The organism is Pseudarthrobacter woesei, from assembly GCF_055412745.1.
Genome location: NZ_JBVAYU010000004.1, coordinates 1 through 55127, shown reverse-complemented (window position 1 = coordinate 55127; position 55127 = coordinate 1). Strand labels below are relative to the sequence as shown.

57 protein-coding genes, 1 tRNA gene, 1 rRNA gene and 2 riboswitches (1 of these 61 running past the window's edge) are annotated in these 55127 nt (G+C 66.7%); of the genes, 11 read left to right on the top strand and 48 right to left on the bottom strand.

Annotated features, from left to right (window positions below; genetic code table 11):
* Positions 1–318: the 5' portion of a lipid II:glycine glycyltransferase FemX gene (locus ACZYZE_RS07700; protein ID WP_459318576.1), read on the bottom strand. 756 nt of this gene lie to the left of the window's left edge; 318 of the gene's 1074 nt are visible here — the first part of the coding sequence; it begins with the start codon at positions 316–318; its stop codon lies off the left edge, out of view.
* A 115-nt stretch (positions 319–433) separates the two neighbouring features.
* Here ACZYZE_RS07700 and ACZYZE_RS07695 point away from each other — a divergent pair, with 115 nt between their 5' ends.
* On the top strand, positions 434–988 hold the full coding sequence (locus ACZYZE_RS07695) for a TspO/MBR family protein (protein WP_463907210.1): 555 nt from the start codon (positions 434–436) through the stop codon (positions 986–988).
* Between the two features lie 4 nt (positions 989–992).
* On the opposite strand, the gene ACZYZE_RS07690 is transcribed toward ACZYZE_RS07695, so the two are convergent.
* The 6 genes from ACZYZE_RS07690 to ACZYZE_RS07665 all read right to left on the bottom strand — a co-directional run bounded on the left by ACZYZE_RS07690 (position 993) and on the right by ACZYZE_RS07665 (position 9855).
* Positions 993–2411 carry an L-serine ammonia-lyase gene (locus ACZYZE_RS07690; RefSeq protein WP_463907208.1) on the bottom strand — a complete coding sequence of 473 codons (1419 nt, stop codon included), beginning with the start codon at positions 2409–2411 and terminating at the stop codon, positions 993–995.
* Positions 2412–2617: 206 nt separating this feature from the next.
* Positions 2618–3946 (bottom strand): serine hydroxymethyltransferase, encoded by a 1329-nt coding sequence (glyA, locus tag ACZYZE_RS07685; protein WP_463907207.1) that lies wholly within the window; start codon positions 3944–3946, stop codon positions 2618–2620.
* On the bottom strand, positions 3943–4326 hold the full coding sequence (gene gcvH / locus ACZYZE_RS07680) for a glycine cleavage system protein GcvH (protein ID WP_459318580.1): 384 nt from the start codon (positions 4324–4326) through the stop codon (positions 3943–3945). Before gcvH ends, glyA begins: the two co-directional genes overlap by 4 nt.
* A 474-nt stretch (positions 4327–4800) precedes the next feature.
* A complete protein-coding gene (gene gcvT, locus ACZYZE_RS07675; protein ID WP_459318581.1) occupies positions 4801–5949 on the bottom strand; it encodes a glycine cleavage system aminomethyltransferase GcvT in 1149 nt (382 codons plus the stop codon).
* Positions 5950–5961: 12 nt separating this feature from the next.
* Entirely contained in the window at positions 5962–8865 is a 2904-nt protein-coding gene (gcvP, locus tag ACZYZE_RS07670) for an aminomethyl-transferring glycine dehydrogenase (protein ID WP_463907204.1), read from the bottom strand.
* 39 nt (positions 8866–8904) lie between these two features.
* Positions 8905–9021: riboswitch (glycine riboswitch) on the bottom strand.
* Position 9022: 1 nt separating this feature from the next.
* Positions 9023–9121, bottom strand: a riboswitch (glycine riboswitch).
* A gap of 194 nt (positions 9122–9315) precedes the next feature.
* Positions 9316–9855, bottom strand: coding sequence for a TetR/AcrR family transcriptional regulator (locus ACZYZE_RS07665; protein WP_459318582.1), 540 nt, complete (start codon positions 9853–9855; stop codon positions 9316–9318).
* 82 nt (positions 9856–9937) lie between these two features.
* Here ACZYZE_RS07665 and ACZYZE_RS07660 point away from each other — a divergent pair, with 82 nt between their 5' ends.
* Entirely contained in the window at positions 9938–11554 is a 1617-nt protein-coding gene (locus ACZYZE_RS07660) for an MFS transporter (protein WP_463907202.1), read from the top strand.
* Between the two features lie 93 nt (positions 11555–11647).
* On the opposite strand, the gene ACZYZE_RS07655 is transcribed toward ACZYZE_RS07660, so the two are convergent.
* Together ACZYZE_RS07655 and ACZYZE_RS07650 are read right to left on the bottom strand one after the other, a co-directional pair.
* Positions 11648–12127: a Dps family protein gene (locus ACZYZE_RS07655; RefSeq protein ID WP_459318584.1), complete on the bottom strand. Its 480-nt coding sequence runs from the start codon at positions 12125–12127 to the stop codon at positions 11648–11650.
* A gap of 150 nt (positions 12128–12277) precedes the next feature.
* Complete coding sequence (locus ACZYZE_RS07650; RefSeq protein WP_463907200.1) at positions 12278–13096, bottom strand: sigma-70 family RNA polymerase sigma factor; 819 nt, start codon at positions 13094–13096, stop codon at positions 12278–12280.
* Positions 13097–13317: 221 nt separating this feature from the next.
* On the opposite strand from ACZYZE_RS07650, the gene ACZYZE_RS07645 reads away from it, so the two are divergent.
* Entirely contained in the window at positions 13318–13842 is a 525-nt protein-coding gene (locus tag ACZYZE_RS07645) for a flagellar protein FlgN (RefSeq protein ID WP_463907199.1), read from the top strand.
* 28 nt (positions 13843–13870) lie between these two features.
* Here ACZYZE_RS07645 and ACZYZE_RS07640 read toward each other — a convergent pair whose 3' ends face one another.
* The 30 genes from ACZYZE_RS07640 to ACZYZE_RS07495 form a co-directional block, all read right to left on the bottom strand.
* Entirely contained in the window at positions 13871–14119 is a 249-nt protein-coding gene (locus tag ACZYZE_RS07640; protein WP_459318587.1) for a carbon storage regulator, read from the bottom strand.
* A gap of 74 nt (positions 14120–14193) precedes the next feature.
* Positions 14194–15234, bottom strand: coding sequence for a hypothetical protein (locus tag ACZYZE_RS07635; protein WP_463907197.1), 1041 nt, complete (start codon positions 15232–15234; stop codon positions 14194–14196).
* Complete coding sequence (locus ACZYZE_RS07630) at positions 15212–17260, bottom strand: flagellar biosynthesis protein FlhA (protein ID WP_463907195.1); 2049 nt, start codon at positions 17258–17260, stop codon at positions 15212–15214. The genes ACZYZE_RS07635 and ACZYZE_RS07630 overlap by 23 nt, the downstream gene beginning before the upstream one ends.
* Positions 17261–17309: 49 nt before the next feature.
* Entirely contained in the window at positions 17310–18410 is a 1101-nt protein-coding gene (locus ACZYZE_RS07625) for an EscU/YscU/HrcU family type III secretion system export apparatus switch protein (protein ID WP_459318590.1), read from the bottom strand.
* Complete coding sequence (locus ACZYZE_RS07620) at positions 18410–19168, bottom strand: flagellar biosynthetic protein FliR (RefSeq protein WP_459318591.1); 759 nt, start codon at positions 19166–19168, stop codon at positions 18410–18412. The genes ACZYZE_RS07625 and ACZYZE_RS07620 overlap by 1 nt, the downstream gene beginning before the upstream one ends.
* Position 19169: 1 nt before the next feature.
* The gene (gene fliQ, locus ACZYZE_RS07615; RefSeq protein WP_326961651.1) at positions 19170–19445 is read right to left on the bottom strand and encodes a flagellar biosynthesis protein FliQ; all 276 of its coding nucleotides are present in this window, start codon (positions 19443–19445) and stop codon (positions 19170–19172) included.
* Positions 19442–20323 (bottom strand): flagellar type III secretion system pore protein FliP, encoded by an 882-nt coding sequence (fliP, locus tag ACZYZE_RS07610; protein WP_459318592.1) that lies wholly within the window; start codon positions 20321–20323, stop codon positions 19442–19444. Before fliP ends, fliQ begins: the two co-directional genes overlap by 4 nt.
* On the bottom strand, positions 20320–20916 hold the full coding sequence (gene fliO / locus ACZYZE_RS07605) for a flagellar biosynthetic protein FliO (RefSeq protein WP_459318593.1): 597 nt from the start codon (positions 20914–20916) through the stop codon (positions 20320–20322). The genes fliP and fliO overlap by 4 nt, the downstream gene beginning before the upstream one ends.
* The gene (gene fliN, locus ACZYZE_RS07600; protein WP_459318594.1) at positions 20917–21645 is read right to left on the bottom strand and encodes a flagellar motor switch protein FliN; all 729 of its coding nucleotides are present in this window, start codon (positions 21643–21645) and stop codon (positions 20917–20919) included.
* Positions 21642–22538, bottom strand: coding sequence for a flagellar motor switch protein FliM (locus ACZYZE_RS07595; RefSeq protein ID WP_459318595.1), 897 nt, complete (start codon positions 22536–22538; stop codon positions 21642–21644). Before ACZYZE_RS07595 ends, fliN begins: the two co-directional genes overlap by 4 nt.
* Positions 22539–22612: 74 nt before the next feature.
* The gene (locus tag ACZYZE_RS07590) at positions 22613–23440 is read right to left on the bottom strand and encodes an OmpA/MotB family protein (protein WP_463907191.1); all 828 of its coding nucleotides are present in this window, start codon (positions 23438–23440) and stop codon (positions 22613–22615) included.
* Positions 23437–24252: a motility protein A gene (locus tag ACZYZE_RS07585; protein ID WP_459318597.1), complete on the bottom strand. Its 816-nt coding sequence runs from the start codon at positions 24250–24252 to the stop codon at positions 23437–23439. Before ACZYZE_RS07585 ends, ACZYZE_RS07590 begins: the two co-directional genes overlap by 4 nt.
* Positions 24253–24255: 3 nt before the next feature.
* Positions 24256–24543 (bottom strand): flagellar FlbD family protein, encoded by a 288-nt coding sequence (locus ACZYZE_RS07580; RefSeq protein ID WP_459318598.1) that lies wholly within the window; start codon positions 24541–24543, stop codon positions 24256–24258.
* 100 nt (positions 24544–24643) lie between these two features.
* A complete protein-coding gene (locus ACZYZE_RS07575; protein WP_463907189.1) occupies positions 24644–25759 on the bottom strand; it encodes a right-handed parallel beta-helix repeat-containing protein in 1116 nt (371 codons plus the stop codon).
* 142 nt (positions 25760–25901) lie between these two features.
* Positions 25902–27074, bottom strand: coding sequence for a flagellar hook protein FlgE (locus tag ACZYZE_RS07570; protein ID WP_459318600.1), 1173 nt, complete (start codon positions 27072–27074; stop codon positions 25902–25904).
* Between the two features lie 31 nt (positions 27075–27105).
* Positions 27106–27540: a flagellar hook assembly protein FlgD gene (locus ACZYZE_RS07565; RefSeq protein WP_326968677.1), complete on the bottom strand. Its 435-nt coding sequence runs from the start codon at positions 27538–27540 to the stop codon at positions 27106–27108.
* Positions 27541–27558: 18 nt separating this feature from the next.
* Positions 27559–29127 carry a flagellar hook-length control protein FliK gene (locus tag ACZYZE_RS07560; RefSeq protein ID WP_463907186.1) on the bottom strand — a complete coding sequence of 523 codons (1569 nt, stop codon included), beginning with the start codon at positions 29125–29127 and terminating at the stop codon, positions 27559–27561.
* Positions 29124–29801 (bottom strand): C40 family peptidase, encoded by a 678-nt coding sequence (locus ACZYZE_RS07555; RefSeq protein ID WP_463907185.1) that lies wholly within the window; start codon positions 29799–29801, stop codon positions 29124–29126. Before ACZYZE_RS07555 ends, ACZYZE_RS07560 begins: the two co-directional genes overlap by 4 nt.
* Entirely contained in the window at positions 29798–30232 is a 435-nt protein-coding gene (locus ACZYZE_RS07550) for a flagellar FliJ family protein (RefSeq protein ID WP_459318604.1), read from the bottom strand. Before ACZYZE_RS07550 ends, ACZYZE_RS07555 begins: the two co-directional genes overlap by 4 nt.
* Positions 30229–31557 carry a FliI/YscN family ATPase gene (locus ACZYZE_RS07545; RefSeq protein WP_463907184.1) on the bottom strand — a complete coding sequence of 443 codons (1329 nt, stop codon included), beginning with the start codon at positions 31555–31557 and terminating at the stop codon, positions 30229–30231. Before ACZYZE_RS07545 ends, ACZYZE_RS07550 begins: the two co-directional genes overlap by 4 nt.
* Positions 31554–32207, bottom strand: a complete 654-nt coding sequence (locus ACZYZE_RS07540) for a FliH/SctL family protein (RefSeq protein ID WP_459318606.1) — start codon at positions 32205–32207, stop codon at positions 31554–31556. Before ACZYZE_RS07540 ends, ACZYZE_RS07545 begins: the two co-directional genes overlap by 4 nt.
* On the bottom strand, positions 32197–33210 hold the full coding sequence (gene fliG / locus ACZYZE_RS07535) for a flagellar motor switch protein FliG (protein ID WP_459318607.1): 1014 nt from the start codon (positions 33208–33210) through the stop codon (positions 32197–32199). Before fliG ends, ACZYZE_RS07540 begins: the two co-directional genes overlap by 11 nt.
* A complete protein-coding gene (gene fliF / locus ACZYZE_RS07530; RefSeq protein WP_463907182.1) occupies positions 33207–34814 on the bottom strand; it encodes a flagellar basal-body MS-ring/collar protein FliF in 1608 nt (535 codons plus the stop codon). The genes fliG and fliF overlap by 4 nt, the downstream gene beginning before the upstream one ends.
* Positions 34814–35119 carry a flagellar hook-basal body complex protein FliE gene (fliE, locus tag ACZYZE_RS07525; protein ID WP_459318609.1) on the bottom strand — a complete coding sequence of 102 codons (306 nt, stop codon included), beginning with the start codon at positions 35117–35119 and terminating at the stop codon, positions 34814–34816. The genes fliF and fliE overlap by 1 nt, the downstream gene beginning before the upstream one ends.
* On the bottom strand, positions 35119–35511 hold the full coding sequence (locus tag ACZYZE_RS07520) for a flagellar basal body rod protein FlgC (protein ID WP_463907181.1): 393 nt from the start codon (positions 35509–35511) through the stop codon (positions 35119–35121). Before ACZYZE_RS07520 ends, fliE begins: the two co-directional genes overlap by 1 nt.
* Positions 35511–35852 carry a flagellar basal body rod protein FlgB gene (locus tag ACZYZE_RS07515; RefSeq protein ID WP_459318611.1) on the bottom strand — a complete coding sequence of 114 codons (342 nt, stop codon included), beginning with the start codon at positions 35850–35852 and terminating at the stop codon, positions 35511–35513. Before ACZYZE_RS07515 ends, ACZYZE_RS07520 begins: the two co-directional genes overlap by 1 nt.
* A gap of 145 nt (positions 35853–35997) precedes the next feature.
* Positions 35998–36384, bottom strand: a complete 387-nt coding sequence (locus tag ACZYZE_RS07510) for a hypothetical protein (RefSeq protein WP_463907179.1) — start codon at positions 36382–36384, stop codon at positions 35998–36000.
* Positions 36371–36883, bottom strand: coding sequence for a flagellar export chaperone FliS (gene fliS, locus ACZYZE_RS07505; RefSeq protein WP_459318613.1), 513 nt, complete (start codon positions 36881–36883; stop codon positions 36371–36373). The genes ACZYZE_RS07510 and fliS overlap by 14 nt, the downstream gene beginning before the upstream one ends.
* A complete protein-coding gene (fliD, locus tag ACZYZE_RS07500; RefSeq protein WP_459318614.1) occupies positions 36880–38205 on the bottom strand; it encodes a flagellar filament capping protein FliD in 1326 nt (441 codons plus the stop codon). Before fliD ends, fliS begins: the two co-directional genes overlap by 4 nt.
* A gap of 150 nt (positions 38206–38355) precedes the next feature.
* Entirely contained in the window at positions 38356–39540 is a 1185-nt protein-coding gene (locus ACZYZE_RS07495) for a flagellin N-terminal helical domain-containing protein (protein ID WP_459318615.1), read from the bottom strand.
* Between the two features lie 266 nt (positions 39541–39806).
* On the opposite strand from ACZYZE_RS07495, the gene ACZYZE_RS07490 reads away from it, so the two are divergent.
* From ACZYZE_RS07490 to ACZYZE_RS07475, 4 genes are read left to right on the top strand one after another with little or no spacing between them, the layout of a single operon-like run.
* On the top strand, positions 39807–40295 hold the full coding sequence (locus ACZYZE_RS07490) for a flagellar protein FlgN (protein ID WP_459318616.1): 489 nt from the start codon (positions 39807–39809) through the stop codon (positions 40293–40295).
* 10 nt (positions 40296–40305) lie between these two features.
* Positions 40306–41721, top strand: a complete 1416-nt coding sequence (gene flgK, locus ACZYZE_RS07485) for a flagellar hook-associated protein FlgK (RefSeq protein WP_463907176.1) — start codon at positions 40306–40308, stop codon at positions 41719–41721.
* A 2-nt stretch (positions 41722–41723) separates the two neighbouring features.
* Positions 41724–42620 carry a flagellar hook-associated protein FlgL gene (gene flgL / locus ACZYZE_RS07480; RefSeq protein ID WP_459318618.1) on the top strand — a complete coding sequence of 299 codons (897 nt, stop codon included), beginning with the start codon at positions 41724–41726 and terminating at the stop codon, positions 42618–42620.
* Positions 42617–43009 (top strand): flagellar assembly protein FliW, encoded by a 393-nt coding sequence (locus ACZYZE_RS07475; RefSeq protein ID WP_459318619.1) that lies wholly within the window; start codon positions 42617–42619, stop codon positions 43007–43009. The genes flgL and ACZYZE_RS07475 overlap by 4 nt, the downstream gene beginning before the upstream one ends.
* 19 nt (positions 43010–43028) lie before the next feature.
* Here ACZYZE_RS07475 and ACZYZE_RS07470 read toward each other — a convergent pair whose 3' ends face one another.
* From ACZYZE_RS07470 to ACZYZE_RS07445, 6 genes are all read right to left on the bottom strand, one after another.
* Positions 43029–43574 carry an AMIN-like domain-containing (lipo)protein gene (locus ACZYZE_RS07470; RefSeq protein ID WP_459318634.1) on the bottom strand — a complete coding sequence of 182 codons (546 nt, stop codon included), beginning with the start codon at positions 43572–43574 and terminating at the stop codon, positions 43029–43031.
* A 270-nt stretch (positions 43575–43844) separates the two neighbouring features.
* Positions 43845–44147, bottom strand: coding sequence for a DUF4193 domain-containing protein (locus ACZYZE_RS07465; protein ID WP_459318620.1), 303 nt, complete (start codon positions 44145–44147; stop codon positions 43845–43847).
* A 202-nt stretch (positions 44148–44349) separates the two neighbouring features.
* Positions 44350–44838, bottom strand: a complete 489-nt coding sequence (locus ACZYZE_RS07460; RefSeq protein ID WP_459318621.1) for a GyrI-like domain-containing protein — start codon at positions 44836–44838, stop codon at positions 44350–44352.
* A gap of 85 nt (positions 44839–44923) precedes the next feature.
* Positions 44924–45595, bottom strand: a complete 672-nt coding sequence (locus ACZYZE_RS07455) for a DNA alkylation repair protein (protein ID WP_463907173.1) — start codon at positions 45593–45595, stop codon at positions 44924–44926.
* Between the two features lie 242 nt (positions 45596–45837).
* Positions 45838–45914: transfer RNA gene (locus ACZYZE_RS07450), tRNA-Thr, on the bottom strand.
* A 198-nt stretch (positions 45915–46112) separates the two neighbouring features.
* Positions 46113–47003 (bottom strand): DsbA family protein, encoded by an 891-nt coding sequence (locus ACZYZE_RS07445; protein ID WP_459318623.1) that lies wholly within the window; start codon positions 47001–47003, stop codon positions 46113–46115.
* Positions 47004–47182: 179 nt separating this feature from the next.
* Here ACZYZE_RS07445 and ACZYZE_RS07440 point away from each other — a divergent pair, with 179 nt between their 5' ends.
* The 4 genes from ACZYZE_RS07440 (at position 47183) to ACZYZE_RS07425 (ending at position 52437) form a co-directional block, all read left to right on the top strand.
* Positions 47183–48685 carry an alpha,alpha-trehalose-phosphate synthase (UDP-forming) gene (locus ACZYZE_RS07440; protein ID WP_459318624.1) on the top strand — a complete coding sequence of 501 codons (1503 nt, stop codon included), beginning with the start codon at positions 47183–47185 and terminating at the stop codon, positions 48683–48685.
* Entirely contained in the window at positions 48675–49487 is an 813-nt protein-coding gene (otsB, locus tag ACZYZE_RS07435; protein WP_463907171.1) for a trehalose-phosphatase, read from the top strand. Before ACZYZE_RS07440 ends, otsB begins: the two co-directional genes overlap by 11 nt.
* A 256-nt stretch (positions 49488–49743) precedes the next feature.
* A complete protein-coding gene (locus ACZYZE_RS07430; protein WP_459318626.1) occupies positions 49744–50826 on the top strand; it encodes an ABC transporter ATP-binding protein in 1083 nt (360 codons plus the stop codon).
* Positions 50827–51021: 195 nt separating this feature from the next.
* A complete protein-coding gene (locus tag ACZYZE_RS07425) occupies positions 51022–52437 on the top strand; it encodes a DUF4032 domain-containing protein (RefSeq protein ID WP_459318635.1) in 1416 nt (471 codons plus the stop codon).
* Between the two features lie 63 nt (positions 52438–52500).
* Here the strand turns inward: ACZYZE_RS07425 and ACZYZE_RS07420 are convergent, their stop codons facing one another.
* The 3 genes from ACZYZE_RS07420 to rrf form a co-directional block, all read right to left on the bottom strand.
* Positions 52501–53868, bottom strand: coding sequence for an FAD-binding oxidoreductase (locus tag ACZYZE_RS07420; protein WP_459318627.1), 1368 nt, complete (start codon positions 53866–53868; stop codon positions 52501–52503).
* Between the two features lie 254 nt (positions 53869–54122).
* On the bottom strand, positions 54123–54614 hold the full coding sequence (locus ACZYZE_RS07415) for an SRPBCC domain-containing protein (RefSeq protein WP_463907168.1): 492 nt from the start codon (positions 54612–54614) through the stop codon (positions 54123–54125).
* Between the two features lie 155 nt (positions 54615–54769).
* Positions 54770–54886, bottom strand: a 5S ribosomal RNA gene (gene rrf, locus ACZYZE_RS07410).
* Positions 54887–55127 lie beyond the last annotated feature (241 nt).

Sequence of the window (55127 nt, the reverse complement as noted above, 5' to 3'; positions counted from 1 at the left end):
GCCAAGACCAGCGCGCTTCACGAACTCGGCGTTGGCCGCGGCGATGCCCGGGATGTCCTCGACGGAGGCCACATCCGGGCCTTTGATCAGGTACCAGAGCTTGCCCAGGAGCGGGAAGGACTTCTCCAGTACCAGGTTGTAGCTCGTGTACTCGGCCGTCTCATACACGAGGTGAAGGGGCTTCCAGCCGAAGTGCCGTTTGACCTCGGCGAAGGCCTCGGATTGCAGGAGATTGCCGCCATTGGGGTTCGCGGTGACGTGGGCATCCCAGTTGGCGATCTCTTCGGCAGAGGCAAAGCGGGCAGTGAATTCACGCAAGGGTGCGGTATCCAATCATTGCGGTACGAGCGTCGGCGGCATGCGAACATGCAGGCTCAAGTCTATCCGCCACGCCCCATGCTCCGGCCCGGAACGGAGCCGCTACGCTGGAAGCATGCCCCCTGATCAGCAATCACTGGCCGCCCGATCCGGACGCCCGGGACACACGAACGGAAAGCGCGGAACCGGTTCCCAGCTGCTGGGGCTGCTGGTGTTCGTCGCGGCCTCAGCCGTCGTGGCCGGCCTGGGCGGACTTGCCACCGCCAACAACGTCAACGGCTGGTACGCCGCCGCGGACAAGGCGCCGTGGACGCCGCCGAACTGGGTTTTCGGACCGGTCTGGACGCTCCTCTACCTAGCAATGGCGGTGGCCGCCTGGCTGGTCTGGCGCCGCCGGACCGAAGCGTCGCGGGCGGCCCTCGCCGCCTATGCGGTGCAGCTGGTCCTGAACCTGCTGTGGACCCCGGCCTTCTTCGGGCTGTACCCGGTATTGGGTTCAGCGGCGCTGTGGCTGGGGCTCGTGATCATCCTCGCCCTGGCCGTCGCGGTGACCATCACTGTGCTGCACTTCGGGCCGGTCAGCCGGACGGCGGGGATGCTGATGCTGCCCTACCTGTCGTGGATCGTCTTCGCCGCCTCGCTGAACCTGTGGGCGGCGCTGAACAACTAGGGTCTCAGCACTCCACAACGTTCACGGCGAGGCCGCCCATGGCGGTTTCCTTGTACTTGGAGCTCATGTCCCGGCCGGTCTCGCGCATGGTCACGATGACCTCGTCGAGGGACACCCGGTGCGAGCCGTCGCCCCACAGCGCCATCTTGGCGGCGTTAATGGCTTTGGCGGCGGCAATCGCGTTGCGTTCGATGCAGGGGATCTGCACGAGTCCGCCGATCGGGTCGCAGGTCAGTCCGAGGTTGTGTTCCATGGCGATTTCCGCGGCGTTTTCCACCTGGGCGGGGGTGCCGCCCATGACTTCGGCGAGGGCGGCGGCGGCCATCGACGACGCCGAGCCCACCTCGCCCTGGCAGCCGACCTCCGCGCCGGAGATCGATGCCTGCTCCTTGTAGAGCACCCCGATGGCCGCGGCGGTCAGCAGGAACTTGACGATCGTCTCGTCGCGGTCGGCCTGGCTGGCCTTGTCCATCCCGGGGGCGAAGTGCAGGGCGTAGTAGAGCACGGCCGGGATGATGCCCGCGGCGCCGTTGGTCGGCGCGGTGACGACGCGGCCGCCGGAGGCGTTTTCCTCGTTCACGGCCAGGGCAATCAGGTTGACCCATTCCTGCCAGTACTTCGGGTCCCGGAAGTCGGGGTCCTGGCCGCGGGTTTCCTTCATGAGGCGCTCGTGCCAGTCGGGTGCACGACGGCGGACCTTCAGCCCGCCGGGCAGCAGGCCCTCGCGCTTGAGGCTGACCTGGACGCAGCTTTCCATCACGGAGTAGATGTGCAGGAGGCCCTCGCGGATCTCCACCTCGGTGCGGGAGGCACGCTCGTTGACGAACATGATCTCGCCGATCGAGAGGCCCTTGGACTGGCAGCGGCCCAGTAGTTCCGCGGCGGTGCGGAACGGCAGGGGCAGCTCCTTCTTGGACTCGTTGAGCTCCTTGAGGGCGGCGTCCTCCTCGCCGTCGCGGACGATGAAGCCGCCGCCGACGGAGAAGAAGGTGGCGCTGTGCAGGACGTCGCCGTCGGCGGCGGAGACGGTGAACGTCATGCCGTTGGTGTGCCGCGGCAGGATGGTCAGGGGGCGCAGGACCATGTCCTGGACTCCGTAGGACAAGGGAACACCGCCGGCTCCGGCCAGCTGCAGGGTCCCGGTTTCGGCGATGGTGGCGAGCCGCTCCTCCACTTCCTCGGGGAGGATCAGCTCGGGGTGGAAGCCTTCCAGGCCGAGCAGGATGGCGGTCATGGTGCCGTGGCCGTGGCCGGTGGCGGCGAGGGAGCCGTAGAGGTCCACTCGCAGCGCGGCCACCCGGTCCAGGACCCCGGAGGCCTTGAGTTCTTCGGCAAACACCGCTGCTGCCCGCATGGGGCCCACGGTGTGTGAACTGGATGGTCCTATTCCTATGGAAAAGAGGTCAAAGACTCCAACAGCCATTGTCGGTTCCTAACTAGGTCTAACTGTGGCCCGGCAGATGGTCCTGCCGGAAGGCCGCACGCCACCGGCTGGCGGCAGCGCTGGCGGATGCACGACGCCGGGCGGCAGCTTGTGGCGGCGGCCCGGCGTCGTGATCTGTACTGGTACTTCTGCACTGCGGGTGTTGCTGCTAGTTCATTGCTGCTGCTACTTCAGTCATACGGGCACTAAGCGAGGTTCGCAACCGAGGGGTACAGCGGGTGGGCGGCCGCGAGGGCCTCCACCCGGGTGCGCAGGCCGCTGAGGTCAGCGCCGGCGTCGGCGATCAGTGCTTCAGCGATAATATCCGCAACTTCGGCAAACGCCGCTTCGCCAAAACCGCGTGTGGCCAGCGCCGGGGTGCCGATGCGGAGCCCCGAGGTGACCATAGGCGGGCGCGGGTCAAACGGCACGGCATTGCGGTTGACGGTGATGTCGATTTCCGCGAGCCGGTCCTCGGCCTGCTGGCCGTTGAGCTCGCAGTTGCGCAGGTCAACAAGGACCAGGTGCACGTCCGTTCCGCCGGAAATCACGGAGATCCCCTTGGCGGTGACGTCGTCCTGGACCAGGCGCTCGGCGAGGATCCGGGCGCCGGCGAGGACCCGCATCTGGCGTTCCTTGAACTCGGGGGACGCGGCAATCTTGAACGCCACGGCCTTGCCGGCGATCACATGCTCCAGCGGGCCGCCCTGCTGCCCGGGGAACACCGCCGAGTTGATCTTCTTGGCGATGGCGGCGTCGTTGGAGAGGATGATGCCGCCGCGCGGACCGGCAAGGGTCTTGTGCGTGGTGGAGGTGGTGACGTGCGCGTGCGGCACCGGTGACGGGTGCAGCCCGGCGGCGACGAGGCCGGCGAAGTGTGCCATGTCCACCATCAGGTACGCGCCCACGGAGTCGGCGATCCGGCGGAACTCGGCGAAGTCCAGCTGCCGGGCGTACGCGGACCAGCCGGCAACGATGAGCTGCGGCTTGTGCTCCTGGGCCAGGCGCTCCACCTCGGCCATGTCGATCCGGTGGTCCTCTTCGCGGACCTGGTACGGGATCACGTTGTAGAGGCGGCCGGAGAAGTTGATCTTCATGCCGTGCGTGAGGTGCCCGCCGTGCGCCAGGTTCAGGCCCATGATGGTGTCGCCCGGACGGATGAGGGCGTGCATCACGGAGGCGTTGGCCTGCGCGCCCGAGTGCGGCTGGACGTTGGCGTATTCGGCGCCGAAGAGGGCCTTGACCCGGTCGATCGCGAGCTGTTCGACGACGTCCACGTGCTCGCAGCCGCCGTAGTAGCGCTTGCCCGGGTAGCCCTCGGCGTACTTGTTGGTCAGCACGGAGCCCTGCGCCTGCATAACGGCCTTGGCGGTGTGGTTCTCCGAGGCGATCATTTCCAGTCCGTCGCGCTGGCGGGTCAGCTCGGCGTCGATCTGAACGGCGATCTCCGGATCCAGTGCGGACAGCTCCGCGTCCAGGCTCGGGGAGATAACCTGCTCGAAGGTTACTGTCCCTGCCGTCCCGGCGGCGCTCACAGCTCGCCGCCGTTCTTGGACGCGTAGTCCTGGGCGGAGAGCAGCGGGCCGTCGGACTCGGCGGCCACCTTGAAGAGCCAGCCGGCGCCATAGGGATCGCTGTTGATCAGGGCGGGATCATCGACGACGGCGGGGTTGGTCTCGGTGACTTCGCCGGTGACGGGGGCGTACAGGTCCGAGACGGACTTGGTGGACTCCACTTCGCCGCAGGTCTCCCCTGCGGTCACCGTGGCCCCGACCTCGGGCAGATCCACGTAGACAATGTCGCCGAGCGCATCGGTGGCCACGGCGGAGATGCCGATGGAAACAATGTTCCCGGCTTCCCGTGCAACCCACTCGTGCTCGTCGGAGTACTGCAGTTCAGGGGCAACTCTTGCCATGTGCTTTTCCTTTACGTTTTGAAATGTCGTGGGCTACATCAATTGTGGCTGGGTTGCGGACTGGCCGTGGCCGGGTTACGCGGCAGGAAACCGGATTCCTCCGCGTGCTCGCTCGTTCCTCGCTTAGACGCACGCTTCCGGAATCCGCTCCCCTGCCGCTATCGGCCAGTTCAGTTTTCGGGGCCAACAGTTTCGAACAGGCCACCACCTCCGGAAAGAAACAGTGGCCCTTCGTATTTTCTAGCGCCGACCCCCGGTAGGCGGTCCGTTTTCAGCACCTTTGGCTTTCAAGGCGCTACCAACGGTGCTTGGAACGGGAGGTGAGCTGCCCTTGAGGGGCTGGCTGGCCGCGTTTTTCGAAAGCGTGCGTCAAAGCGACGAAGGAGCAGCACGCGTGAAAACTGGGGCCAGCCGGTCCCGGAAGCCGGGGACGGCAGAGGATACCGGCCCCGACGGCACCCGGGACCCAAGGGGCTACTTTTGCCGCTTGTAGAACGGCAGTGCGACAACTTCGAACGGCTCGCTCTTCCCGCGCAGGTCGATGTCCAGGGCGGTGCCCGGGTCGGTGAACTCTACGTCGATGTAGGCCATGGCAACCGGGTAGCCCAGAGTGGGCGAAGGCTGGCCGGAGGTGACTTCACCGACGGTGTTGCCGTTTTTCAGGACCGGGTAGTGGCCGCGGCCGGCCCTGCGTCCGAGGCCCTTGAGGCCCACCAGCTTGCGGCCCGTGGTGGAACCGGCGCCGGCTTCCTTCTTGGTGGCCAGGGCCGCCTTGCCGACGAAGTCGCCTTCCTTGGAGAGTGCGACGACGGGTCCCAGACCGGCGGCGAACGGGTCGCCGTCAAGCGAGAGCTCGTTGCCGTACAGCGGCATGCCGGCCTCGAGACGGAGCGAATCGCGGGAGGCGAGCCCGGCGGGCGTCAGCTCACCGTCTTCGGCGATAGCGACGAGCGCCTGCCAGAGGGCGGCGGCGTCGTCGTTCGCGACAAAGATCTCGAAGCCGTCCTCACCGGTGTAGCCGGTGCGGGCCAGCAGCAGCTCCTGGCTGGCGCCGCCGAACATAAACGGGACGTCCACGGCGGCGTAGTATTTCAGGGCGGTCACCAACTCGTGCTGCGCGGCGGGGACCAGCCGGAGCAGGATCGCCTGGGCCTTGGGCCCCTGCACGGCGATCAGCGAGGTCGACGCGGAAGCGTCCCGGACAGCGACGTCGAAGCCGCCTTCTTCTCCGGAACCAGCACGCTGGGCGAGGGCCGCGGCCACCACCTTGGCGTTGCCCGCGTTGGGGACGACAAGGAACTTCTGCTCGCCGCGCCGGTAGGTGATGAGGTCATCGATGATGCCGCCGTTCTCGTTGCAGATCAGCGAGTACTTGGCCTTGCCGACCGCCATCGCGGAGATCTTGCCGACCAGGGCGTAGTCCAGGAACGCGGCGGCGTCGGGGCCGGTGACCCAGACTTCACCCATGTGGGAGAGGTCGTAGAGGCCGGCCGACGTGCGGACGGCGTGGTGCTCGGCCAGTTCGGAGCTGTACTTGAGCGGCATCTGCCAGCCGCCGAAGTCCGTGAAGGAGGCGCCGAGCTTCTTGTGCTCTTCGTACAGGGCCGTGTAGTTCTCAGTCATCGTTGGCTGTCCTTAGTTGGCGGAGTCGTCGGAGTGGTCCTCAAAAGCTTCGAGGGGTGGGCAGGAGCAGATCAGGTTACGGTCCCCGGCAGCGCCGTCGATCCGCCCGACCGGCGGGAAGTACTTGTCCTGCCGGAGCGTGTGGAGCGGGAAGACGGCCTGTTCGCGCGGGTATTCGCGGGTCCAGTCGGTGCTGATCACGGCGGCGGCGGTGTGCGGGGCGTTGCGCAGCGGGCTGTGCTCAACGGTGAAGTCGCCGTGGCCCACCTGATCGATTTCGGCGCGGATGGAGATCATGGCGGTGATGAAGCGGTCGATCTCGCCGAGGTCCTCGGATTCGGTGGGCTCCACCATCAGGGTCCCGGCCACCGGGAACGCCAGGGTGGGGGCGTGGAAGCCGTAGTCGATGAGGCGCTTGGCCACGTCCTCCGCGGTCACACCGGTCTTGGCCGTGAGCTCGCGCAGGTCCAGGATGCATTCGTGGGCCACAAGTCCGCCTTCACCGGTGTAAAGCACCGGGAAGAAGTCGTTCAGCCGGGCCGCGATGTAGTTGGCCGCAAGCAGCGCGGACTTGGTGGCGTCGGTCAGGCCCGTACCGCCCATGAGCTTCACATAGGCCCAGGAGATCGGCAGGACGCCGGCCGACCCGTAACGCGACGCGGAGATCGGGGTGCCGTCTGCGCCGTTGGCCGGATCTGCGGCGTTGCCGGGCATAAACGGCGCCAGGTGCGCCTTGGCCGCCACGGGGCCGACGCCGGGGCCGCCGCCGCCGTGCGGGATGCAGAACGTCTTGTGCAGGTTCAGGTGGGACACGTCGCCGCCGAACATGCCGGGCTGGGCCAGTCCGACGAGGGCGTTGAGGTTGGCGCCGTCGATGTAGACCTGGCCGCCGGCCGCGTGGACGGCGTCGCAGACCTCGCGGACGTCGGCGTCGAACACCCCGTGGGTAGAGGGATAGGTGATCATGATCGCGGACAGCGCGTCCTTGTGCAGCCCGATCTTGGCCTGCAGGTCCGTGTGGTCGATGGTGCCGTCCGCGGCGGTCGCCACGACGACGACCTTCATGCCGGCCAGCACGGCGGAGGCCGCGTTGGTGCCGTGGGCCGAGGCCGGGATCAGGCAGATGTTGCGCTGGGCCTGGCCGCGGGAATGGTGGTAGCCGCGGATGGCCAGCAGGCCGGCCAGTTCGCCCTGTGATCCGGCGTTCGGCTGGATGGAAACCTGGTCGTAGCCGGTGATCTCGGTCAGCTGGGCTTCGAGGTCCTCGATCAGTTCGCGCCAGCCGGCGGTCTGGGAGTCCGGTGCGAACGGGTGGATGGAGGCGAATTCCGGCCAGGAGATGGCTTCCATCTCGGCCGTGGCGTTCAGCTTCATGGTGCACGAGCCCAGCGGGATCATGGTGCGGTCCAGGGCGAGGTCGCGGTCCGAAAGCCGGCGGATGTAGCGCAGCAGCTGGGTCTCGGAGCGGTGCGTGTTGAAGACCGGGTGCTGGAGGTAGTCGGACGTGCGCTCGACGGCGGCGTCCAGGGCGAAAGCAGTGCCATTGCCTGCCGCACCGGATTCTGCGCTGGTCACGCCGGCGCCGAAGGCGGCGACGACGTCGGCGACGATCGCCGTCGTCGTGGCTTCATCGGCGGAAATGCCGACCGTGTCGGCGTCGATGCCGCGCAGGTTGATGCCCTTGGCCTCAGCGGCGGCCAAGAACTGTGCGGCTTTGCCGGGGACGGAAACGGTGACGGTGTCGAAGAAGCTTGTGTGCAGAACCTCCAGGCCCGCGGCCTTAAGCGACGCGGCGATGGTCCGGGCGTGGCCGTGGGTGGTCTCGGCGATTGCCTTGAGGCCGTCCGGGCCATGGTAGACGGCGTAGAAGGAGGAGACGATGGCCAGCAGCGCCTGCGCGGTGCAGATGTTGGACGTGGCCTTTTCGCGGCGGATGTGCTGCTCGCGGGTCTGCAGCGCCAGCCGGTAGGCCGGGACGCCCGCGTTGTCCTTGGACACCCCGACGAGGCGGCCGGGCATGGACCGTTCGAGGCCCTTCTGGACTGCCATGTAGGCGGCGTGCGGGCCGCCGAAGAAGAGCGGGACACCGAAGCGCTGTGCGGAGCCGACGGCGATGTCGGCGCCCTGTTCGCCCGGGGACGTGATGAGGGTCAGCGAGAGGAGGTCCGCCGCGACGGTGACGAGGGCGCCGCGTTCCTTGGCGTCGGCGATCACGGCGGTGTGGTCGAACACGCGGCCGGAGGCGCCGGGCTGCTGCAGGACCACACCGTTGATGACGCCGTCGGGCAGGCCTTTGGAGAGGTCGGCGACCTCCACTTCGAAGCCGAGGGCCTCGGCGCGGCCCTTGACGATCGCGATGGTCTGCGGCAGGCAGTCGGCGTCGAGGACGGTCTTGCCGTCGTGTGCCGTCTTGTTCTTGTTGGCGCGGCGCATCATCAGGACGGCTTCGGCGACGGCGGTGGCTTCGTCCAGCAGGGAGGCGTTGGCGATGGGGAGCCCGACGAGGTCCTGGACCATGGTCTGGAAGTTCAGCAGCGCCTCGAGCCGGCCCTGGGAGATTTCCGGCTGGTAGGGCGTGTACGCGGTGTACCAGGCGGGCGCCTCGAGGATGTTCCGGCGGATGACGGCGGGGGTGAGGGTGTCGTAGTAGCCCTGCCCGATCATCTGGACGGCGGTCTTGTTCTTCGCTGCGATCTTGCGCAGTGCGTCGAGGACTTCCACTTCGCTCAGGGCTTCGCCGAGCGCCAGTGACGAGTCCTGCCGGATGTCTTTCGGGACGGCGGTGTCCACGAGCGCATCGACGGTGTCGTAGCCGACAGCCTTCAGCATGGCGTCGACGTCGGACTGGCGGCGGGCGCCGATGTGCCGGTCAACGAAGGACGTGGAGGCTGAGGAAACAGTCACAAGGAACTCCATAACTATGGCGGCGCAGGGCACGCCGCATTGATTCGGGTTCCTCCCCGCTCTGTATTGGACCTGAGAGTTTCCGCGCAGCCGTGCTTTTGCAGGGCCACGCTTGCACCGTCGGTGAGCACAGCATGTCAGAAGACAGCCTGCTACTTTCCAGAGTTGCCTTGCCGCGGCGGTACATGGGCCTGAGAGATTCCTGGGGAGGGTTTGCTCCTACGGCGCCTGCTTGTACCTACTTGCAGGGCTCTCCCGCCGCAGATCAAAGGCATATTAAATTACTCGTGACCGCAGTCACATCTCTTATTATCCTATGCCCGGCCCCGGTCCGCAAACTAGTGACGCGCACGCACCGGAGTCGGGCGCGAATTCGCGGGAAGGCTGCGGCGTCGCCGGAACGCTACGGCGACCCCGCACGCGTCCGGCGACTGCGGCACGTGCGGCATATCCGGGAGCACCTCAGCCGCGCAACCGTTCGACGGCGGCGAGCAGGCTCTCGACGTCGCCGCGGACTTCCGGGAGCGGCCCGCCCGGGCCGCGGGCCAGCATCGCGTTGAAGTACAGCCCGTCGCCCATGTACAGAACGGCCTTTGCCATGCCCGGCCCGACGTCGGCGGCGAGCAGTTCCAGCCAGCCCGCCTGGGCGGCGGCAATGCGCTGCAGGGTTTCTCCGTGGGCCACTTCGGCCAGCCGGGTGGCGGCCACGAAGACGCGGTCCATCGGGGTGTCCGCCCAGAGCGAGGATTTGATGAAGTATGCGGCAGCCCCTTCCGGCGCGGCAGCCATCCTCCCGAGGTCGTCGCCGAGGAGCCGGTCCAGCCGCTCCAGCAGCACGGAGACCATCGCTTCCTTGTTCGGGAAGTGGTAGAGCAGCCCGCCCTTGGAGACGCCGGCCAGCCTGGCGACGGCGTCCAGGGTCGCGGCACGTTCACCCTCTTCAATCAGCAGGGATTCGAAGGCGTCAAGGACGGCTTCGCGGGCGACGGGTTTTCTGGCCATGGTTCCTATCATGCCCGGTGCCGAGACCGGTTTCTCAACCCGGGTTTCATAACTATACCGTCCAGACGGTACAGTTATTACCATGAGCAATACATCCTTTACTGCAGACGGCACCAGGAGCGCAGGAACGCGGGCCACCGAACCGACGTCGACGGCGGCGCCGCGTGCGCCGTGGCGCGACTGGCTGGCGCTGGCACTGCTGATGTTTCCGGTGCTGCTCGTGGCCGTCGACAACACGGCACTCACCTTCGCGCTGCCGGCCATCGCCCGCAGCCTCGACGCCACCGGCGTGGAGCTGCTCTGGATTGTCGACGCCTATCCCCTGGTCCTCGCCGGCCTGCTCGTGGCGATGGGCAGCCTCGGCGACAGGATCGGCCGCCGCCGGCTGCTCTTCATCGGCAGCACGGGCTTCGCCGCCGTCTCGGCGGTCACCGCCTTCGCCCCCAGCGCCGAATGGCTGATTGCCGGACGCGCAGGGCTGGGATTTTTCGGCGCCATGCTGATGCCGTCCACCCTGTCCCTGATCCGCAACATCTTCCCGGAGCCCAACCGCCGCAGGCTGGCCGTTGCCATCTGGGCCGCCGGCTTCTCCGGCGGCGCCGCGCTGGGCCCGATCTTCGGCGGCTGGCTCGTGGAAAACTTCTGGTGGGGCGCCATCCTCCTGGTTGCCGTGCCGATCATCCTGCCCCTGCTCGCACTGGGGCCTGTTCTGATCCCGGAATCGCGGGATCCGAATCCCGGCCGGGTGGACATTGCCAGCATTGTCCTGTCCCTGCTGGTCATGGTTCCGGTGGTCTACGGCATCAAGGCCCTGGCCACCCACGGCGCTGCGCCCGAACCGCTCGCCGCAATCAGCTTCGGCCTGTTCATGGGGTACATCTTCATTCGGCGGCAGCGGGCCCTGTTGCGGGGCGGCCAGAAACGCGGGGGCTCGGCTGCCCCGCTGCTGGACATCACCCTCTTCGGCAACCGGGTCTTCAGCACAGCGATCATTGCCAACGTCCTGGCGTTGTTCTCCTTCAACGGCTTCATCCTGTTCCTCGCCCAGCATCTGCAGCTGCTCGAGGGCCAGTCCCCCTCTGAGTCCGGCGTCGCGATGGTTCCGGCCCTCATCGCCACTGTCGCGGCGGGAATGCTGGTGGTGCCGCTCGTGCGGAAGGTCCGGCCGGGCTTCGTGGTTGCCGGCGGACTGCTCCTGAGCGCCGCAGGCTACTTCGTGGTGGCCTTCGGCGACCACGGCAACGGCCCCGCCCTGCTGCTGGCGGCCCTGCTGGTCCTGTGCCTGGGGGTCGGCGCGGCGGAGACCATCTCCAATGACCTGATCCTCGGCGCCGCCCCCGCGGAGAAATCCGGCGCAGCGGCCGCCATCTCGGAGACCGGCTACGAGGTCGGTTCACTGCTGGGCACGGCTGTGCTCGGCTCGATCCTGACGGCCTCGTACCAGCGCAACCTCCGGCTTCCTTCCGGCGTCGCCGAGACGGCTCCGGCGGATGCAACCGTCCAGGCCGGCGAGACTCTGGCCGGTGCCATCGAACTGGCACACACCCTGCCGGGACCCCTGGCGGAGGCCTTGACGGCCGCCGCCAGGGCCGCGTTCGATTCGGGCGTTCACATCACGGCTGCCATCGCGATGGTGCTGATGGCGGGAGCGTCAGTCCTCGCCGCCGTCGTCCTCCGCAAAGTGCCGACAGCGAAATAGCCGGCGTGGGAGGACCGGACACCACCGTTCAACCGCAAAGCGCCCGACGCCGGCGGGTGCCGGGATCGGGCGCTGGGAACTGCTGGCGAAAGACTACTCGCTGTCCGCGGTGGTGACGCTGGCATTGGCCCGCATCGTCTCCGCGTTCACCAGCCATGCGAACTGCTCGAACTTGGCGATGAACGCATGCAGCAGGTCCGCCGTCGTCGGATCCTCTTCGTCGACTTCGTCGTGGACCTTGCGCATGGTGCCGACGGCGGCCTCGAGAGCCGCAACGATCCGCTCAATGGCGTCCTTGGTGTTGATCAGGCCGGCCGGGAACTCGGCGAGGGAGGTGGACTTGGACACCGTGGAGCTGCGTCCGTCCGGCAGGGCGTGGAGGGCGCGCATGCGTTCCGCCAGGTCATCCGCGAAGATACGGGCAGCATCGATAATTTCGTCCAGCTGCAGGTGGAGGTCCCGGAAGTTCGCCCCCACAATGTTCCAGTGCGCCTGCTTGCCCTGGACGTGAAGTTCGATCAGGTCCACGAGCACTGCCTGCAGGTTAGTCGTGAGGGTCGGTGTTGCTTTCATGGGTCCTCCTGAGTGGGTCCGATTCCGTTGCGTCCGATGCATCAGACGCTACCCCAGGGCACGGAGGACCGCGACGGCCCCCCGCGGAATTTCTCGGTCAGCTTACTAAGTCGACTTACTAACGTCAGCCGTGGAGGCTGCAGCGCAGGCTCAAACCGCCTCGTTGAGCAGCGGCCCCTGCGGGAACATTGCGCGGGTAATGCCGCCCGTGGTGGCCGCATCCAGCTGGGACAGGTAGTCGTTGCGGCGCCGCGGGGTGATCCTGGACTGGGGTTCGAAACCCCGATCAGGATCGTCCGCGTAGTGAGCCGTGAGGCCGTCCCGCATGAGCCGGATGGCCTCGGCACGCTGCTGGGAGACCGCCGCGTGGGTGGATCCAAGTTCCCCGGCCAGCTCCTTGACGGTCCTGTCGCCGAAGTAGATCTCCTCGACGACGTAGCGCATCCGTTCCGGGAGGGACTTCACGGCTGCCCTGAGGTACTGAAGCCGTTCGTCCGCGAGCACGGAGTGTTCCGGGGTCAGGGTTTCTGCGGCCAGTGTGTCGACGACGGCATCATCGAGCGGCGTCAGGGTGCGCGAGGCATCGGCGAGGGCTGCCTCCACAACGCTCTGCTGGACGCCAAGGGCCGAGGCGATCTCGTCGACGCTGGGGGCGCGTCCGAGGGCGGCGGCCAGGGTTTCCTGGACCGACATCGTTTCTTTGATCCGGCGCCGCGCCGATCGGGTTGCCCAGTCGCTGGCGCGCATCTCGTCGGCAAACGCGCCGAGGATGCGCCGGCGCGCGAAGGCACCAAACGGCACACCGAGGTCAGGGTCGAAGGAATCGGCCGAGGTGATCAGGGCAATGGCGCCAGCAGACGCCAGGTCATCGCGGGATAGGTGTGACGCCTTTGAGCACAAGTCTGAGACGAGGTAGCCAACCAGCGGAAGATGCTGTGTGACCATCTCGTTGCGTTCCACGCGATTCAATAGTATCCCCCCATGAGCCCAGATCCGGAAGCCTTAAAAGACCAAGAGCCGCACCCAAAAACGGTCCCGTGCTCCCCCCATGGAAGTCGGTGTGTGAAACCCGGGCGCAGCACCCAAGACGAAACCTATCACCTGCGTCACAATCTGCGTGTAACCTCAGGGAAAAGCTTGGCTGAAAATGCGGCAAGGCTTCTCAGCCGGGCGTCAAGGGAAGGGGGCCCATGGGTGCAGGTGATCTTTCGGCGGCTCTCTGGCAGGAGCGCCGGCAGCTGGAGCTGCTGATATTCAGGCTGGAGACGCAGCGGCTCCACGTCCTGGCCGGCCACCTGCCATGGCTGAGCTTTACCGCTTCCGAGGTGGAGACTGTGCTCGATCGGATGCGCTTTGAAGCCCTAGCCCGGAGCGTCGAATCGGCCGCGGTGGCGGCCGAATGGGGCCTGCCGGCACAAGCGACGCTGATCGAGCTCGTAGCGGGGGCTCCGCCCGGCGCCTGGGCCGAAGTCTTGCAGGAACATCTCGAGGGTCTGCGCGCGTTGCTCCAGCAACTCGGTACTGCCGCCCGCGCCAATGAGGACACCCTGCGCAGTCTTGACCGCCAGCCAGCGGCCGGCGCGTCCGGCGTGTCGGACACCGCGGGGGCTCTCGATCAGCTGACGACGACGGGAAATATTGAGCGCGCTTTGGCTGTCACCCGCCGGACAACCCAGCCCCTTCTGGCCCAGTACCTCGGCGGCAACCGGGACTGATGCGTCCGTGCCGTTCAGTCCGTGCCGGTCAGTCCGTGCCGGCGGCAGGGGCCGGCGGCAGCAGGCCGCGAAGCGCGTCCTCGGAATCCGCGCCGGCCTGGGCTGCGGCAAGGTTGGCGGCTGCGATGGCCTCAATAACCTCGCGGCGCTGGATCGGAACGCCCCGGGGTGCCTCGATGCCGATCCGGACACCGTCGCCGCGGCCTTCCAGAACCGTGATGACGATCCCGTCGCCGATCATGATCTGTTCGCCCGGCTTGCGTGTAAGTACCAGCATCCTCTCAATCTACCCTTCGCTGTGCGGGGCTGCGGACGATTCCCGCTGCTGGCGCCATGTCGCTTCTGTCCATCTCAGATTGTCACGGCGCGTGCCGGCGCGGCGTCGATCCAGCCCAGCGGCAATCCGAGCCCGTTGATGGTTTCGGGCGTGGCGGTTTCGGCGGCCCCAACGACGGCCACCGCGCTGATGCTCAGCTGCGCGGCGAGGACTCCCACCCAGCGTGCGGTGTCCTCTGCCTTGCGTCCCGCATCCACCACCACCCACAGCTGGTCGGCGGAGAGCGCGGCGACGGACTGGAGCCGGGCGATGGCGTCGCGGGCCTTCCCGAGCCCGAACGCCACCACCACTGTCTGTTCCGTCAGCACTGCGCGGGCGCGGGCCGCCGTCGCGCTCTGTCGTCCGTCCACGTGCAGGTGGCCGTAGGCGGACAGCTTCCCGGCCGTGCGCACGTCGGCGCCGCCGGCCGCCGTGGACATGGCCAGGGCGGTGTCGAGGGCGTCGTCCCCCAGCCCGACGAGGACCACCAGGTCCCCGACCCCGTTCAGCGGGGTCGGGACCATCTCGCGCCGGGGGGCGGGCTCCGGCGCCGGCTCCGCGGCCGGGGGCCTGGCGGGAGCGGCGGAGGGAGCGGCGGCGGCCTGCTGCGTGCGGTTCGGGGAGCCGGCCGGGGCACCGGCAGCCGGAGAGTCGGCCGCCGGGGCCCGGAGCCCGGCGCCGAGCTGCTCGAGCAGTTCGGCGAAGTCCGGGGACTCGGTCGACAGGCTGGCGTTCGCAGGCCGGTGCATGTTGACCTCGGCCGTGTCCGCCTCCTCGAGCAGCGCTGCGATCGCGGCTCCGTGCAGCTGGTGGGCGGGGGCGGCCGCCGCACGCGAGGCGGCGGCATCCCCCTCGGCCAGGATGTCCGCGTCGGGAACCACTTCGCCGGTGACAACCTCGTGACCGGTCACCACTTCAACCATCGCCTCGTAGCGGTCCCCGGCAAAGAGCCCGGCGATCCCGGGGCTGATGACACGTTCCGCCGAGACAATGCGGGCTGCGGGTCCGTGCTGCTTTTCCGCCTTGCGGCGGATCTCCTCCAGCGAGGATCCCTTAAGCCGAAAGTGGTTCGGCATGGCGTACGACTCCTACTGTTTCGATCCGGACATTGGCGGAGGTGACTTCGCGGTAGGACAGCACGGGCACCGAGCCCGGCTGCGATCCCACGAGCCGGTGGATGGCGGGCCGGAGCGCCGGAGCGCAGACCAGCACGGCCTGGCGGTTGGCCGCGGTGGCGGAGTCGACGGCGCGGCTCACCGAGCGAAGCACGGCGTCGAGCCTGTCCTGACCCATCACGATCTGGCTGCCGCCCTCGGCGGGGCGCATGTCCTCGAGCATGGACTGCTCCAGGAGCGGGTCGATCATGATGACGTTCAGCACGGGACCGTCCATGAACTTGGCCGTCAGTGCCGGGCCGAGGGCCTGGCGGGCGGACTCGACCAGCGACTCCGGGTCGGTGGAGATCTTGGCGCGGAGGGTCAGCGCCTCATAGATGCGGGCGAGGTCGTTGATGGGCACCTGTTCATCCAGGAGGCCCTGGAGCACGCGCTGCAGTTCGGCGAGGGAGAGCAGCGCGGGGGTGAGTTCGTCGACGGCGGAGGGGCTCTGCTTCCGCACCCCTTCGGTCAGCACGCGGACGTCTTCGCGGGACAGCAGCCGGGCTGCATTGGCCGTGACGATCGATGACAGGTGTGTCACGAGCACGGAGACGCGGTCGATGACGGTGGCGCCTGTCATTTCGGCGTTGTGCCGCATTTCCGCCGGGATCCATTTGCCGGCCAGGCCGAAAACCGGCTCGATCATGGCGATGCCGGGAAGCGAGTCGAGGCTGTCACCCAGGGCGAGCATCTGGCCGCTCGGGGCGGTGCCGCGGCCGGCTTCCACACCGGCAATCCGGATCGCGTAGCTGGCCGGCGGGAGGTCCACGCTGTCCCTCGTGCGGACGGGCGGGATGACGAGGCCCAGCTCCATCGCAATCTTGTGCCGCAGGGACCTCACGCGGGCCAGCAGGTCATCCGAGGCGCCGGAGACCATGTCCACGAGGTCCGGGGCCAGCAGGATCTCCACCGGGTGGATGCGCATGTCCTCGAGCAGCTTGTCGTTGGGATCCATCTCCGGGAAATTCAGCGCGTTCGCCTCGGCTTCGGCCGATTTCTCGTCATGCTGTTGCCGGGCGGCGATCCGGCGGGAGGCGAACAGCAGTCCGGCTCCGACAAGAACGAAGGGCAGCGGCGGCATGCCGGGGATCAGGGCCATGGCGATCGCGGCGACGCCGGCGATCATAAGTGCGTTGGGCGATTGCATCAGCTGGGTGGACGCCGTGCGGCCCATGTCCGATTCGGTGTTCGAGCGGGTCACGATCATGCCGGTGGACACTGCCATCAGCAGGGCCGGGATCTGGGTGACCAGCCCGTCGCCCATGGTCAGGATGCCGTAGGTGCTCACGGCGTCGCCGATCTCCATGCCGCGCTGCAGCATGCCGATGGCGATGCCGCCGATGAAGTTGATGATGATGATGATGAGTCCGGCGATCGCGTCGCCCTTGACGAACTTCGAGGCACCGTCCATGGCGCCGTAGAAGTCGGCCTCGGCCGAGACCTCGGCCCGCCGTTCGCGGGCCTGGGTGTCGGTGATCAGGCCGGCGTTGAGGTCGGCGTCGATCGCCATCTGCTTGCCGGGCATGGCGTCGAGGGTGAAGCGGGCACCCACCTCGGCGACGCGCTCAGCTCCCTTGGTGACCACGACGAACTGGATGACCACGAGGATCAGGAAGATGACCGCGCCGATGATCATGGAGCCGCCCACTGTCACTTTGCCGAAGGCCTCGATGACCTGGCCGGCGTGCCCCTCCCCCAGAATGAGCCGGGTGGAGGCGACGTTGAGGCCCAGCCTGAACAGGGTGGCGACGAGCAGCAGCGAGGGGAAGACGGAGAAGTCCAGCGGTTTCTTCACGAACATGCTGGTCAGCAGGACCAGAAGCGCCAACAGGATGTTGCAGACGATGAGGACATCCAGCAGGGGCGCGGGCACCGGAACAATCAGCAGCAGCACAATGCCGACGATGCCGATCGGCACTGTCAGCGGGGCGAGCTTCTTGATCATGGTGCGGTCCCTTCACAGACGCTGGTTCGAAAAGTGTTCACGCGGTGCCTCATACGGCGACTCCTACGGCTGCGGCTGTGCTGGTCATTCGGTGCATCCCGCTGGCAGCGCCGCGGGCCTTGAGCGCCATCACGAAGGCCAGGACCCCGGCCACGGCGCGGTAGAAGTCCACCGGGATCTCCTGGCCCAGCTCGCAGGCACTGTGCAGGGCCCTGGCCAGCGGAATGTCCTGGACCATCGGCACGTTCTTCGCCTCGGCCTCTTCCCTGATTCTGGTCGCAACATGGCCTGAGCCCTTGGCCACCACACGGGGCGCGGACTTCCCGGGTTCATACTTCAGCGCCACCGCCACGTGCGTGGGGTTCACCAGCACGACGTCGGCGTCTCCGATCGCGGCGATCATGCGGTTCCGGCTCATTGCCATCTGCCGGGCCCGGCGCTGGGACCGGATGAGCGGATCGCCTTCACTGTTCTTGTTCTCGTCCTGGACTTCCTTCTTGGACATCCGGGTCTTCTTGCGGTTGCGGCGCATGACGACGAAGAAGTCCGCCGCCGCCAGCACGATTCCGGCAGCCACGGCGAACTGGATGAGGGAGGCAATGCCGCCGCCCGCGGCCTGCACCACGCCGGCCACGGGCATTCCCCCGGCGGTCAGCAGGACCGGGACCAGGCCCTGCACCACGCTGTACAGGACCAGCCCCACCACGCTGGCCTTCAGCAGCGCCTTGACGCCGCCCCAGACCGCCTGCATGCCGAACATCCGCTTCAGGCCGCCGAGCAGTTTGAAGTGCTCAAAATCAAACTTGAACTTCTTCAGGTGAACTCCGCCCTGCAGCGCGGATCCGGCCAGGACCACAACAAACACGACTATCAGCATCGGCCCGACGATGCCGGCGATGGCGGCCAGGCCGTCTTCCAGCGCTATCACGGCTTTCCCTGGGTCCGGCGCGGCCACGATGCCGCGGACGCTGAACAGTTGGTCCGTGGCGGCGTTGGAGGCACGTTCAACGGTGGCCGGAATCATGATGGCGGCGGCCCCGACGCCGAGCCACGCGGTGAGGTCCTGGGACCGGGAGAGCTGGCCCTTGGAGCGGACCTCCTTCATCCGTTTGTCGGTGGCTTCTTCGGTTTTTTCCTGTGAATCCGACATCAGCCCACCCCCAGCACGGTCTTGGCGGCCTGGCCTGCGAGGCTGGAGACGATTCTGGGCAGCGCAAGGAACATAAAGCCTGCCAGCGACAGTGTCAGGAGGATCTTGAGCGGGAAGCCCAGCGAGAAGGCGTTCAGCGCCGGTGCCACGCGGGTCAGCAGGCCCAGCCCGACGTCGGCGAGGAACAAGACCACCACGAGGGGGCCTGCGATCTGGACCGCGGCGAGGAACATGCCGGTAACCGCCGCCGTCATGGCCTGGACCGGCTGGGCGAGATCAATGCCGCCGGCCAGCGGCAACGCCGCAAAGCTGCCGGTCAGTCCGGTGATGACGAGCTGGTAGCCGTCCGAGGAGAACAACAGGGCCAGCGCGGCCATCTGCAGGAGCCTGGTGAACTGCGCGCCGTTGACCATCATCTGCGGGTCGAAGGCCTGCGCCATCTGAAACCCGCTGAAGAGGTCGATCAGGCTGCCGGCGGACTGGATGGCGGAGAAGATCACCAGGACCAGAAATCCCAGGGCCAGCCCGGTGACAAGCTCCAGGACCACCCCGCTGACGAAGCCGGCGGTATCGCGTGCCGTGTAGCCGACGGATACCCGCTGTGAGACGGCCAGGCCCAGGCCCAGGCCCAGCATGGCCTTGACCCGCCCCGGGAACGCCTGGTGGGCGAAGGGCGGCGCCACGATCAGGAATGCCGTCATCCGGACGGTGGCCAGCAACAGCACTTCCAGCCACGTCGGGTCGATCGGGATGCCCACCTCACAGGCCCCCGAGCAGGGACGGGATCTTGGCGAAGAGGTCGTTGGTGAACGCGACCATCTCCGAGATCATCCAGTGCCCGCACACCAGCAGGGCGATGGCCACCGCCGCGGCCTTGGGCACGAAGGACAGCGTGGCTTCCTGCAGCTGGGTGATGGACTGCAGCAGCGCGATCGCCAGGCCGACGACGAGAGCCGTGACCAGCACGGGGGCGGAGAGCTTGGCGGCCACGATCATGGCCTGGAGGCAGATGTCCAGGACGGCGTTGGCGTTCACCCGGTGCCTGCATAGCTTTGGATGAGCGAGGTGATGATCAGGCCCCAGCCGTCCACAAGGACGAAGAGGAGGATCTTGAAGGGCAGCGAGATCATCACCGGCGGGAGCATCATCATGCCCATGGACATCAGGGCCGCGGAGACCACGAGGTCGATCACCAGGAACGGGATGAAAATGACGAAGCCGATGATGAACGCGGCGCGCAGTTCGGAGATCATAAAGGCCGGGATCAGGCTCTGCAGCGGTACAGATTCCGGGGTGGCCGGATTTTCCGCACCCGCGGCGCGGGTCATCAGCGCGATGTCCTCTTCGCGGGTGTGGGCCAGCATGAACTGCTGCAGCGGGCCGGACGCGGCCGCGACGGCCCCGTTGAAGTCCAGGGTGCCGTTCAGGTAGGGCTGGACCCCGATGTTGTTCATCTCGTTGATCACCGGCCACATCACGAAGATCGAGATGAACAGGGCCAGGCCCGCCAGCACCTGGTTCGGCGGGATGGACGGCAGCGACAGCGCATTGCGCGTCATGGCCAGGACCACGAAGATCTTGGTGAAAGACGTCATCATCAGCAGCAGCGCGGGCGCCACTGAGAGCAGGGTGATCCCGATCAGGGTCAGGACGGCGGTGGACGGTTTGCCGTCGAGTCCGTTGATCTCGATGTTGACGCTGCCGCCGCCGGGGTTGGCCGGATCCGTCGGGGCCACCGGCGGGGTGGGGTCGATGGGTGCGGCGTGGCCGGTCGCGGCGTTGAGCCACAGCAGCAGCACCGCGAGGACGACGGCGGCGAGTCCCAGGGCGAGGACCCTGGCCGGGGGCTGCCGGTCAGGCGCAGCGGCGGCCGGGCGTGCTCGGGTGGGTGGGGCGCTGAGTGTGCGGATCAATTGCGGCGTCCGCTCCTGAGAGCGGCAGCGGCCTGCTTCCAGGTGGAGCCGGCGAGGATCGAACCGTGCAGCGGCGGGTGCGCGGAGTTGCCCGCGCGGGTTGCGGGGCCGCGCGTGTGGGAGTCCCGGTGCAGGGTGCTGCGCCGGGACAGCGGAACGCTGTCGGCGCTGGCACCGGGCGCGTCGGAGAAAGCACCCTCGCCGTCGGCCTGGCTGGCGGCTTTGCCGTCCGCCCCGCCGTCGGGGAAGCCGGTCTTTCCGCCGGAGAGCGGGCCGAAGCCGGCGAGGAGGCGGGCGAATTCGCCGGCGCGGTTCTCGGCAACCGGGACCTCTTCCGCTTCCGCAGGGATGTCCCCGGTGTGCAGGACGCTGACGGCGTGGTCGGTGACGCCGAGCAGGAATCGGTGGCCGGCGGCGTCGACAACTACCACGGAGGCCTTCTGGCCGACGCTCTGGCGGCTGACGATGGTCAGCGCGCGGTCAGCCCGCCGCCGTCCGGTGCCTTTGCCGAGCCGGCGTTGCAGGAACCACATGAGGCCCAGCACCGCGCCCAGGGCCACGAGTACCCGCAGCCCGAGGATCAGCGAGTCCATTCAGCTGAGCCCCTCGGCAACATCGAGGATGCGGGTAATCCGGACGGCGTAATCCTGGTCCAGCACCACCACTTCGCCGTGTGCGATCAGGCGGCCGTTGAGGAGTACGTCGGCGGGGGCCCCGGCGGAGCGGTCCAATTCGATGATCTTGCCCGGTTCGAGCGAGAGTACGTCGCGGACCGACATGCGGGTGCGTCCGATCTCCACGGTCAGTGCCATTTCGATGTTGTTGATGCGGCCCAGCCGGCCGGCGACGGCATCGCCGCCGGCGAACACGTCGCCGCCGCGGTCCTGGCCGGTGCTGTGTTCGCGGAGGCGGACCGCGAACCAGGCCGAGGGGCTTGACCCGTCGGAGAGCTCAAAGACGGCTGTGTCGGGGTCGGAGAGCAGCCCGGAGGCGTCGGATTCGCGCAGGTCGCTCAGGACGCCGGCACCAAAGACGGAGCTGGCGCTTTCCATCGCGGGGCGCAGCACATCGGTGACGGAGACGACGCCGAGCTGGCCTGCTGCCGCGCCGCCTGCCGCCTCGTCGAGGAAGGTGCGGTCGCTCAGCATAAGGGCGAGGTCCGCGGTGACGGAGCCGACGAAGGTGGCCGTGACAGCCTGGCGTGCGTAGGCAGCCGCTGCCCGTGCCGGCACCAGCGCGACAACCTTGAGGGCCACCGGGCTGGGCAGCTCCTCGACAAGCCGTTCCGCCGACGATTCGTGCCTGGTCAGGGTGATGCTCATCGGTGATTCTCCTCGATTGTGACAATAACGGCGGCCGCCCGGGACCCGTTGCGGGCCGGGGCGGCGGTGGCGAGCCTGGTGCCGTCCAGGGTGAGGTCAAACGGGCGGTTTTCCAGGTGCGGCAGGGTGAGGACGTCTCCGACGGCGAGGCCAAGGATCTGGCTTGGGGTGACGAACGACGTCGAGAGCCGCACCGAAAGCTCCACCGGCACGCGTTCCAGCTGCGCGCTGACGCGGGCCGAGGCGTCGCCGCGGTTGTCCGTCGGGTTGACCTTCTTGAGCCGTCCGAGCAGCAGGGCGGCCGGGACGGCCAACGTGGCCGGGGCGCTCATGTCGCCGACGTTCATGGTGAACGCCGCGACGATCATAAGCTCGCCGGGCGCTGCGGCCTGGGCAAACTGCGAGTTGTACTGGATGGTGTCCACCCGGACGGCTTCGGTCAGCAGCGGCCCGAGGGAATAGCCGAGGTCCTCGAGGGCCTCGTCCATAAGCCCCTTGACCAGCGCCTGCTCGATCTGGGTGAACTTGCGGTCCGGCATGGGCGCGTCCTTGGAGGCGCCGAGCATACGGTTCACCCAGCCGAGGGCCGCCGGTGCCGGGAACTGCACCACCAGCTTGGAATCGTGGGCCTCGACGGTGCACAGCACCATGGCCGTGACGGCGGGCAGGGATGCCGCGTACTCGTCGTAGCTGAGCATACTGACGTCTTCGAGCCGCACCACGGACTTGACCCTGACCTTGGCGGTCAGCTGGGTGCCCCACTGGCGGGCGAAGGTTTCAAAGGCAAGTTCCAGCACGCGGCTGTGTTCGCGTGCCAGCGTCGCGGGACGCCGGAAGTCGTAGACGCTTACGGTCCGCTCCCGTACCACTTCCCGCTCATCCAGAACACTCACGGTTGCCACTATCGGCAAGGAATCCGCCGTCGTAAGCATTCCGTCGCAGGCAATCCGCGGTCAGCAAAAAACAACTACTTCTGGCTGAGCTTCAGCGCTTCGGGAATGAGTGCCCGGACGACGTCGGGTTTGTCGGAGATGATCACGATGTCCACGCGGCGGTTCCGCTCCATCAGTTCCGGCGTGGAATCGTCGTTGACCTGCCGGGCGGAGCCGAAGGCGACGGCGCCGATGGTCGCCGGGGGAATCCCGCCGCGGTCCACCATGTAGCGCAGGACGTTGACGGCCCGCGCCGAGGACAGCTCCCAGGTGGACGGGAAGGCCGTAACGCCGTTCGCTGCGTGGCCCTCGACCATGATCTCGAGCGCTGCCGGGCCGAGGATCGGGGAGATGACTTGCAGGACCTGGGATGCCCTGCCCGTGAGTTCCGGCCGGTCGGGTTCGAAGAAGGTCTGGGATCCGATCAGTTTCACCGTCAGGCCGCGCTGGTCGATCTGGAATTCGACGTTGTCGCTGAGTCCGGCGGTGGCCAGACCTGCCTTCATCTGCTCTTCGAGATCGTGCAGCCGCTCCACTTCCTTGAGGGCCGCTGCCATCGCATCGGGGGTGGCCGGGGCGACGGCGTCTTTCTGGGCGGCGAAGGCTTCAAGATCTTTGTTCACAAGTTCCGGCGGGACGACGGTTCCGGTGGCGGTGTCCACGGTCTCGCTGGCGGTCGCCCCAAAGCCTGTGGCCAGGGAGGTGCGGAGCTTTTCGAATTTGTTGGCGTCCACCGTGGACATTGCGTAGAGCACGATAAACATGCACATCAGGACGGTGACCATGTCCATGTAAGAGGCCATCCAGCGCTCGTCGACGTGGTGCTCTTCCGGCCTCTTGCGCGGGCGGCGCCTGGGACTCACGCTGCCTTATCCAAGGTGTCCGCGCCCTTGTCTGCGCCTTTTCGGCCGCTTCCGGAGGCTTTGAGCTGGTGTTCGGGAACCATGGACCGGAGCCGTTCGGCGAGCAGCAGCGGTTGGGCGCCGGACTGCACGGCCAGCACGCCTTCCATGAGCAGCGTCATCCGTTCGATGTCCAGCTCGGACAGCCGGGCCAGGCGCGAGCTGAACGGGAGCCAGATGAAGTTGGCAGAGAGCAGGCCCCAAAGGGTGGCGATGAACGCGGCGGCGATCATGTGCCCAAGTTCGTCGGGCTTGGAGAGGTTTTCGAGGACGTGGGTCAGGGACACCACGGTGCCGATGATGCCGATGGTCGGGGCGTAGCCGCCCAGGCTGGCGAAGAACTTCGAGTTGGCGTGGTCGCTGCGCGACTTGGAGTCAATCTCATCTTCAAGGAGCACCCGGAGGTCCTCGGCGTCGGTGCCATCGGCAATGTTCTGCAAGGCGCGGGACAGGAAGGGATCCTTGACGCTGGCGGCCTCTTCTTCGAGGGACAGCAGCCCCTCGGAACGAGCCTTTTCGGCGAAGCGGACAATCTGGTCGATGCTGTCCTGGGGCTTGGACGTCTTCCCCATGAACATCTTCGGCAATGCCTTGAAGGCCTGGACTACGTCTTTGAGGGTGTTGCCGGCGAGGCCGACTGCAAGGGTGGCACCAAAAACGAGGATCATGGGGGCCGGCAGCAGGAGGGAAGAAATGCTGGCGCCCTCCAGGGTCACCATGGCTATGACAGAGCCAAAGGCGAGAAGCAGTCCAATGACTGTAGCGGGATCCATGGCTTACTTTCTTGGTTGCTCGGGCGCGGCGCGGCTGGCCTGGTGTGCTGGGTCCGACATCGGAACCAGGCTCAACGGGTACCCTGTGACCGCGGGAAAATCCCGCGCCTTGCTGAGGACGTAGGCCCGGTAGTCGGCAATGAGTTCCACCACGTCGGCGAGGCTTTCGAGGACCACGTACGCGGCTCCGTCGAGTGTCACCAGGTGGGTGTCCGGGCTCTCGTGGATACGCTCGATCAGGTCCGGGTTGACCGCGAAGCGCGTTCCGTTGAGGCGTGTGACGACGATCATGGGCCGATTCTGCTCTGTTCTTCTGCTCAGCGTTACTCAGCAAGGGGAAGGGTGTTCGCCTCTTACTGTCGGCACGGCCGCCGACTTCGTTAGGCGGCGGTTAGGCACACTTCCGGTCGTACCGGATCCCGGCAGCGGCGCCCTCGCCCAAGGCCTCGAGGGTGTCCGCCCACACGTTGGTAGCCAGGCCCGTGACGGTGCTGGCCCGGCAGTCGATGATGCGCACGGGGTACTTCGAGTTATTACCGAAATCGAACTGGTTCCGGCCGAGCCTATTGGCGCGGACCGTGACCGTGACGTGGGGGTAGTCGGCGTTGTCGATCACGATGCTGCTCTGGCCGCCGTCCAGCCAGTTGTTTTCGACGACGACGCCGGCCAGCTTGGCGACATTCTGCTGCAGCATGATCGCGGTGCTCCCGGAGGTTCCATGGGCGCTGGATTTGCTGCCGGGGCCCCGGACGGTGGAGCCGATCACGTGGTTGCCGGCGATCCGGATGTTCTCGCCGCCCTGCACCTGGATGCCGTCGTTGTGGGTGCCGTCGGCATGGGCGGGGTCGTTGCTGAAGTAGCTGAGGTCGTGGATGTAGTTGGACTCGGCCACCACATTGGCGGCCGGGGCGCCGTCTGGGCGGTTAAAGATCCCCAGTCCGTCATTGCTGCCGTAAATGTTGTTCCGGCGGGCCGTGTAGTCATGGCCCACAATCCCGTCGCGGAAGTAGGACGGCCGTTCCGGCGCGATCGTGCTGTCCTCGACCAGCAGTCCTTTCACGCTTGCGTCGGTGGCGTCCACGATCCCGGTATTCGACGGCGGGACGTGCAGCCCGCCGCGCAGCCGGCAGTTCCGGATGGTCACATTGCTGGCACGGATCTTGATGTCGCCCCAGACGTCCAGGCCATCCAGGACGGTCCCGTCCTCGGTGATGATGAGGTCTGTCCCGGCGGTGTTGTGCGCAGTGAGCTGCGTGCCCGGCGGAACTCCGGTGTTGGCCTGGCCCGGGCGGTCGGTGCCGGACGGGGTCCCGAAGAAGGCAATGGCGGCCCAGACAAGTACCAGGACCGCCACCATAATGGCGAACTTCAGGAAATGCCGGCCCATCAGGAAGGGCCGGCCCATCAGGAAGGGCCGGCCCGCTGCCGTGGAGCGGGCCGGCCGCTCCCCGGTCGATTCGCGGCCAGGCACGGGCGTGGACCCGTCGACCTCGTCGAGGTGGCTCATCCCCGTGGCAATCCGGCTGTCACAGCTCCGATTGTCCACGGAAGTGCCATTTTGCGCTACGGCCGGAGCGGCCTGGGTTCTGGCGGAATACGACGGCGGCTCCAGGCCCGGCCTTACGCCGAACCCGGAGCCGCTGCAGGACTTAGCGTTTGAGGTTGCCGAGCTCCTGCAGGACCTCGTCGGAGGTGGTGATGATGCGGGCGTTGGCCTGGAAGCCGCGCTGGGCGACGATCAGGTTGGTGAATTCCTGGGAGAGGTCCACGTTGGACATTTCGAGGGACCCGCCGGAGAGGCTGCCGATGCCGGCGTCGCCCGCTCCCCCGAGCTGCACGCCGCCGGAGTTGGCGGTGGCCACGTAGGACGATCCGCCGGCCTTCTCCAGGCCCGAGGGGTTGGTGAACTTGGCGAGGGCGATCTTGGCCAGGACCTGCTTGACGCCGTTGCTGAAGGAACCAATCACAGAGCCGTCGTTGCCGAGGGTGTAGGACTCCAGCTTGCCGGCCGCGGAGCCGTTCTGGCCGCTGACGGCGAGGGAGGTCATGCCGGCGAATCCGGATGTATTGGAGAGGTCTACGGCCACGCCGCCAACCGACAGCGGGCCGCTGGCCACCAGCACGCCATTCGGCTGCTGTGTCAACGTGACATTCGAGACCGCGGCGCCGTCGGTTGCGGCAACATCCCAACCCGTCGCGGTCTTGGAAAAGTCGATGGTGAGATTCCGTTCGGCGCCGTTGGAATCGAAAACCTTGACGACGCGCTGAAGGGTGGTCGTAACCGGAGCGTCGCTGGGCAGGTTCCCATCCATAGTCGCCGAGGTGGTGAGTTTGGCCGGCACCGGCGTGTTGGCATTAAGCGTGATGCCGCTGACCGGGCCGCCGGGGTTGACCACACCGTTGACGGCGGTCCAGCCCTGCAGAATGCCGCCGTCGGGGCTGACCAGCTGACCGGCGGCGTCGGGGTTGAAGGCGCCGGCGCGGGTGAAGAGCTGCTGGCCGCCCTTGCTGGTGACGAAGAAGCCGTCGCCGGAGATCATCATGTCCGTGGCGCGGCCGGTGCTCTGCGAGGAGCCCTGGGCGAAGTTGGTGCTGACGCCGGCGACGCGGACGCCGAGGCCGATCTGGGCCGGGTTACTGCCGCCGGATTCGGCCTGCGGGCCGGACGCGCCCTGGGTCATTTGGGAGAGCGTGTCCTGGAACTGGGTGGAGGAAGCCTTGAATCCAGCCGTATTGACGTTGGCGATGTTGTTGCCGGTGACGTCCAGCATGGTCTGGTGGGCGCGAAGGCCGGAGATTCCGGAGTACAGCGAGCGGAGCATGGGAACTGCCTTTCTACGGGTGGAAAAATGGTCAGGAAGCGGCCGGAGCGGTGAGCCCGGTGATGGAGTCCAGGGGGATGGAGAGGTCGCCGACCTTGACGGTCGGAACCGCTCCGGAGTAGGACACGGAGCTGGCGATCCCCGTGCCGGTGGTGCCGTCGCCGAGCGTGTAGCCGACGGAATGGCCGATCAACTGGGCGGCGGCCTGCCGCATCTGGAGGGAGAACCCTTCCTTGCTGTTGGTGGTCAGCTCGGACATCTTCTCCATCATGGAGAGCTGGATGGTCTGGCTCATCATCTGGTTGGTGTCCATGGGCGCGCTCGGGTTCTGGTTCTTCAGCTGTGCCACCAGGAGGGACATAAAGACCTCTGAATCCATGGTCTGCACTGGCGCGCGAACGGCTGCGGCCTGCGGGGTCTCCCCCGCGGCGGTAACCGGCTGTGAAGCGATGGGCTGGATCGTCATGAGTCGCGTTCCTTCGTGTCAGACAAGAATGTCGAGGGTGGTTTGGGGGCCGTTCAGGATTCTGGTGTTGCGCAGTGCCCCGGCGTCCGCGAGGGCCTCCCAGCGGTGTCCCGGGCGTGGCTCGCCCGTACCGTTCCGGCTGCCCGGTCCGGAGCCGCCGTCCCTGCCCGTGCCGTCCCGGCCTGCCGCATCCTGACCTGCACCGTCCCGGGCCGCGGTGCCGGGTCCGCCGTGCTCCGAGACGTCGAGGCTGGCGCCGAGGCCGGCGTCGGCGAGTTCCTTGCGCAGTTCCGGCAGTATCCCGCGGATCGCCTCGCGGCCCGCGTCGCCCGGGGCGAAGAGCTCGATCCGGACACCGGCGGCATCGATGTGCGCCCGGACCGTCATCGGTCCAAGATCCTCCGGAGTCACCTGCAGCGTCATGATGTGCTGCCCGTGGGGCGCCCCGGCCAGGGTAAACAGCGGCTTGGCCAGCTGCGGCTGGAGTGTGGCGCCGGACTGGGACGGTGCCTGGGCAGCGGGCTGCGGTACGGGCGCTGCTGCAGCCGTCGCCGGCTGGTTGGCCGGCGGCGTGGCGGCTGCTGCCGCGCCGGCCGCGGCGAGCGCGTCCGTAGGCGCGGCGGTGTTGGTTCGGGCTGTCTTAACTTCGGCCGGCACGACGGCGGCACGGCTGGCTGAGGCGCCGCCTGTGGCCATAGCGGTGGCCAACGTTGCCGATGTTACGGTCGACGGCGCCGCTGCCGTTGCACTAGCACCGCCCGGTGCCGCGTTCCCCGGCACAGCCGCGGCCGCGGGGGCAGCGGCCGGAAGATCTTCGGCAGGCGTCCCGAGCGGGGCGGTGCCGCCGGCGCCGGGTGCCAATGGCTGTGCCGCGGCCTGCCGTGTTGCGTGGGCGAAAACGGGTCCGGTATCCCCCGATTGCAGGGCAGGTCCCTGTCCGCTCACCGGCGTTGCCGCCGTCGCCGGTGTCGTCGCCGTCGCCGGTGTCGTCGCCGTCACCAGAGCAACCGCCGGTGTCGTCGGTGTCACCAGAGCAACTGCCGGTGTCGTCGGTGTCACCAGACCAACTGCCGGTGTAGTCGGTGTCACCAGAGCAACTGCCGGTGTCGCCGTCACCGCAGCCGTCTGGGATATTCCGCCCAGGAGTGCTCCGGGCACCGCAAGGCGTGGATCAGGTCCGGCCGTTGCCCCGGCCGCAGCGGCAGCGGTGGCCGGTGAAAGCTCCGGATCACCGGTCACCGGAAGCCCGGGTGCCGCGGCCGGCGCGTCCTGTTGAGTCGCCTGCCTCTGATTTCCTGCACTGCCAGATGCCAGTTGCGCGTTGCCGGCATATGCCGCCACGTTTTTCGCCGAGGCATCGGAAGGATCCTGCGCGCCGGCGTCAGCGGGAGCGTCGCGCACGGCGTCGCGCACGGCTGCGTCTGCGTCGGGAGCCTTGTCTGGAAGATTGTTGTGGACGTCGTTGAAGACGGCGTCAAAGGAACCCGCGTCGGGGCTGGCTGCCTCGGACCGCGAACGGGCACCCGGCTGGGTGCCCCGGCCCGGGACCGGTGCAGCCGGTGCCGCTGCGAGATCCAGGCCTTTCATGCGCCGGCCCCGGCCGGGACGATCCGCCGGATGGACGTCAGGTTGGAGTGCTGTTCCCAGGCGTCGCGGATCTGGATGGTTTTGCCCGGGACGGGGGCGTCGATCGCCTTGCCGTTGCCCAGGTAGATGGAGATGTGGTCCCCGCCGAAGCTGACCAGCAGGTCCCCGGGCTTGGCCTCGGCCAGCGACGCGACGGGCGTGCCCTGGCGCATCTGGTCGCTCACGACGCGGGGAATCTCGATGCCGAGGTCCTTGAAGACCCGCTGGGTGAAGCCCGAGCAGTCCATCCCGGTGGCGGGGTTGGTGCCGCCCCAGACGTAGGGAACGCCGATGTACTTCTTCGCCATGGCCACGACGTCGGTCCCTGTTGCGGCGCCGGCCGCGGGCACTGTGCCCGGCGCGGTGAGGCCTTTGAGGGCCCCCACCGCCGTCGTGCTTCCCAGCCCCAGGCTGTTGGCGAGGGAGGAAATACCGGTTCCGGCGGTTCCGCCCAGTGCAGCGCTCAGTGCGTCGGTGAAGGAGGCGGCGTCGCCGCTTCCCGTCCCGGTGGCCAGGGATGCCGCGGCGGCGGACTTCAGGGCTGCGGCGTTACTTTCGGACGCGGCGGGCTTCGTCAGCTCCGAAATCATGGACTGGATGCCCTGCATCCGGCCGATCGCCTCGGTCATGCTCATGACTTCACCGGCTGCTCGTCGCGGTGCCAGACGGTCGACGCGATTTCGTCCAGGGCGGACTGTTCGATGCGGAGGTCTTCGGTGTTGACCTCGGCATCGTGGCGGGCCTGGAGCTTTTCCAGGCCTACGGAGCGGGTGCGGGCGGCGATGAACTCGCTGCGGGCATCGGCTTCGTCGGTCTCGGCAATCCTCCCGAGGTTCTCCAGGTCGGCGAGCATGCTGTGGGACGAGGACCGTGCGGCCGCAATGGCCCGCAGGGACGCTGAGCCGGAGATCGGCTCGTCCCTGGCACCCAGCTCGCGGCGGGCGGCGGCTTCGCGGGCCCGCACGGAACTGGACCGTGACCGGGCGCGGGCAAGCCCGGTGGCGGCCTGGTCCTGCTGGATCTGGCGAAGGCGCAGTAGCCCTGCCAGGGAGAATTGGCGGTTCATGCTGCGGCTCCCAGGATCGAAGTGAGGTTCTCGAGCCGCATCCAGGACTCGGGGTGGGCCGTGGACTCATCCATCGGCTGCTGCAGGAAGGCGTTCACGTCCTGCTCGTGGTTAAGGGCCGCGTCCACCAGCGGGTTGGTGCCCGTCTGGTAGGCGCCGACGTCGATCAGGTCCTGGGCCGCCTTGCGGGCCGCGAGGACCCGGCGAAGGGTCGCCGCCGCCTCGAGGTGCGGGCGGGAGTTGACCTTGGTGGCGACGCGGGAAATGGAGCCGAGCACGTCCACCGAGGGGAAATGCCCGGTGACGGCCAGTTTCCGGTCCAGCACGACGTGACCGTCGAGGATGGAGCGGGCTGCGTCGGCGATCGGTTCGTTGTGGTCGTCGCCGTCCACCAGCACGGTGTAGATGCCGGTGACGGAGCCGGTCTCGGCGGTGCCGGCGCGTTCCAGCAGACGGGCCAGGATGGAGAAGGTCGACGGCGGGTAGCCGCGGGTCGCGGGAGGCTCGCCGGCGGAGAGGCCGATCTCGCGCTGGGCCATGGCCACACGGGTGAGGGAGTCCATCATCAGGACCACGTCCTGGCCCTTGTCCCGGAAGGATTCGGCGATGCGGGTGGCGGTGAAGGCCGCGCGCATCCGCATGAGGGCGGGTTCGTCGGAGGTGGCGACCACGACGACGGAGCGCGCGAGGCCGGCCGGGCCAAGGTCGTCCTCGAGGAATTCCCGGACTTCACGCCCGCGCTCCCCGACGAGGGCGATCACGGAGACCTCGGCGTCCGTGCCGCGCGCGATCATCGAGAGCAGGGAGGACTTGCCCACGCCGGAGCCGGCGAAGAGGCCCATCCGCTGGCCCTTGCCGAGGGTGGTCATCGTGTCCAGGACGCGCACCCCGGTCTGCAGGGCCGTGTCGATGCGGGCGCGCTTCATGGCGTTCGGGGCTTCGTTGTCGATGGGCACGCGGGGGCCGCTGTTGAGCGGGCCCTTGCCGTCGATCGGGCGGCCAAGGCCGTCGATGACGCGGCCGAAGAGTCCCGGTCCGGTGGGGACGAGGACGTTGCCGTCCTTGGCCCGGACGGGGTCGCCCGCCGCAACACCGGCAAGCCGGCCCAGCGGCATGCAGCGCACGGAGCCGTCCAGCGCGGCCACCACTTCGGCGTCGAGGCCGGGGTTCTGGCCCACGGTCACCAGGTCGCCCAGCGCGCAGTCAAGCCCGGACACTTCGAGTCCCAGGCCCATGACCGAGGTGACCACGCCCACCCGCTGCGGGGCGGCTGCCATGAGGGCCTCGGCGTAGTCGGCACCCTTCGGGCGCCACTCGGCGATCATGGCTGGCCTCCCGGCACGCTGTCGCCCCAGCCGTGGTCTCCCAGGAGTGCGGCGCGGGCGCGGGACAGGGCGCTGCCCAGGCCTGCGTCGAGCCAGCCCTGCTGGTATTCGACCCTGGCGTCTCCGCGGCTCAGCGACTGGTCTGCTATCAACGGCAGGCCGGCCGGCAGGTCCTGGCCTTCCTTGGCGAGAACGTCGATGTCGGCCGGGTTGAGCCGGATCGCCAGCACGGTGGCGTCGTCGTTTGCGGAGAGGGCGCGCGCCAGGGCGGCACGCGCCGTCCGGGTGCCTTCGGCGAGTTCGTAGCCCAGGATGGCCTCGGCGAGTTCCAGCGCGGTGCGGGCAAGGACCTCTTCGGCGTCTTCCAGGGCCCGGACATTGCGGAGGGCGAAGTCGGTCCGCGCCACGGCAAGGGCGCGCACGGCACGGTCGAGGTCCTGCTGCCCGGCAGCCAGCGAGGCAGCCTGTTCGGCCGCCATCCGGTCCCGCCAGCGGCGCTGCTCCTTGGCGGCGGCGCGGACGCCGGCGGCATAGCCGGCGGCGTGGCCCTCGGTGTAGCCGGCCTGCTCGCTGGCAGGGCTGCTTGAGCGCAGCGAGGGGAAGACAATCCGGGCCGGGGCACTGCCGGCAGCGGATCCGTCAGTAAACATAGTCTTCTTCGTCGCGGTGGATGGTGATCTCGCCTTCGGCGTCCAGTTCGCGGATGGAACGGACCACGGCGGCCCGGGCCTCTTCGATCTGTGAGGTCCGCAGCGGGCCCAGCGCAGCGATCTCGGCTTCGAGGATTTCCAGGTTGCGGCCGGAGACGTTGGTGGTGATGCTTTCGAGGACGGCTTCCGAGGCGCCCTTCATGGCGACGGCTAGCACCGTCGAATCCAGGCTGCGAAGCACCAGCTGGGCGTCGCGGCGTTCCAGTTTGACGATGTCGTCGAAGGTCACCATCTGGGCCCGGATCTCCACGGCGAGCTCCGGGTTCAGCAGGTCCAGGCCGTCCAGCACGGAGCGTTCCGTGCTGGCGTCGGCCTTGTTGATGATCTCCAGCAGCGGCTGGATACCGCCAACCACCTTGGAGGCCTGCTGCGAGACGGCGGCCCCGCCGCGCACCTTCAGGGTTTCCGCGACAATCCCGATCGCTTCGGGCGCGCCGGAACCCATCGTGGCGATGCACAGGGCGACGTCGGCCCGGAGGGAGCCGGGGAGTCCGGACATCACAGCCGAGGCCTTCCGCGGGCTCAGATGGGCGAGGACAAGGGCGATGGTCTGCGGAAGTTCGCCGTCGATGAGGGCCAGGACCTGAACGGGTTCAATTTCTTCGAGGAATTCGAAGGACCGGCCCGCCACGTTGACCGCCAGGCGGTTGATCAGTCCGGCGGCCTTCACAGAGCCGAAGGAGGCTGCGAGGAGGTTTTCGGCAAGTTCCCGGCCGCCCCTCGCCTGGCGGGGAGCGGACAGGGCGCTTTCACGGAATTCGGTCATGACCTGCTCGGCCACCACCGGGTCCACCTTGCGGAGGCGAACAATCTCGGCGGCAATGTCTTCGGCCTCGGAATCCGTGAACTGCGCCATCACCCGGGCGGCGTTGGTCGAGCTCATCTGCATGAGGACAACAGCGGCCCGCTGCGTTCCTGTGAGTGTCGATTCGGCGATTTTCATACCGACTGCCTGTCGTCCATCAGCCCGCGCAGGTAGTCGGCCACCTTTTCGGGATTGTTCGCCACCATGCTGTCAATCTCTTGGCGGTGCCTCTCGTCCTCAATCTGGAAGGGCGACGGCGGCAACGGCGGAAGCGCCGTCATCGGGATGGCCGATGTCATGGGCGGGGCACCGATCGCGGAGACGGCGGGCATGACCGGCATTATCTCCAGGTCCAGGCGTTCGCCAAGGTCCACCGGTTCGCGCTTCTGCCGGCGCCGCAGCACCATCGCGATCACGAGGGCGAGGATCAGCAGTCCCAGCAGGATGCTGCCGGCGGTGATCAGCGTCCCGAAGAACGCCGACTGCTTTTCGGCTTCCGTCTCGGCCTTGGCGGCCTCGAGGGAGGCCGCGGCCTGGTCCGCGGCGGCGGTGCTGAACGGCACCACTTCCACCGTGACCACGTCGCCGCGGGCCGTGTCGATGCCGGCGGCGGCGGTGACGAGGGAGGTCAGCGAGCCCAGATTCAGTCCGCCGGCGGCGGACTGGTTGACGGCCACGGAAATGGTCTGCCGCTTGACGGCGCCCGGCGGGATCACGCGATCTTCGGTGACCTTGTTGACCGCGTTGTTTTTGGTGGCGGTGGAGGAGTCGAAGCTGCCGTTTCCGCTGGTGCCGCCGGGAACAGCGATGTTGTCCGGGCCCAGGACGCCCGCGGCTCCTCCCCCGGTGCCGGTGTATTTCTCGGTCTTGGAGGATTCGCTGAGCGGCAGGGCGTCGGCGGCGTTGGAGAACGTTTCGCTCTTCTGCTGGGCTGATTCTCCGGTGACGTCCGCGGCCACGGCCACGGTGGAGTTGCCGGGACCCACAACGCGGTCCATCACGGCCTTTACGGCGTCGGACGTGCGCTGCTGGTAGTCGGTGGCCTGCTTGGTCGCCGATCCGGCGGCCCCGCCGCCGACGGAGGACAGGACGTTTCCCTGCGAGTCGACAACGGAGACGTTGGCGGGCTTGAGGTTTTCGATGGCGGCGGAGGTCAGGTGGACGATCGCCTGGACTTTGTCGCCGGAGAGTGTGGTGCCGGCGGCGGTTTCCACGAAGACGGAGGCGGTGGTGTCCGGGGTCTTGGACACGAAGACGGTCTTTTCCGGGATCGCGAGGCGGACCGCGGCGGTCTTGACGCCGTCCATGGCCGTGATGGTGCTCGCCAGTTCGCCCTCGAGGGCCCGCTTGTAGGTGACGGACTGCTGGAACTCGGAGGAGGTGACCCCCATTTTGTCCAGCAGCGAGTAGCCGGTGGCTGCCGCCGTCGGGAGTCCCGCGGCGGCAGCTTTGAGGCGCTCGTCGTAGACCTTGGCCTGCGGCACCAGGATGGTGGAGCCGCCGTCACTGAGTTCGTACGGCACGTTGTCCTTGCGCAACTGCTCCACGATGCCGTTGGCGTCGGTGTCCTTGAGGCCGGAGAACAAAGGCGTCATGGTGGGCCTGGACAGCCACGCGGAGAGGGCAATGATGCCCACCACCAGCAGGGCAGCGCCGATTGCGGCGAGGGTGCGCTGGCCGGTGGTGAATCCTTTGAGGCCGGATCCGAAGCGCTGGAAGAAGCCGGTAACTTGCGGAGGCATCAGGCCTGCATCCTCATGATCTCGTTGAACGCATCGACGCCCTTGTTGCGGACGGTGGCCACGAGCTCGAGGGTGATCTGGGCGCGGCTCGCCGCGAGGGTGGCGTTGTGGATGTCATCCAGGTTGCCGGTGACGGCCGAAACGGCAAGCTCTTTCGACGTCGACTGCAGCTGCTGGAGGTTGTCCACAGCGCCGGTGAGCGAGGCACCAAAGGCGGAGCCGTCAGTGCCGGTGGCCGCGCCTGCGCCGGACAGGTAGTCCGTGGGCATAACGCCCTGGACGGGGGCGATTGGGGAAACAGGCATCAGGATCTTCCAATCTCAAGGGCGGCCAGGTACGTCTCACGGGCGCGGTCAACCACCTGCGCGTTGGCCTGGTAGCCGCGCTGGGCAATGATGAGCGCGCCCATCTGTTCGGCCATGTCCACGTCCGGGTACTTCACGTTGCCGTTGGCGTCCGCCAGGGGGTGGTCCGGCTGGTAGACGATCCGGCCTTCGCCGCTGCCCAGCTGGGTGCTCTTGACGTAGACGCCGGTGCCCTCGGCGCCCTCGGCCGCTTCCACGTACTTGGTCTGGAAGGCAGGTCCGCTGGTGCGCGAGGCGTTGTTCATGTTGGCAAGGTTGTCCGAGACGGCGTCGAGCCACTTGCGGTGCACGGTCAGGGCGGAGCCGGCGATGCCGATCGCGTCGAAAGTCACTAGTTGGTCCTCATCGCGGCGCGCACGGCATTGAATTCCCCGCCGATGGCCCGGGCGGCAAACTGGAAGCGCAGCACGGTGTCGATGTTGGACAGGGTCTCGGTGTCCAGGTTGACGTTGTTGCCGTTGAGCTGGGTGGGCTCCAGCGAGGTGCCCGTGGCGGCGGAAACGCTGCCCTTACCGGACTTCACGGAGTCCGCAAGGGCAGCCTCGAAACTGACGCGCTTCGCCTGGTAATTCGGCGTGTTGACGTTCGCGATGTTATTCGCGATGGCGCGTTGGCGCAGCGCAAGGCCGTCCATGGCGCTGGCCAAGGCGGCGGAAGTCACGGATTCGAGCACAGTGTCCTGCCTGGGATGGTTTCGGGTGGCCGATCCGTGGCCGTCAGACGAGCGATCCGTGCTCTATCAGTCGTTATCGGCACTGCTCAGCCGCGCGTTAGGAGAAATCCCAACCAGTTTTTCAGGCAGTTCAGCCGGCGGTCTTTCAGCCGTTCACATCAAGGTAGATGGCGCCGGCAGACTCCCCCACTCCGGGCACCGAGGACACGGCCTGCAGCTGGCGCGCGACGTCCCGCCGGGCATCTTCCAGCCGCTGGGCAACACGCTGCTGGGCGGCAGAGAGGGCAACGACACGACGGCGTGCTTCGGCGGGCAGCGGACCTGTCAGGACAGGCGGTGTCCAGCGGTCGCGGGGGGTGGCTGCGGCGGCGTGGTGCGGCGTTGACAGGGGACCAAGCGGGTCATTCAGCGTCCGTTCGGCCGACGCAACGGCCGATTCCAGGACGTCGAGGATGGCGGTCCAAGCGCTGAGGGAGGATTCCGTCTCCGGGGCCACACCGGGCGTGGCCCCAGCCGGCTCAGCCGAAGCCAAGGCTTCCACCGCCGCTGCCGGGCTGGGTGTTCCAGGCGCCGCGCACTCCGGAGGGCCCTGCAGCGGCCGGACTATTGGGGGACGCCGATTGCACGGACGCCGGCAGCGGAACGGCTGCGGCGGCTTCGTGCCAGGCCTGGCGCAGGGGCTCCAACAGGTCAATAGCTTCGCGGGTCAGCGCGGGGTCCCGCTGGATATTGGCATTGATGAGTGCCGTGGAGGCGTAGTTGTAGACCCCAAGGAGTCCGTTGGCGCCGTCCCAGGAGTCGACTTTCAGCGAGGACGACAGTTCGGTGATGATGGCCTGGGCGTGCAGCAGGTTTTCCGATGCGACCGGCCAGTTGGCCGTCTGTTGCGCGGTCTCGGCCCGGCCCAGGTCCAGCAGGAGCCGGTCGTAGAGCATGGTGAGGAGGCGTGCCGGCGGTGCCGACAGGACCGAGTCGGCCAGGTACTGGTTCCGCTGGGCCGCATTGCCGTAGCCGAAGGAGGTGGTTGTCATGCTGAGTTACTTCCTGAGAGACCTGCGAGTTGGGAAGACAGCCAGGACGACTGCGCCTTCATGCCGCTGAGCGCAACTTCGAGGGCGGAGTAGGTCCGCTGCAGCGTGGTCCGCCGAGTCGCAAGGCGGTCATCCCAGTTCTCGATCTGGGCACTGTAGTCCTTGGCGGTGCTCTGCTGTCCGATAATCTTGGTGCTCAACGTTCCGGTGGCGGGATCGGAAGCCTGTTTCGCTGCACCAGCCAAGCGCCCTGCGATCGTGGCGACGGCGGCCAGGGTAGCCGTCGGGTCCTTGGCCAGAGCCACCCCAAACTTCGCGGCGTCGAATTCCATGGTCCCGGTTTTGGTCAGCGTGATGCCGTACTCGGAAGGGGATTTCCCGTCGACTGGCTGGGATGCGGCCGCAATGATGGACCCGTTGACGTTCCGGACTGTGCTGTCACCCGTGAAGATGCCACCGGACATGATTGGGTTGCCGGAGGCATCGGTGCTCGCGACGACGGTGCTCTTGGTTGAAATCTGGGCCAGGACGCCACTGACGGAACTCATCAGGTCCGAGGCAGCCTTGGTGATCTGGGCGTTGTCCTTCGCCACGGTCACCCGCACCGGGGTGGCCGACACTTCGGAGACCGTGAGGGAGACGCCGCTGAGTAGGCCTTCGAACTTGTTGGTGGCCGAGGTGATGTTTTGCTCGGCGGCGGTGCCGGCCCAGAGCTTCACTTCGGCGTCCTGGGCGGTTGTGATGTCGGTGCGTCCAACCGTGCCGTCCGGGTCATTGATGGTGAAGGCAGCCGCCGCACCGGTCGCGGTGGAGGTGAACTGGAGGCGGAATTCCCCGCCTCCCACGTTGACCTTGTTGGCGGTGACGCCGGCACCCGCGGAGTTAAGCGCGGTGACGACATCGTCCATGGAACTCGTCGCGGGGGTGACCGTCACCGGCTGGCCGCCTCCGCTCGTGATGGTCACCGTGGTGTAGGGCCAGGTCAGCATCTTTTGGGTCACGGAGACTTGGGGGCTCGCCAGTTTCGAGACCGTGAAATCGAGGGATCCGGCACCTGCGCCTGCGCCGACCGTTGTGGTGACCTTGGCCGAGCTGCTGGTCGCCGCGTAGAGATCAAGGGCCTTGGGCTGCGTGAGCTTCGTGGCGCGGGTAGACAGGTCCGCCAAGGACGAGTTGAGGCCCTGAAGGGCAGAAATGCGTGTCTGCACGGCTGCTGCCCGGCTCTTGAGCAGGTTTTGCGGCGCCGCTTCGATGGTCATCAGCGAATTGATAAGGGACGTGGTGTCCAAACCGCTGGAGAGTCCGTCGATTGAAAGTCCCACGGTTACAGCTCCTTAAGAACAATGTTCCGCTACTGAGGCGAAGGTTGAGGTGGGCGTGGCGCCCGGGGGGATGGATTTCCCTCCGGGCGCCACGCGCATTCCCTAGCTACTGGGGAGAGCTAACTGAGCTTAGCCCGCCCCGCTCATGATTTAGCGCAGGAGCTGCAGTACACCCTGGTTGGACTGGTTCGCCTGCGCGAGCATGGCGGTACCTGCCTGGGACAGGATGTTGTTGCGGGTGAACTTGACCATTTCCTCAGCCATGTCCGTGTCGCGGATACGGGAGTTGGAAGCCGTCAGGTTTTCCTTGGCAACGTTGATGGTCTGCACAGCCGACTCGAGACGGTTCTGGGAAGCACCCAGATCAGCGCGAGCGGTGGATACCTTGGTGATCTGGGTGTCCAGCATCTTGATCGATGCCTGGGCGTTTGCAGCAGTGTCAAACTTCAAGCCACCGGTGACCGCGGTGCCAGTGGAACCGCCAGTAGCCAAACCGGCGGCCGGGGCCGCCGTCGTGGACACGGTGCCGCCGTTGAGCGCAGTCACCACAATGCCAGTACCGGCACCGTTAGGGTCTTTCGTTACGCTAACGGTGAAGTTGGCGGCAAAGCTGGAGTCCGCCCGCAGCGCCGTGGCATACTCTTCGACGCTCTGGAAGGTTGCAGCGGATCCGTCAGCTGTGTCCGACAGGACCGCCGTGGTCACAGTTGACTTTACGCCACCAGCGGTGCTTTCAAAGGTTGCTGCAGCCGTTGTCAGAGATGCGAGGGTCGTCGCAAACGAAGAACCCGTAGTGGTGAGGTCGCCGCCTGCGAGGGTATTCGCGATGGACTTGACGTTGGCACCACTGAGGTTGACGTCGATCTTGCTCGCAGCATCGGCGTTTGCACCGACCTGGAAAGACAAGGTCTTGGAGCTGTTCAGCAGGGCGGTGCCGTTGAAGTTCGTCGAGCCTGCAATGCGGTCCAGTTCCTTGACCAGGCTGTCAGCTTCGGTCTTGATGGCGCCACGGGATTCGGCGTTGTTCGTGTCGTTAGCAGCCTGGACACCCAAGTCGCGCAGACGCTGCAGGATGGACTGGGTCTGGTTCAGGCCGCCTTCAGCGGTCTGAACGGCGCCGATGCCGTCCTGGGCATTGCGGGAGGCCACGGTGAGGCCACCGATCTGGGACTTCAGGCCCTCGGACAATGCCAAGCCAGCCGCGTCGTCACCGGCGCGGTTGATGCGCAGGCCGCTGGAAAGCTTCTCCAACGACTTGGACAGGTCGTTCTGGGTGTTGCTGAGGCTGCGGTAAGTGTTGTTCGCAGCCAGGTTGGTGTTGATCTGCATTCCCATGATGTTTCCTCCGTGAGTGGGACGATGTGCGAGGGCCCATCCGTGGGCCTTCAGGAGTAGCTATCGCCACTTTGGAAGCACTGGTAAGTAGATTTCCCAAATTGTTTTCAGCAGCCCACGGGCCCCCTTCGTTCTGCGGAGCCCCCTCATCGCCGCTAACGAACTCCATGTTCTTGCCGATAGTTTCTACGAACCCAGCTGTTGGCTGCATTTAACGCAGGCCCGGCATCACCGCACCAGACACCGACGAGGGAGCCCTCCGGAAAATGGCCATCCACGAACTGTCCGCCCTGCTGTGGCGGGAGCGTGAACTACTAGACGTTCTGACGTTCAAGCTCGAGGAAGAGCAGCTCTTGCTCACCTCGGGGAAATCCCGCTGGCTGCCCCACGGCACCCGCGAAGTCGAGCAGGTCCTGGAGCACCTCTCCAAGGCAAGCCTTGCCCGCACCATCGAAGCCGCCGTCGTAGCCGAAACCTGGGGGCTTCCCACCGACGCGTCCCTGGCCGAGTTGGCGGCGGCGGCCCCGGAAGGGCCTTGGGCCGAAATCCTCACCGCCCATCTGGCCGCGCTGACCCGCCAGGCCGCCCTGATCAAGGAACTGCGCGACTCCAACGAGCAGTACCTGCGCACCGCCGTCCGCTCCACCCAGGAATCGCTGGCCGATCTGCGGCCGGCCGCGGCGGCCGGAACCTACGACGCGCACGGCAAGACCGGGGCATCCTCCGGCTCCCGTGTCTTCGACAAGCAATTTTAAGGAACCGACCATGAGCACCTTTGGCGCCCTGAACACCGCCTACCGTGGGCTGACCGCTGCCCAGCAAGGCATGAACGTGGCCGGCCAGAACATCGCCAACGCGGCCACCGAGGGCTACACCAGGCAGCGCGTGGAGCAGTCCTCCCTCACCGCTCCCGCCCAGGGCCTGTTCGGCTCCGGACGCCCGCAGGCTGGACAGGGTGTGTCCGTCGACGGAATCGCCCGGCTGGGAAGCAGTTTCCTGGATACCGGTGTCCGATCCGCAGGCGCCCGGGCCGGCTTTGCCAACGCCAGGTCCTCCTCCCTGCAAGGAATTGAAACCGTCTTGAACGAGCCCGGAAAGAACGGGATTTCTGCTGCACTGCAGGGGTTCTGGTCGGCGTGGCAGGGCGCTGCCAACCAGCCCGGAGAGTCTGCTCCCGCTGGCCTTGTGGTCCAGGCCGCGAACTCCCTGACCGCCAAGATCTCTTCGGCGTACCAGTCCCTGGACGGGCAGTGGAGCAGCGCCCGGGGCCAGGTCTCTGACGCCGTGGACGCCGTCAATTCGGCCGCGGCCCAGGTGGCGGCCTACAACACCACCATCCGCTCCACGCTTGCCGCCGGGGGATCGGCCAACGAACTCATCGATGCCCGCGCCAAACTCACGGAGTCGATCGCCCGCCTCGCCGGCGGCACGGTCCGCGAGCAGGCAGACGGAACCGTTGACGTTCAGGTCGGAGGCAACGCCCTCGTGATGGGCGGTTCCGTGCGCTCGCTCAAGCTGGCCGGGGCAACGTCCATGGCCCAGGAAACCCCGCCGGTCCGGCTCGAGTGGACAGACCGTCCGGGTGCAGCGATAGGGCTCGACGGCGGCCAGATCGCCGGTGCGCTGTCCGTGCTGGCTCCCGCGTCCGGTGGCTCCGGCGGTGCCATCGCGGAAACGGCGGCCGCGTACAATCAACTAGCCACGAAGCTGGCCGTCGACGTCAATGCCGTCCACAGCAGCGGCCAGACCGCCAGTGGTGCACCCGCCGGCGACTTCTTCACCCTTGATGCCAGCCGCCCAGCAGCACTCGGGATCACGTCCCTCCAGGACCCCGGCATGATCGGAGTGGGGCTCGCGGGAGCGGGAAACCGCGACGGCCACAACGCCGATGCGATTGCCCAGATCGGTGCCCGCACCTCCTCCCCCGATGCCGCTTGGCGGGAGATCGTCACCCGCGTCGGAGTGCAGTCGCGCGGCGCCCAGCAGCACGAGGCCCTCACCACGGCAGCCGAAGCCTCGGCCATGCTGGGACGCGCCTCCTCAGCCTCGGTGAGCCTGGATGAGGAAAATGTCAGCCTGCTCACCAACCAGCATGCCTACCAGGCGGCGGCACGAGTGATGACCGCCGTCGACGAGGCCCTGGACGTTCTGATCAACCGCACCGGACTGGTAGGAAGATAATCATGCTGAACCGGGTCACAAACCTGACCATGACCGCCACCGCCCAGCGAACACTGCAGAACCAGCAGTCCAGACTGGCCGAGCTGCAGGTGAAGGCGTCCACCCTGGACAAGATTTCCCGTCCTTCGGACGATCCCTCCGCTACCGGCGAAGCCCTGCAGACACGTGCCCGGCAGGCAGCCAACGAACAGTACGGACGAAACATTGACGACGGCGGAAGCTGGCTCAACGCCACCGATTCCGCCCTGGGCCAGGCCACCAACGTGCTGAACAAGATCCGCGACCTCACCGTGCAGTCCGGCAACGGTGCCCTCAACCAGACCGCGAGGGATGCCATCGCCATTGAGCTGGACGGTCTAGGCCAGGACTTGCTCTCGATCGCCAACACGCAGCATCTGGGCCGCAACATCTTCGCCGGAAGCTCAGACGCCGCCGGGGCTTTCACTCCGGGCGCCGCGGGAAGCGCCCCCACGTACAACGGGATTCCCGGCGGCACCGTGGAGCGGCGCATCAGTGACAACCAGACGGTACGGATCGATGTCGATGGGGCCAAAATCTTCGGCGACGGTGCCACCTCCGTCTTCACACTTGTCGGCGGCCTGGCCGCCGCTTTGCGGACCGGCGCCGACGTCACGCCCAAGCTGACTGACGTCGACGCAGCCTTCAAGGCTGTGGTCAGCGGCCGCGCTGAGATAGGATCGCGTCAGGCCCAGCTGGAACGTGCCGGCAACGTCAACACCGAACTGGAGAACACCTTGGACGCACAGCGGATGGGCATAGAAAAACTGGATCTGGGCAGCGTCATCCTGGACTTGAAACTCCAGGAAACCAACTACCAGGTGGCGCTGGCCGCCACCGCGCGTGTACTGCAGCCATCCCTGATGGACTTCCTCAGGTGAGTACCGCCGTGTTGAACGCCTCCGTTGTGTTCACCGCCCCCATGCCGGGCTTCGAGAATGTCCACGACTTCACCCTGCGGGGTGTGGAAGGTGCCCAGGGGCTGTTTGCGCTTGAAGCCACTGAACCCGTCGTCCTGCGCATGTTCCTCGCCGACGCGGCAGTGTTCGTGCCCAGCTACAACCCACCGCTTCCGGCTGCTGCCCTCGAGGCCCTGGAACTGGAGGAGGGCGAGATGCCCCAGCTTCTGGTGGTACTCAACCACTCCCCCGCCGCGACCACAGTGAACCTCATGGCGCCGATCGTGCTCAATCCGGCCTCCCGCCGCTGCACCCAACTGGTCCTGGACGGCCGGGACTACCCGCTCCGGGCAGACCTCAACTCGCTCTAACCCGTCTCAGGGCCAGCCGTCACCAGAAATGCGCGACGTCGATCACCAGCCGTGAGCCGGCGTCGGGCCCTGCCAGGGTGAACACCCGGAACGGCAGCCGCGCCCGGATCCCGAGGCCCAGGCTCGAATAGCCTTCGAAGCTGCCTGCCCATGCCACGTGCCGGAAGGTCTGGTAGCCGCCGGCATTCGTCAGTTCGTTCTTGTCCGCCGGGTTGTAGGTGGAATTGCCGTTGTCGTCATAGGCCGGGGCATTGACCGTGATCTGCAGGAACGCCTGGCCGCGCAGCGCGACCGGGAATCCTGAGCCGTCCTGCGACACCTGCGGGACATACCGGACGGTGTACCCCGCCACGGGTCCGTTGAGGTCGATGACCAGCCGGTCGAAGCAGTAGTGCTGGCCGGTACGCACGTTGGTCACCCTGGACTGGATCATCGCCGGATCGGCCTTGGCCAGCGACCCCCAGACCAGCCCGCAGTAGGGATCCGCCGACGCCGGGCCGGGTGCCGCAAGCCCCATGCCTACGGCCATCAACACGGCAACACACCAAACCCGGAACTTCTTCAATTCGGCCACCCCCTGCAGCGATCAGATAGCTCCAGAATAGGAGCGTTTCCGGCCCGTTTCGAGGGCTGGGACGGAAACGGCGCCCAACCGTTAAGGTGGGCCGCACCTGATCACGGGACGGTCATCCCGCCGTCGTCCGGGCCGGAACTACGGCACAGGTTGTGACCTTCGGCAGAAACGGCGAAGCGCCGGTCCCCTTGCCGGGTGCCGGCGCTTGGCGATGCGCTGCTGTACTCAAGAAGATGTGGTGCCGCGCGGGTGGAAGGTCCCCTAGCCTTCGCAATCGCGGCAGTACTTCATGCCGTTCTTCTCACGGGCTATCTGGGTGCGGTGGCGGACCAGGAAGCAGGAGGAGCAGGTGAATTCATCGGACTGCTCGGGAACAACGGTGACGGTCAGTTCTTCGCCGGAGAGATCCGCGCCGGGAAGGTCGATGCCTTCAGCGGTGTCGTTCTCGTCGACGTCGATCACAGCAGTCTGGGCGCCGCCGCCGCGGGACGCCTGAAGGGCCTCCAGCGATTCGGCGGGAGATTCTTCTTCTGTCTTGCGTGGGGCGTCGTAATCGGTAGCCATTGCGGGTTCACTTTCGTTGCTGCGCAGCGCCATTTCAGGCACCTCAGTGAAGCAGTTTAGGTCATTATGCACGGAGTTGGAGAATAGTGTGCGCAATCAGACACTTTGAGTCGCGCGGTCAGGTGAACAAGGCGGACGGAAGGCGTCCAAAAGCGACCGGGGAGCCGGTATTAGGTTCGACGCCGGGAGCGGGAGTTACTGCTCAGGCCACCGGCCAGACGACGAGGGTCTTCCACGTTGATGGGTCCGGCTCGGTGGCGGGATCGCTCAGGTAGTACTCCCACATCGAGTCACCCGGCGTCAGCCCTTCCGCCTGCATCCTGGCCATTACCGCCCCGTACGTCTGGGGCAACGTGTCGTACGGGCCGATGTGCATAGCCTCCAGGGCGCGGCCGGCAGGAAGCGTTCCTCCGATGACGCCGCTGGCGCCCCCGCCCGGATACGGCGCCGCCAGCGGAAAGCCTGCCTCCACGTCCACGACGTCGGTGGGCATACCCCGGTACAGCGCGAACGGCGGCCCGGCCAACTGCACATGCTGCTGCTGCACCGCCCCCATAACTGCCCCGTAGGCGCGGCCGAAGAACTCACGCAAGGCATTCATCGGGACAGTCTCACGGAGCACCGCTGTCGGCTGTTCGTGCAGTTCGGTGGACTTGATCTCCGGCGTCTTTTCCGGATTCGATTCAGTCATAGGCCAAGACTCCGCCGTCCGGTGTCGGCAGTCTAGGGACTTACGTCCCGGGGCTTGGGCCGCACCAGCGTGAGCTCGGAGCCTCCTACTGTTCGTTCCGTCGGCGCACCAACTCGGTGATCCAGATGGGAGCAAACGGTGAGGTGCAGTTCGGTGGCGTCGGGTACTCCTTAAGGACCTCCAGGCGCTCACCGATGCCGATGGCCCGGGCGCGGAAACCGGCGTGCTCGATCCCGATCTGGGCCAGGCAGTGGTTCATCGCCCACTGCAGACGATCCGGTGCGGCCCCCATCTCCGCCTCGATGGTGTCCAGCAGACCTGCGAGGTCCAGGCCCTCGGCGCCCTTCACCACGCGTTCGCTGGTCAGCGCCCAGCCGGCACTGGCTACCACTGGATCCTTATCGGAGAACCAGCTAAGGCGCAGCTCTTCTGCGTGCGGGCTCTTCTTCACCACGTAGTTCACGAGCCAGTCGTTCACCTTGGGGACGCGCGCCTGGCGCACCATGAGGTCCAGCTCGTCGCGTTCGAATGCCTTCGGGCGGCAGATCAGGAGCGCCAGCAGTCGCGCAGCGGTGTCATCCGTCATCCAGAGCTCGCGTGCAAGCTCCTGATGCGTCTTCAGCCGCTTCGCGAGCGCGCGCAGTTTGCCCAGGTTCACCCCGTGGTCGTCACCGTGCTTCTCATTGACCGCGCGGGCCTTCGGGTCTTCCAGCACGGCCAGCGCGGCCATCACCTCGGCCACCATCGTTTCAGCCATCTCGGCCTCCTGCCCCTCATATAGGAGATTCAGCCTACTGGGAAAGCACTGCCCCCGGCCCGTGTCTACAGCAAGACCCCGGACCATGGGCACTCCACGATGCGGGGTCTTTGAGCTGGTGAGCCCAGCCGAAGTTACCATCGACAAAAATTTCAGATTGCAGTGAGTGAGTCGTGGGTTAAGTGCGAATGGCCCCTCTCGGGGCCATTCAAATTACGAGAACTGCAGGTCACGGGCCCGCATGGGGCCCCCTGTCGGATTCGAACCGACGACCCCCGCTTTACAAGAGCGGTGCTCTGGCCAACTGAGCTAAGGAGGCATTCCTGCTAACCGGCTGGTACCGGGCAGCGTTGAGGGGCCCGGCGCCACGGCGCTAGATAAGGTTAGCCCACGGATCCCCGGGGGTAAAAACTGAGGTAAGAAACCCGGCAAAGACGCTGCTGAAAACCAAACCACCTGGCCCGGTCCTGGACGAGTCCGGGACCGGGCCAGCTGTTGCCGCCAGCTACTGCTGCTCTTACTTCTTGGCGTCGATTGCGGCGGTCAGGAACTGCTCGAACGGGGTCTGGGCGCTGTCGCCCTTGCCCCACTGCTTGCCTTCGACGAAGACGGACGGGGTGCCGGTGACGCCGACGGCAGCGGCTTCCTGGGTGGTGTGCTTGACGTACGGACGGTAGGTCTTGCCGTCCACACAGGCGTCGATGCTCTTGGCGCCGGCGTCGGTGGCCATCTTCTTCAGCTCGTTGTCGGACAGGCCGGCGCCGCCTTCAGCCGGCTGCTTCGCGAAGAGCGCGTCGACGAAGTCCGCGTACTTCTCCGGGGACTCGTTGACGACGCAGGCGGCGGCGTTGGCCGCACGCGAGGAGTAGTTGGTGGTGGACTGGCGGTCCAGGAAGCCGAGCGGACGGTATTCGACCGTGATCTTGCCTTCATTGCGCAGCTTTTTCAGGGACTCGGTGTACTGGGCCTCGAAGTTCTTGCACGCGGGGCAAATGAAGTCGATGTACAGAATCACCTTGACGGGCTTGCCGGCCTCGGCCTCGGCTCCGGGCGCGGTGACCTGCGCCGGCGGCGTGGCCGGGGCGGACGGCAGATCGGCGATCTTGACCGTTGCCGGCTCGGTCTTGGCCACCTCGGTGTTGGCCAGCAGGGTGACGCCACCGTAGACGTTGCCGTTGGCCGGGGTGGGACCCTCGTCGGCCACCGGGGCGTTGTTCTGAATGTTCGAGGTGACCACGAGTGCCACGATCACAATAATGGCCACGACGGCGGCAACAATGCCCCAGCCAATGAGCAGCTTGTTGCGCTTGTCCTTCTTCAGTTGCGCCTCACGGATCTCACGGGCTTTCTCGCGCGCCGCGGCAGTTCGCTCTGCTTTGGACTGACGGGGTTCGTTTGCGGGGCTCATTAATTCCTCGGGTCGATCGGCCTGGGACGGTCCACTGGGTGGCAATTCATCATTTTAGGGGAGAAAACTGGGAAGTTGCGTTTTCAAGTTTCCTTCCCGGGTCCCACCTGCCGAATAGCACCGAAGATTCCGTCCGGCTAGGGTGGGTTGAGAGCCACGAACGAGCCCAGGGGGCACCAATGAACACAACGGAACGCGCCGAATCGGACGGAAAAGCCGAGGGCAAGTCCTCGGACGGCGGCCGGGCAGAACCGGATTCGCGGTATGACTTTATGGTGGTGTCCAACCGCCTGCCGGTTGACCGCTGCTCCCCCGATGAGCCCGGCTGTCAGGACGGCTGGCGGCGTTCCCCCGGCGGACTCGTGACCGCGCTGGCTCCCATGATGACCAAGACCGACGGTGCGTGGGTGGGCTGGCACGGGGCTCCCGACGAGCAGGTCCAGCCGTTCAGCCACGGAGGCATCGACCTCGTGCCGGTGCAGCTGAGCACGCAGGACATCGAGCTCTTCTACGAAGGCTTTTCCAACTCCACCCTGTGGCCCCTCTACCACGATGTAATAGCCCCGCCCGAGTTCCACCGGACCTGGTGGGACTCCTACCGCAAGGTCAACCGGCGGTTCGCCGACGCCGTCATCCACCACGCGAACGACGGCGCCACGATCTGGGTCCAGGACTACCAGCTCCAGCTCGTCCCCAAGATGCTCCGCGAGGCGCGGCCGGACCTGAAAATCGGCTTCTTCAACCACATCCCTTTCCCGCCGCCGGAGATCTTCGCGCAGCTTCCGTGGCGCCGGGCGATCATCGACGGCCTCTTGGGCGCCGACCTGGTCGGCTTTCAGCGCAGCGGCGACGCCGGGAACTTCATGCGCTCCGCCCGCCGCTTCCTCGGCGCCAGCGTCAAGCAGCAGCAGATCCACGTCAAGGGGAACGACGGGCAGACCACCCACATCGCACGCGCCCAGGCTTTCCCCATCTCCATCGACGTCAAGCAGATCACCGAACTGGCCAAGAAGCCCGAGATCATTGAACGCTCCCGGCAGATCCGCCGGGATCTTGGCAACCCCAAGACGATCCTGCTCGGCGTCGACCGCCTCGACTACACCAAAGGCATCCGGCACCGACTCAAGGCCTACGAGGAACTCCTGGCCGACGGCAAAGTCACGGTGGAGGACGCCGCGCTGATCCAGGTTGCCAGCCCCAGCCGGGAACGCGTGGAGCAGTACCGCCTGCTCCGCGAAGAAGTTGAGGGCACCGTCGGCCATATCAACGGCACCTACGACACCATCCAGAACACCGCCGTCCGCTACCTGCATCACAACTACCCCATCGAAGAGATGGTGGCCCTGTATCTGGCGGCGGACGTCATGCTGGTCACCGCCCTCCGCGACGGCATGAACCTGGTGGCCAAGGAATACGTCACGGCCCGCACCAACAACGACGGCGCACTGGTGCTCAGCGAGTTCGCCGGCGCCGCGGACCAGCTCAAGCAGGCGCTGCTGATGAACCCGCACGACATCGACGGCCTCAAAGACACCATCATGAGGGCCGTGAACATGGAGCCGGCGGAAGCCGGGCGCCGCATGCGTTCGATGCGCAAGCAGATCCTGGACCACGACGTCGACCTCTGGTCCTCCGACTTCCTGAGGGCCCTTGAAGAGAAGGTAATCCGCGATGACTCCTGACGCCGTCCCCGAAAAAACCCCGTCCTCGCTCTCCCCCGAACTGCTCGAGGCCGTGCGCCGCGTCGCCGGAACCGGGCACCTCCTGGTCGCCATGGACTTTGACGGCACCATGGCACCGCTCGTGGACCACGCCCAAGACTCCCGCGCGCTCCCCCGCTCGGCGGCGGCTTTCGCCGCGCTCACCGAACTGCCCCGGACGACGACGGCGCTCATCTCGGGACGGGCTTTGGACAGCCTGCGGGCGGTCGCCTTCCCGCCGGAGAAGACCCTGCTGATCGGCAGCCACGGTGCGGAAGTCTGGATGGGACCGGGCTCCGCACCGCTGGTACTCGACCATGCCCAGCGGGATCTGCTCGCCGGCGTCCGGCGGGAACTCGAGGAAATCGTGGACGAGGCGCCGGGGACGCTGCTCGAGGACAAGCCGGCCGGCGTCGTCCTGCATACCCGGCTGGCCGCCGACGACGTCGCAGAAGATGCGGTGGCAGCGGCCCGTGCTGTGCTGCAAGACCGCCCCGGCGTGTTCCTGAAGACCGGCAACCGCGTGCTGGAAAGCTCCGTGGTCCATGCCTCCAAGGGCGAGGGCATCGCCTTCCTCCGGCAGGCGACGGGCGCCACCGCCGCCGTCTTCGCGGGCGACGACACCACCGACGAGGACGCCCTGGGCAACCTACTCACGGGCGATCTGGGTGTGAAGGTGGGGCTGGATTTCACCCAGGCCCAGTTCCGCGTCGAGGCGCCGGTCCACGTCGCCGAGCTGCTGGAAGCCCTGCTGCGGGAGCGGAAACGCGCCGTCGGCGCCTGACCCGTAGCTCATCAAAGGACCCAAGTAACACGAAACACGTGTGACATCCGTAACTTTTTGGTCCTTTTGCGATAAATCTGACATACTCTGGTTGTGATGTGGCGCACAACTACCGTGCGGCGTCATTGGATACTCCTCGGCTTCGGCCGGGGAGTATGCGCACGCTTGATGCTGACAACTGAATTAACATCTGAATAAAAAGACCATTCACTACGGATCGTCCGGCACGTACCTGCCGGTGAAGGGATTGATAACTGTGGCTACAGTTACTTTTGATAACGCTACGCGTCTGTACCCGGGCACGGATAAGCCCGCTGTTGACAAGCTCAACATAGAAATCGCCGATGGCGAGTTCCTGGTCCTCGTTGGACCCTCCGGCTGTGGAAAATCCACCTCCCTGCGCATGCTTGCAGGTCTTGAGGATGTGAACTCCGGCCGAATCCTCATTGGCGACCGCGATGTCACCGATATGCCTCCCAAGGACCGCGACATCGCCATGGTCTTCCAGAACTATGCCCTGTACCCGCACATGACCGTCGCGGACAACATGGGCTTCGCCCTGAAGATCGCCGGCGTCAGCAAGGAAGAGCGCGCCGAGCGTGTTCGTGAGGCAGCTAAGCTCCTGGACCTCGAGCCGTACCTTGACCGGAAGCCGAAGGCACTCTCCGGCGGCCAGCGCCAGCGTGTTGCCATGGGCCGCGCCATCGTGCGTAACCCGCAGGTTTTCCTCATGGATGAGCCGCTGTCCAACCTTGATGCCAAGCTCCGTGTGCAGACCCGCACCCAGATTGCATCCCTGACCCGCCGCCTGGGCGTCACCACGGTCTACGTGACCCACGACCAGGTCGAGGCCATGACCATGGGTGACCGAGTCGCCGTGCTGAAGGACGGTCTGCTGATGCAGGTCGACACCCCGCGCAACCTCTACGACAAGCCCAAGAATGTGTTCGTTGCCGGCTTCATCGGCTCGCCTGCCATGAACCTGCTTGAACTGCCGGTCGTCGACGGCGGCGTGCAGTTCGGCGGCACCGTCTACCCGGTCCCTCACGACGTCCTTGAAGTGGCCAGCGGCAAGACCGTGACCCTGGGCTCCCGTCCGGAAGACCTCGAGCAGGTTGCCCAGGGTGAAGGCCTCCAGGTCGAGGTCGACGTCGTCGAAGAACTCGGCGCCGACGCCTACGTCTACGGCCACACCACGCTGGACGGACAGAGCCACGACATCGTGGCACGCGTCGACGGCCGCCGTCCCCCGATGAAGGGCGAGTCCATCTGGGTCCGCCCGCAGTCAGGTCACGTGCACCTGTTCGACACCAAGACCGGCCTGCGCCTGGGCGACTAGTCCCCACCGGATCCCTAACCTCGCTCCGCTTCGGCCAGGGAACCCTACCGGCGTGGGCCCAGGTTGCGCTGCACGACTGACGGCGGTCCTCCCCAGCGGAGGGCCGCCGTCGGGCTTTAACTCCACTTCCAGCATCCTTTTCGTTAGGGCCGCTGCCCTTCGTACGGAAGAATTGGCCCTATGACCGAAAACCCCATGACCGAGGAAAACAGTGCCCAGTGGCACGACGAGCCCACCGACTATGGTCAGATCGGAAAATTGCCCCGCTACGAGGCCGCCAGCGCCAACGATTCGAAGGCCGCGGTGGCCTCGAGTTCACTGAGCATCACCGCGGCTGCCACGGCGCCGGAGTTGCTGGACCTGCCGTGGCATATTGCCCTGGAAGACTGGCCGGCCGAGAACCTCGCCGCGCTCCCCCGCGGCATTTCCCGCCACATCGTGCGCTTCGCCCATCTCGGCGGCTCCGTCATCGCCATCAAGGAAACCTCGGAGCACATCGCCCGCCACGAGTACCATATGCTCCGCAAGCTGGCACGGCTGGACGTCCCCTGCGTGGAGCCGGTGGCCGTCATCACCGGGCGAACCACGCCCGACGGGCGGCCGCTGAACCCCGTCCTGGTCACGCGGCACCTCAAGTTCTCCATGCCCTACCGCGCCCTCTTCTCGCAGATGCTGCGCAAGGACACCCTCACCCGCCTGATCGATGCCCAGGCCCTGCTCCTGGTCCGGCTGCACCTGATCGGCTTCTACTGGGGCGACGTCTCGCTCTCCAACACCCTGTTCCGGCGCGACGCCGGCGCGTTTGCCGCGTACCTCGTGGACGCCGAAACCGGCGAACTCTACCCGGATCTGTCCACCGGGCAGCGCGAGTACGATCTTGAAATCGCCCGGGTCAACATCGCCGGGGAACTTATGGACCTGCTCGACGGCGGCCTCATCGAGGAGAAGGTGGACCCGGTGGCCACAAGCGAGCTCATCATGGACAGCTACCGCCGACTGTGGACCGAGCTGACCGAGAAGGAGTCCTTCGAGATCGGTGAGCGCTGGCGCGTTGCCGCCCGGATCCGGAAGCTCAACGAGCTCGGCTTCGACGTCGAGGAATACGCCATCAAAACCACCCAGAACGGCTCCACCATCCAGCTCCAGCCCAAGGTGGTGGACGCGGGCCATCACCAGCGCCGGCTGCTGCGGCTGACCGGGCTGGACGCGCAGGAAAACCAGGCCCGCCGGCTCCTGAACGACATGGATTCCTTCCGGGCGGACAACAACCCCGGCATGGACGAGGAGTACAGCGCCCATCTGTGGGTCAGCCAGATCTTCGAGCCGATTGTCCGATCCATCCCGCGCGATCTGTCCGGGAAACTCGAGCCGGCGGAGGCCGTGCATGAGATCCTGGAGCACCGCTGGTACATGTCCGAGAAGGAGAACCGGCACATCCCGCTGGCGGAAGCCGTGCAGTCCTACATCGACTCGGAACTGCGCCACCGCCGGGACGAGGCGGCCATCATGCTCAATCCGGACACGGAAATGCTCAAAATCCTCGAGGTCGAAACCGAGGAATCACGCTACCGCGACGATGACGACGACGGATACCCCGGCATCGATGACTAGTGCCGGCTGTGGCACTCGTCTGGTGCGCCCGATTCTGACGAGCACTGTAGTGGCACAGCCGGGCTAAATCGCTTTGCCCGGGTTCAGTATCCCGGCCGGGTCGAAAAGCTCCTTGATCCGGCGCTGCAGTTCGCGTACGGGTTCCTTCTGCTCGAGGCCGAGCCAGCGGAGCTTGAACTGGCCGATCCCGTGTTCCCCCGTGATGGTGCCGCCCATCGCGAGGGCCACGGTGATGGATTTGTCCAGGGCCGCACCGAGGCGCTGCATCGCGTCGGCGTCGACGGCGTTCCCTGCCCGGTCCACCCAGAACGTGGGGTGCAGGTTCCCGTCGCCGGCGTGCGCAACCACCTTGAGCTGGACCCGGTGCTCCGCAGCCATCGCCTCCAGCTCCGCGACGTAGTCCACGAGCCGTGAGCGCGGCACGGCAACGTCCTCCCCCACGCGGTATTCGTCGTCGACTTCCACCCCTCGGCTGTTGCGCCGCAACTCCACGAGCTGCTCGGCCTCGGCGCTGGCCTCCATGGTCACCACGGCACCGCCGGCAACGAGCACCGGCCGGATGGCCGCGGCCTCCGCGGCGGCCCCGTACCCATCGGTTTGAATCAGCAGCAGGGATGATCCCCGCGAGGCAAGGTCCGAGCCATGGATCCCGTCGAGCTGGGCGAGGGATCCGCCGTCGAGCAGTTCCATGATGGCCGGCTGCACCCGAGCCTTGCCCACCGCGAGGACGCCGGCCGCGGCGCTGCGGAAGTCCGGATAGAACGCGGCGATCGTGTGCACCTCTTGCGGCAGGTACTTGAGCCTGACCGTGATTCCGACGACGATCCCCAGTGTCCCCTCGGAACCGACGAACAGGCCGGTGAGATCGTAGCCGGCGACGCCTTTGAAGGTCTGGTGCCCGGTGTGGATCAGGGAACCGTCCGCAAGCACGACGTCGAGCGCCAGGACGGAGTCCCGGGTCACCCCGTACTTCGCGCAGCGCAGGCCGCCGGCGTTGGTGGCGACGTTGCCGCCGATGGTGGACACCTTGAAGCTCGCGGGATCCGGCGCGTACATCAGACCGTGCACCGCGGCGGCAGCATTGAGGTCCGCGTTGATAACGCCGGGTTCGACGACGGCGGTCTCGTCGTCCGCGTTGAGGTCAAGGATGCGGTTCATCCGTTCGAGGCTCAGCACCACGCAGCCCTTGCTGGCGTGGGCGCCGCCGGAGACTCCCGTGCCGGCGCCGCGTGCGACCAGCGCCACTCCGTGGGCCGCGCACGCGCTCACGGCGGCCCGGACGTCGGCCACGGATTCTGCCCGGACCACGGCCTGCGGCAACTGATAGTCCAGCACCGGGGCCTGGTCCACGGCGTAGGCAGCCAGGGTAGGGGTGTCCACGGCGATCTTATCTGTTCCCAGGGCAGAGGTGAGCTCGTCAATGATGCTCATGCGGTCTCCAGTTTCCGTCGAATCCGGACTTCAGTCTAAGGCGCGGATTTGGATGCCCTGGATCGCGGCGTTGATCGTGGCGTGGCTCCGGGCGGCCGGTGCAGATCTGGGCGCGTTCCTGCCCACTTGCTTGGTCCGTTGCCTGATCGTTGGCACACAGAGGCCCTAGGAACCGGGGAAGTCCTCCGGTGCCGAGTAGTGCTCATCGAAGCAACTGGGCGGGAACGCTGCCATCTTGCCGATGTCACGGCGCTTCAGGCCTCAGCCCTACCCATGAAGCGCACGAATCGGTCCAGGACCCCGGGCCAGCCGGCATCATACTCGGCCCGGGTTCCAGCCGGGTCTTCGGCGCCTTCCCAGCCGCTGTGCACGAGACGCACTTCCGTGCCCGCATCGACGGCGCGGAAGGACACCCGGAGCTCGGTGGACCACATCGCCGACGACCCGGGATGCCAGCTGGCGTGGAAGGACAACGGGGGCTGCCAATCGTCAATTGACCCCCAGATAGCAGAGCGGCCGTCATCAGCGGTCTCAAGGATCAGCAGTTCCTCGAACTCAACGTAGGAGCCCGCACCGTAGACGCTGCGCTCCTCCATGGGCCACCAAAGGTGGGTGTGCTCGGTAAACCCCACAAAGGTACGGGCGACGGCGCCTGGCACGGTGACGGTGTAGACGACGGGATCCAGGCTGTCGTCCTGCGCCGCCTTTGGTCCGTCGGCAGGGGCGTGGCTGAAGAGGTTATCCATGGTCACCAACTCTACCCGCGGCCTGCCACGACGCTCCCTCACGTCCAGCACCCACATCCCGCACGTATCGCCGGGCTCATAGTTCTTTTTGGTTGGGGGGTTAAATGCGGGAGAGCCCCAACCGTGTGGTTGGGGCTCTCGACCGTTTAATGATGTTCCGGCGGTGACCTACTCTCCCACACCCTCCCGGGTGCAGTACCATCGGCGCTGTGGGTCTTAGCTTCCGGGTTCGGAATGGGACCGGGCGTTTCCCCCACGCTGTGACCGCCGTAACCCTTGCTCCGCACCGGTCCGCGCCTGGGCGTGGGGGTGGGAAATTTGTGGTTACAACTGTGGTGTTGTTGTATTGTGTTGTGGTTTTGTTCCCTGGGACAACGTGCCGGTGAGGGTTTGTTGTTTGGGAACCACATAGTGGACGCAAGCAGTCTTGTTATCTTTGTACTCTCTTCATGGTGTGAACGTCTTTTGAATCCGTTCACGAGGAGAGTGTGTGGTGTAAGTTATCGGCCTATT

What these genes read in the sequence shown, in the direction of transcription:
- ACZYZE_RS07565 (WP_326968677.1), bottom strand. Translation starts at nt 27,540, where the DNA reads ATGACGATCCAGCCCATCGCTTCACAGCCGGTTACCGCCGCGGGGGAG.
- ACZYZE_RS07545 (WP_463907184.1), bottom strand. Translation starts at nt 31,557, where the DNA reads ATGATCGCCGAGTGGCGCCCGAAGGGTGCCGACTACGCCGAGGCCCTC.
- ACZYZE_RS07645 (WP_463907199.1), top strand. Translation starts at nt 13,318, where the DNA reads ATGGGTGCAGGTGATCTTTCGGCGGCTCTCTGGCAGGAGCGCCGGCAG.
- ACZYZE_RS07655 (WP_459318584.1), bottom strand. Translation starts at nt 12,127, where the DNA reads ATGAAAGCAACACCGACCCTCACGACTAACCTGCAGGCAGTGCTCGTG.
- gcvH (WP_459318580.1), bottom strand. Translation starts at nt 4,326, where the DNA reads ATGGCAAGAGTTGCCCCTGAACTGCAGTACTCCGACGAGCACGAGTGG.
- fliF (WP_463907182.1), bottom strand. Translation starts at nt 34,814, where the DNA reads ATGCCTCCGCAAGTTACCGGCTTCTTCCAGCGCTTCGGATCCGGCCTC.
- ACZYZE_RS07635 (WP_463907197.1), bottom strand. Translation starts at nt 15,234, where the DNA reads ATGCCGAACCACTTTCGGCTTAAGGGATCCTCGCTGGAGGAGATCCGC.
- ACZYZE_RS07555 (WP_463907185.1), bottom strand. Translation starts at nt 29,801, where the DNA reads ATGAGCATGACCGAGGCGATCGGCCGGATGCAGGGCATCCAGTCCATG.
- ACZYZE_RS07465 (WP_459318620.1), bottom strand. Translation starts at nt 44,147, where the DNA reads ATGGCTACCGATTACGACGCCCCACGCAAGACAGAAGAAGAATCTCCC.
- ACZYZE_RS07695 (WP_463907210.1), top strand. Translation starts at nt 434, where the DNA reads ATGCCCCCTGATCAGCAATCACTGGCCGCCCGATCCGGACGCCCGGGA.
- flgK (WP_463907176.1), top strand. Translation starts at nt 40,306, where the DNA reads ATGAGCACCTTTGGCGCCCTGAACACCGCCTACCGTGGGCTGACCGCT.
- ACZYZE_RS07570 (WP_459318600.1), bottom strand. Translation starts at nt 27,074, where the DNA reads ATGCTCCGCTCGCTGTACTCCGGAATCTCCGGCCTTCGCGCCCACCAG.
- ACZYZE_RS07665 (WP_459318582.1), bottom strand. Translation starts at nt 9,855, where the DNA reads ATGGCCAGAAAACCCGTCGCCCGCGAAGCCGTCCTTGACGCCTTCGAA.
- gcvP (WP_463907204.1), bottom strand. Translation starts at nt 8,865, where the DNA reads ATGGAGTTCCTTGTGACTGTTTCCTCAGCCTCCACGTCCTTCGTTGAC.
- ACZYZE_RS07460 (WP_459318621.1), bottom strand. Translation starts at nt 44,838, where the DNA reads ATGACTGAATCGAATCCGGAAAAGACGCCGGAGATCAAGTCCACCGAA.
- ACZYZE_RS07495 (WP_459318615.1), bottom strand. Translation starts at nt 39,540, where the DNA reads ATGGGAATGCAGATCAACACCAACCTGGCTGCGAACAACACTTACCGC.
- fliE (WP_459318609.1), bottom strand. Translation starts at nt 35,119, where the DNA reads ATGCCTGTTTCCCCAATCGCCCCCGTCCAGGGCGTTATGCCCACGGAC.
- fliS (WP_459318613.1), bottom strand. Translation starts at nt 36,883, where the DNA reads ATGACAACCACCTCCTTCGGCTACGGCAATGCGGCCCAGCGGAACCAG.
- gcvT (WP_459318581.1), bottom strand. Translation starts at nt 5,949, where the DNA reads ATGACTGAGAACTACACGGCCCTGTACGAAGAGCACAAGAAGCTCGGC.
- ACZYZE_RS07575 (WP_463907189.1), bottom strand. Translation starts at nt 25,759, where the DNA reads ATGAGCCACCTCGACGAGGTCGACGGGTCCACGCCCGTGCCTGGCCGC.
- ACZYZE_RS07630 (WP_463907195.1), bottom strand. Translation starts at nt 17,260, where the DNA reads ATGATCAAGAAGCTCGCCCCGCTGACAGTGCCGATCGGCATCGTCGGC.
- ACZYZE_RS07420 (WP_459318627.1), bottom strand. Translation starts at nt 53,868, where the DNA reads ATGAGCATCATTGACGAGCTCACCTCTGCCCTGGGAACAGATAAGATC.
- ACZYZE_RS07640 (WP_459318587.1), bottom strand. Translation starts at nt 14,119, where the DNA reads ATGCTGGTACTTACACGCAAGCCGGGCGAACAGATCATGATCGGCGAC.
- ACZYZE_RS07550 (WP_459318604.1), bottom strand. Translation starts at nt 30,232, where the DNA reads ATGAACCGCCAATTCTCCCTGGCAGGGCTACTGCGCCTTCGCCAGATC.
- fliN (WP_459318594.1), bottom strand. Translation starts at nt 21,645, where the DNA reads ATGAGCATCACCCTGACCAGGCACGAATCGTCGGCGGAACGGCTTGTC.
- otsB (WP_463907171.1), top strand. Translation starts at nt 48,675, where the DNA reads ATGACTCCTGACGCCGTCCCCGAAAAAACCCCGTCCTCGCTCTCCCCC.
- ACZYZE_RS07585 (WP_459318597.1), bottom strand. Translation starts at nt 24,252, where the DNA reads ATGGATCCCGCTACAGTCATTGGACTGCTTCTCGCCTTTGGCTCTGTC.
- ACZYZE_RS07560 (WP_463907186.1), bottom strand. Translation starts at nt 29,127, where the DNA reads ATGAAAGGCCTGGATCTCGCAGCGGCACCGGCTGCACCGGTCCCGGGC.
- ACZYZE_RS07455 (WP_463907173.1), bottom strand. Translation starts at nt 45,595, where the DNA reads ATGGCTGAAACGATGGTGGCCGAGGTGATGGCCGCGCTGGCCGTGCTG.
- ACZYZE_RS07540 (WP_459318606.1), bottom strand. Translation starts at nt 32,207, where the DNA reads ATGTTTACTGACGGATCCGCTGCCGGCAGTGCCCCGGCCCGGATTGTC.
- fliG (WP_459318607.1), bottom strand. Translation starts at nt 33,210, where the DNA reads ATGAAAATCGCCGAATCGACACTCACAGGAACGCAGCGGGCCGCTGTT.
- ACZYZE_RS07580 (WP_459318598.1), bottom strand. Translation starts at nt 24,543, where the DNA reads ATGATCGTCGTCACACGCCTCAACGGAACGCGCTTCGCGGTCAACCCG.
- ACZYZE_RS07425 (WP_459318635.1), top strand. Translation starts at nt 51,022, where the DNA reads ATGACCGAGGAAAACAGTGCCCAGTGGCACGACGAGCCCACCGACTAT.
- ACZYZE_RS07690 (WP_463907208.1), bottom strand. Translation starts at nt 2,411, where the DNA reads ATGGCTGTTGGAGTCTTTGACCTCTTTTCCATAGGAATAGGACCATCC.
- fliO (WP_459318593.1), bottom strand. Translation starts at nt 20,916, where the DNA reads ATGGACTCGCTGATCCTCGGGCTGCGGGTACTCGTGGCCCTGGGCGCG.
- ACZYZE_RS07625 (WP_459318590.1), bottom strand. Translation starts at nt 18,410, where the DNA reads ATGTCGGATTCACAGGAAAAAACCGAAGAAGCCACCGACAAACGGATG.
- ACZYZE_RS07445 (WP_459318623.1), bottom strand. Translation starts at nt 47,003, where the DNA reads ATGAGCCCCGCAAACGAACCCCGTCAGTCCAAAGCAGAGCGAACTGCC.
- ACZYZE_RS07660 (WP_463907202.1), top strand. Translation starts at nt 9,938, where the DNA reads ATGAGCAATACATCCTTTACTGCAGACGGCACCAGGAGCGCAGGAACG.
- flgL (WP_459318618.1), top strand. Translation starts at nt 41,724, where the DNA reads ATGCTGAACCGGGTCACAAACCTGACCATGACCGCCACCGCCCAGCGA.
- ACZYZE_RS07490 (WP_459318616.1), top strand. Translation starts at nt 39,807, where the DNA reads ATGGCCATCCACGAACTGTCCGCCCTGCTGTGGCGGGAGCGTGAACTA.
- ACZYZE_RS07440 (WP_459318624.1), top strand. Translation starts at nt 47,183, where the DNA reads ATGAACACAACGGAACGCGCCGAATCGGACGGAAAAGCCGAGGGCAAG.
- ACZYZE_RS07415 (WP_463907168.1), bottom strand. Translation starts at nt 54,614, where the DNA reads ATGGATAACCTCTTCAGCCACGCCCCTGCCGACGGACCAAAGGCGGCG.